We start from the raw sequence: 57,671 nt of genomic DNA, 5'->3' as shown, positions 1-57,671 counted from the left end.
CTCGAGACATCTGCCGACGACCTCCTCAGCGAGTTTGCCGGATTTGCCTCTGAACTCGGCGCCGAGATCATCGAAAAAACCAACCACGGCGTCCAGCCGTTCGTCCGCGTCACTGACCGCAACTTCCCCGAGGGAACTTACGTGCAGATCGACCTTAAGGCAGCGCCCTCATTTCCTGCAGATATGAAGGAAAAAGTCCGCCTGGATCGCCGCGTGAACCGAATCATCGTTCAATCGCTGTAAACGTTAGTTCACTCTTGCATTTCCCCATCGATTCTCAAAGAACCCGCTCATGGCTTCTTTCAATAAAGTAATTCTGCTCGGCAACCTGACTCGTGACCCAGAAGTGCGCGTCACCCCAGGCGGCCTCACCATCTGTAAGTTCGGCATGGCTCTCAACCGTCGCTTCCGCACCCAAGCGGGCGAAGACCGTGATGAAACCACATTCGTCGATCTTGATGCTTTTGGTAAACAAGCAGAAACACTGAGCAAGTACACGCGTCGGGGCTCCCTGCTCCACGTGGAAGGACGCCTAAAACTCGATCAATGGGAATCCAACGGAGAAAAACGCAGTAAACTTTCCGTCGTCTTAGAAAACTTCCAACTCATGCCCCGCGGAACCGAAAGCTCTGGTGGCGGCGGGGGCGGAAGCCGAAACTACGAAGACGTATCACCACCTAGCCGCAGTTCAGGGCCCTCCCAGAACACACGCACCTCACAGCCGGTCGAAGACATCGAAGATGATGTCCCTTTCTGATCGGTTCCACACACTGACAAACTTTTGGTATACCCATGCCCGCAAATAAAGTACTCCTCCTCCAGCCTATCGAAGGCCTCGGAGCCGAAGGCGAAGAAGTCGTCGTAAAACCCGGCTATGCTCGCAACTATCTCATTCCACGCAAGCTGGCGATCCCCATGACCCAGGCCAACCGCAAGCAAATGGACGCTCTCCGTGTCCGCCGTGCTGAACGCGAAGCCAAGGAACTCGAAGGAGCGCAAGCTTTGGCCAACAAGATCCAAGGCACCAGCATTGTCTTCGCAGTCAAAACAGGCGAAGGCGGTAAAATGTTTGGTGCCATCACAGCTGGCGACCTGCACGAAAAGCTCGCCGAAAGTGGCATCGAGATCGACAAGAAAAAGGTCTCCCTCGACGCCCCGGTTAAAACCCTCGGCCAGCACAGCACGACCATCAAAGTGCACGCTCAGGCCCAAGCTGAACTCACCTTCGAGATCGTTTCCGAAAACCCAATCGAGGAAGCGGCCGAAGAAGAGACAGTTGCTCAGGCTGAATAAGGCTAGGCTTCAAAAGGCTTAACAATTCTTTTCAAAAACCCCATGGCAGTCGCCGTGGGGTTTTTTTGTGTCGATGTTGAATGGCCCGAGACAGTGTTTTAGCCATTGTCTTGGCGCGGCACGCTTTGACGTGACCCATTGCCCAGACGAAACCAGACAAAACTCGCGCAAGGTGCTCTAGCACCAATCAGATATTCGGTTCTCTTCCTATCAATAGTGATATTTACACTGAAGGAAATCGACCGTCTGCCCATAGACCCTGTAAACCAGCCGATCTTCTTGGGTGATCCGACGTGACCAAACATTGCCGGGTAAATACTTTAGGGGCTCAGGTTTTCCTCTACCAGAAAACGGATCTCTCAATACCTCCTCCACAATGGAAAGCACCTTGAGTGCAGTTTTCCGGTCGAGCTTCACCCATGCTTCTAGATCTTCACGAAATTGCTTTTGAACGACACAAGTGTAGCTGCTATCGCTCATCGATACATTGGGCTTTTAATGCATCGAGAGTGATGTCTTCCCCTTCTTGAGACATCGAAGCTGACAAAGCCGCCAGTAAACGCTGGGCGTTCTTGGGCGATCTCAACAAATGCGCTGTTTCCTGCAAGCTCGATAATTCCGCTGCGGGCAGCATTGCGATATCCTCGGCCCCGCGGCGATGAACAATCAATGGTTCTCGATGATCAATCACCTTATCCCACATATCGGCAAAATTACTTCTTGTCTCTGTATATGTAGATTCCATAGTACAGAAAACCTGTACAACTTAAGGCCACTGTCAAGATCACTCAACCTAACAGCAAAATCCCCGTCCTGGGGTGTCTGTGAGAGCGGTTCTCCGATTTTTAGGAAGGCGTCTAAACTCCAAGCACACGCACCCAATCCTTACATCGAGCATCCCGTAACTTGCCGGGCTTTCGCTCGATAGTTTCCTGACGCATTTCCGGGTATTCAATAAACACGGCCGCGAGGAGTTTCTCAGTTTTCGAGATGCCGAATTGTTCAAAGCACCGCGCCGAACCCAGCTGTCCTCCGCCCGACCAATAAGTCCCCATATTTTTAGCGGTCAGGAGCAGAAGGAGGTTCTGCACCATGGCCGACGCAGCAGCGAGGTGCTCGTCATCCATCGCCACCTGCGCTGCGGTAAGCACCTCGCGATCACGAAACTGTGGCAACCAGGTAATGAGAACAAGCGCCCCGCAACCTACCAACATACTCGGCAGCTTATTGGTCACACCTGCATCTGGGAACCAATCATGAAAGACTTCAGCGAGCTCCCGACACTGCGGATGCCACATGGGGTAGGCCCGCCAAAGCTCGGCGATTCCATCGGCACCCCGGTCGTAGTGAAAGGGAGCCTGCCCCGCCAAATATAAGGCCTCCAACACCGACGACTGATGCTCTGCCGCCAACTTAGGATCGATATGCCTCGGGGCTTCGAAATCACCCAAGACTTTCAAGGTGCGACGCCGCTTAACGACATCTGCGACATGTTCAAAAACCGATGCATCAAACTCGGGAGGCTTATTCATCTTTACGAAGCGGATCGTAGCGGGTATCGAAGTCAACATGGATCACCAATCAGTCGGCCATTACCTCTATCAAAGAAAACGTAGATCCCCTAGATCCAAGTGCACGGCTGGACCTGCGTGCTTAGCCTTATTCTCCCACAATCTGCATCAAGTGGTTATAGCGGGGAGCAACTTGATCGGCCGGATAATAACGACCCCACATAGCGCCTGACTGGGGGTCGTCACCTCTATAAACATAGGTCTCAATCTTATTTATTCCATCACCGAGCTTGAAAGTGAGTTGCCGGTTTCGACTCCCAAAATATCCGGTAAACCGATTCAGTTCATTTTGGCCATGACGGAGAAAGAATTCGGCGCGCGGCTCTCCTAAAACGGCTATCAACTCAGATTGTAATGACTCCTGAAGTTCTATCTGTGTCGCTTCCTCCAGAGCTGGGATAAAGAAGGTAATACTGCCCGATGCTTCATCAAAATCTCCGGACTCGGTGATCTCGAGCTCCATATTTTTCATACGGTCGAAAAACCCATCTATGACGTCCTGCACGCGGCGTGAATCATTTTGATTAAGGTCTAAGAGCGCCTCCATCGAAGGACTCAACTGCAAACCTTCGTCCACGAGTTGGATCTTCATACCGTCGACCACCTCTCGCGGAATAGACAGGTTAGCGCGCTCTTCCCAAAGCGTTGTTGTTGAGCTTGAAGCCTTTGAAGCGCTGGCTTCCCACATAACCGCTTCAGTTGAGCTCTCTGATGCGTCAGCAGGAGGATCTCCTGCGTTTATGGGATCCAGTTCAGTGGTCTCCAGTGATGGCACGCTGCCCTTGTCGTGCTCTAGCCCATCAAAACCCTCAGAAACACTAGGGCCGTTATTTGAGAGAATAAAACCGAGGGCTAAACCCAGAAAAAATACCGGTATAAATCTGAGTAACGAGCGCGCGACTGTGTATTTGAAGATATCTGTTCTCATAGTTTTAAAATGCTTCAACTGGTTTTTCTGAGAAAGGGACAATACGGCGCGGGAATGCAGGTGCGCTATCCATCGAAATCGAGTGAGCCCGACGCTCGCCGGCGGTCACAGGACTAGCCCAGCAGTCATTTGCCGCTGGCCGCAATACATTAGAATTCGCGTTCATTACCGTCCATTCGCGGATAAATTTCTATTGTCTTCGTTAAGGACGCCCTAAAGTTCCTCTAACAACGGGACTAAACCAGTCCGTGGATCCTAGCAAACGGATCTACATCGCGATCTTCGTGCCAGGTGTATTCGGCAGCTTTCGCCACCTCTAGGCTGGTCTCTCTTCCGTGAATGCGCTCAATCAATCCTAAGGCCATATCCATTCCCGCGGATACACCTGAAGACGTGAAATAATTACCGTCCTCGACCCACCGGGCTTCGGGAAGCCAGTTTACCTTTTCCCCTTGAGACGTAGGCCAAGTCCAAGCCGCTTTATTCGTGGTCGCGTTCTTGCCGTCCAGAATACCTGCTTTGGCCAATACACCAGCACCGGTGCACACGCTGCAGACATATTCGGCCGTCGCTGCCAAACGCTTCAAATCTTTTAGGAATGCCTCATCTTCAACGAGCGCTCGTGTTCCAAACCCTCCGGGGTATGAGTAATATATCCACACGGTCGACATCTTGCATACTCTGCTCAGCGACACCTCTCGGACCTTGGCTGCTTTTGACTTCCCCGGTCGATTTCCCTAGGACAACCGATTCAAAAAGATCTGGAATGATGAGGAAGAGTTCCAGCGGACCATAAGTATCCAAAAGCTCGAATCCTTCGAAGATGATAGTTCCGATGAGCGGCTTCATCCTTTTAGCAAGAAGGTGGAAATGGCGTTTCTGACAATAGAATAAATACGAAGGTGCGCGTGAGCAGCTATCCAGCAATTGCTCTCGCCATCGCCCTACAACTGTCTGGTATATATCCTCAATCCTGCGGGACTGCCAATAGGGACTGAAAATCAGGCAAGATATCTTGGAAATAGCTGCTGTGTTCATGCGGCCACTGAGCGTCGACTGCTAGGGACCAGTCGGGATGTTTTTCCACTTTCTCTTCCGTCCATGCAAAATAATCCGTTTGGTCGGTTCTAAAGTAAAAGCGGCCACTGGGCTTCATCACCTGGCGCAACTGACTCAGAAAGGCATCCTGAACCATGCGTTTCTTATGGTGGCGCTTTTTGGGCCAAGGATCAGGAAAAAGCATGAAACAATCGTCGAGCTGCCATTGTGGAGCCAGGGCCCCAATGAATTCTGTGCATTCCGCTTTGAGGAATAACACGTTGCTGAGGGCACGCTTTGATTGCTTATCCTCACCAAAACGAATCCGGCGAGAGATGAGATCGATCCCCACGCACCGTCGCTCCGGATGCACTTCGGCGAAACTCGCTAGCCAACGCCCATGGCCACAGCCTATCTCCAGAGTGATCCCATCCTGCCCTGGAAATGCCTCCGCCAGGCGATCACGCATGACCTGTTGGCGCTGGGCTTTTTCTTCTGCGAGTCGCTGGCGGGTAGCTTCGTCCATCATCCGGACAATTCAGCGCACATAGACATACGGCTCAATGATGAACGAGCTGCTGTTCTAAAGGTAGAGTGAAGGTGAAGGTCGAGCCCTTACCGAGTTCGCTATCCAAGGAAACCTGTCCCCCATGGAGTTGAACAATATGCTTCACGATGCTCAGCCCCAGTCCGGTGCCCCCGCGATCACGGCTACGGCCTTTGTCGACCCTATAAAAGCGCTCGAATAGATGGGATTGGTCCTGCTCGGGAATCCCCACGCCATCGTCTGCGACAGAACATACGATCAAGCTGCGCTCTCGATCGAGACTCACGGAGAGCACGATGCGCTTAAATTCCCCGGCGTAACGGAAAGCATTTTCCACCAAGTTTTCGAAAACCTGTGAGACCTTAACCGCATCGATCATCACATCTGGCACATCGGAGCCGACATCCACTTCAATGCTCTGGTTTTCGTTTTCGAGACGGCGTTGGAAGGTATCCTGAATCTCACGCGCAATATCAGCCGGGTTAGCCAAACTCCGGCGCACATGCTCAGGATTACTCTCTAGGCGAGATATCGTGAGCAGATCCTCTATCAAGAGATGGAGACGCTCCACATTCTTCTGGATTTTTTCGAGGAAACGACCACGGGCCTCCGCATCGAGACTATCATGATCTTCAACCAGGGTATCACTATAACCCTTGATGACCGTAAGGGGTGTGCGCAGCTCGTGAGAGACATTTGCCACGAATTCTTTGCGCATTTTCTCCAACTGGCGCAAACGCGTGATATCATGAAGGACGAATAAAGTAATGCGCTCGTCGTCCACAGCATTGGTCACGACGGTTCCAGAGACCTCAAACCAGAACTGACGCTTGTCTTGGCTGACTTCAACTTCCTGACGGGGAAGTTTTTGGCCGGCTTTAACACGGTTCACGTAGTCCAAAAAGCTGGCACTGCGTAGAACACGTTCGAGCCGGCGCCCATTCACCGAGCGGCCAGCTGCCAAAAGATCGCGCGCCGACTGGTTGGCCAAAACAATGTAGTTGGAAGCGTTAAGGATGAGCACCGCTTCCTGGATATTACCAAAGGTCGTCTCGATCTGGGTCAGGTGATCGGACTTAGCCTGGTTAGACTGTGTATGGTCTTCGACAAGCTGGACAGCTATGGAAAACAGGCGCTGAATCGAAGGATGGGCACGCCGGGACAGTAATGAATTACGACGTGAGTCGATAGCGGAGCACAATTGATCTACCTGGCGCAAGAGTGAGCGGCGCTGCCACCAAAACCAGAAAACGCCCGTTGCCAGTATGCCACTGATGAGGACCCAAATCGCCTGTCCGCCCATGATATTGCTAATTGCTATCGGTCAATAACCCGATAACCCACCCCACGCACCGTCTCGATAATGTTGACTTCTTCTCCGAGTTTTTCTCGCAGACGGCGGACATGCGTATCGACCGTGCGGGTCTCAATGTCGGAATCATAATTCCACACATTGATGAGGAGATTTTCCCGAGTCTGGACCCGGCCTTTGCGCTCCATAAGAAGCTTGAGCAACCGAAATTCTGTCGCCGTAAGCTCAATTTGCCTTCCATCAACCGTCACGCGGTGGAGCTCATCGTCGACGACGACCAAGCCAACTTCAATACGTGAAGACGCACGCGGCTCGTTACTTCCCATACGTTTAAAGATAGACTGGATACGAAGGATAAGCTCTTTCGCATTGAAAGGCTTAGAAATGTAATCGTCAGCGCCCGTTTCTAGCCCAGTAATGCGGTCTTCGGTATCGCCTCGCGCAGTGAGGAAAATGATCGGCACGTTCTTCAGTGTCGAATCCGCCCGAATCATCCGGCAAATCTGAAGGCCGTTCAGCTCGGGCATCATAATATCCAAAATAAATAAATCCGGACGAAAATCCCGAGCACGACCCATGATCAAAAGCGGGTCCTGCATCACATCCACGGTATAGCCCTCCTGCTCAAGCTTATAGCCTATGAGTTCAGTGACATCGGGTTCATCATCGATGACCAAGATCCGCTTTCCTGAGTTGGGATTGTTTGTCATAACGAGTATCACAGGAAAACAGACCCAAATCAGCACGCAACCGGAAACAAAGGCCTGGCCTCACGCGCGCAGTACACACCTATCACTCCTGATTATCAAATTGTTACAGAACTGATGGAGTGGCTGACATGTTTCCGTAACGGAACAATGATCCAGCTGTAACATATCAATGCATCACTTGGGATCACAGATTGCATGCACAAATTCTCTGGCAGGCTTTGGAACAGCCGTCTACGGTCTAAGCATGCACATGGATAAATCTGCTTTCTCGATAAACACTTTTAAGAGTGCCGCAGATCATCAGGCCCACTATCGAAAGCTAAGCCCAAAAGAGCATGGTGAGGTGTTTCTTATGCTTATGCGATCCGCATACGGCCTGGGCAATTCTACCCCGAAAATGGAGAAGGTATTTTCGGGTTTAAGGAGGCGTGACCATGCCAGAGACTGAAGGCGTATTCTGGCCAGATTTTGTAGACTTTCTCGAAGCGCTGAACCAATCACGAGTCGATTACATTTTAGTAGGTGGATACGCAGTTGTTTTGCATGGTTACTCCAGGACGACTGGAGACTTAGATATCTGGGTTCGGCAAACAGAGGCCAATTATCAAAGGCTTAACGAAGCTTTTAAGCATTTTGGTCTACCGACTACTGCGATTTCACTCAGAAATTTCCTATGCACTGACACGACAGACGTATTCACTTTCGGGAAACCACCCCTGGCAATCGACATTTTGACTCAGGTAAAAGGAATCGATTTCCAAACAAGTTTCGAAACCGCTGAGACCACATCCATCGGCAGTATCGAAATACGGTTCCTTGGACTGAGTATGCTTCGCGAGGCCAAACGAGCAGCAGGCCGATACAAGGACAAAGACGATCTGGAAAACCTCCCAGAAACGAACATTTAACGCCGTTTTCGGGCGTCGAGCATGACCATCAGAATGCTGATGTCTGCTGGATTGATGCCGCTGATTCGGTTGGCTTGCCCCAGTGTTTTGGGCTCGATCTGCCTGAGCTTCTGAACGCTCTCTGCGCGCATTCCCTTGATGGTGCCGTAATCAAAATCATCAGGTATCTTGACGTGCTCGATCTGTTTGAGCTTCTCTATTGTACGCAGTTCGCGATCGAGATAGCCCTGATACTTGACGCGATAGAGGACTTCATCGCGAACTCCCTGCGGCAGGCTTCTAAATGCCTCAGGTAGAGTTTCCTGAGATTCACCACGGCGCATTGCGTCCCCCCAGGTTCCACCCTTAGCTTTATCGCTATTGAGTCTATTTACCCAGTTTTCAACATCATTGATCTTAGCCTTCATGCGCTCCAGTCGTGCATTATCGACTAAGCCGCAATGACGTGCGTGATGATAAAGGCGCAACTCAGCGCTGTGGTGATTCAGCAGCAGCCGATATTCAGCACGAGAAGTGAACATGCGGTAGGGCTCTTGTGTGCCCTTGGTCACCAGATCGTCGATCAAGACTCCTATGTAACCTTCATGGCGACCCAAAACAACAGGATCCTGATCACGTGTTTTGAGAACGGCGTTCATGCCCGCAATGAGCCCTTGTCCCCCGGCTTCCTCATAGCCGGACGTCCCATTGATCTGCCCCGCGAAAAAGAGGTTCTCCACTTTTTTTGACTCCAAGCTAGGGAACAACTGCGTCGGTGGTGCAAAATCGTATTCGACAGCATAAGCGGCACGCATCAGGACCACATCTTCCAGCCCTTCTACAGACTGAAGCATCGATACCTGGACATCGAATGGCAAACTCGTGGAGATGCCGTTGATATACCATTCGTCGGTGTGACGCCCTTCAGGCTCCAGGAAGAGCTGATGGCGGTCTTTGTGAGCAAAGCGCACCACTTTATCTTCAATGCTCGGACAATAACGGGGGCCCACGCCTTCAATCTCTCCACCATACATGGCCGACTGGTGAAGGTTGCTATGGATGATCTCGGCAGTGCGATCGTTAGTGTAGGTGATCCAACACGACACCTGATCTGTGCCCGGCATCCAGCCCACCCCACTTTGTCCAGGGCGCTCGACATACAATGGGTCGCCATCATCACGTGTATCGTGGAAAGCAAATACCGTCGGTTCCTTGTCCCCGAACTGCTCTTCTAGTTTATCAAAGTTGATCGAGCTGCCTAAAATCCGTGGGGGTGTGCCTGTCTTGAGACGCTGTAATTCGATCCCGGCATCGGTGAAACTGGTAGAAAGGGTCTTGGCAGTAAAATCCCCCATACGCCCACCCTCATTTTTATTCTTACCCACGTGCATGAGACCGCGGAGAAATGTCCCTGTAGTGACAACGACGGTTTTCCCAAAAAAATCGACTTCTAGGTTCGTCCGCACCCCTACCACTCGATCTTGCTCAAAAATCAAGCCAGTCACCATAGCTTGGAAGAGAAACAGATTCTGCTGTAGCTCGATACGGTGCTTCATACGAAACTGGTAAGCTTTTTTGTCACACTGAGCGCGCGGGGCCTGTACGGCCGGTCCTTTGGAGGCGTTGAGCAGTCGAAACTGGATCCCAGTCAGGTCGGTATTCATCGCCATCTCACCGCCCAAAGCGTCGATTTCTCGTACCATATGGCCTTTAGCCTGGCCGCCAATCGCCGGATTACAGCTCATCTGAGCGATGGTATCGATATTTCCGCTCAGTAGGAGCACATGAGCTCCCATCCGCGCCGCAGCTAATGCCGCTTCGCACCCCGCATGCCCACCGCCACAGACGATCACATCGTAAGGTTCGTGCTTTTTACCAAAATGAAAGCCTCGCTTCATTTCCCAATACAGAAGGTTTTGAACAATTGGTCGAGCATACGCTCATTATCCACCTCTCCAATGATACGACCGAACGCTTCTAGAGCCTCTCTCAAATCGCTTACAGCCAACTCTGTCGGCTCCTGGTTCAGCAATTTTGCGTGTGCTGCTGTCAATGAAACCGAGGCGGTATCCAGAGCCTCTGAATGCCGTGCGCTCACAATAACAGACTGTGACGATAGGTCGGGCAAACTCGACTCGAGGTCATTCAGCCAAGCAGCCTGAAAAGTATCCAAGCCCGCACCACTTACCGCGGAAACAGAGAATAGCTTAAAACTCTGTTGTATGCCTTCTGGCACCACAGGCGTCTCCAGGTCTGCTTTATTAATCAACGCATAACAAAACTGTGAGGAAAAAATATCTGGGTGTTGGTCGGGCAAACTCCAATCGGGCCGATCCCCATCAATCACCCAAAGGATACAGTCAGCGCGGCTAGCTTGCTCGATCGTGCGACGCATACCCATCTCCTCGATCGTATCATTCGATTGATCTCTCAAACCCGCAGTATCGAGAATCTGAATGTTGAACGGCCCAAGATTGAACTGCTCACGGATATAATCCCGTGTCGTTCCTGCAATGTCGCTCACCAAGGCACGCTCTTCTCCCAGAAACGCGTTCAAGAGACTGCTTTTACCCGCATTGGGTGAGCCGACAAAAGCGGTTTGGATTCCCTCGGTAAACAGGGAACGGTAGCGACTCGTCTTGGAAAGAGTCCCGACCTTCTCTCTGAGCGAGACAATCCGCGCAGGGGGTGCGGCAGTATCCTCAGTAGGGAGGTCTTCTTCAGGAAAATCGATGTAGGCTTCAAGGTGGGCTAGGATGCCCAGTAACTCTTCGGTTAATTCACTCACAAGTCGGGTCACTCCCCCACCCACTTGTCTCAGGGCTACTTTACGTGCCGCTTCGCTGCGTGCATGAATCAGCTCGATGACTGCCTCGGCCTGGCTCAGATCCATTTTTCCAAAATGGAAAGCCCGCTGTGTAAATTCACCTGGCTCCGCCAACCGACAACCCCGTGCGACGCAATCATCCAAAATCTTACGCGCAATGAACGGGCTTCCATGGCAACTGATCTCCAGCATATCCTGGCCTGTGTAAGAGGCGGGGCCGCCATAGGCAGAGTAAACAACATCATCCAAGACTTCATTCTCAACATCTTGGTAAGACGCATACACATTCTTACGCACACCGCGCCGCTCAGTCCAACCCAAGCTACCCGAAGCGATTTCAAAAACAGATGGCCCTGTGAGCCGCACCATAGCGATCGCAGACTCCCCCTGCGGAGTCGCCAAAGCCACGATGCTATCTTCAAAATCCATCCGCTGACCCTACGCATGCAGATCGCAGATGAAAGCCAGAAGGAGAGAAAGGTCTTTGGCCGCAGGTCAATTCAGTGGATGGGGAGTATTACGATTTGTTATTCAGAGAGAGTCGTCGACGAGTTACCTGGCGGAAAAGAGCGACTACTCGCTATCGCTTATCGGTATTAGCAGTTGTCGATGAGGCGCTCTGTCGGCTCGCCACTATGGTCTGAACAGAACAACGGTCTGCGCCCCGACAGAGCGGGGCGACTACACGAGAGGCATTTGGGGAGATGTCCTCGTTGTTTCAATTGCACCTAAATTCAGTTCGTTACACTCTCCAGGGTCTAGAAGACCCTGTCGCTTAAAAACACACGAATACAGGGACCCTATTATTCTGCAATGTCTTCTTCGCCTTTGGCTAAGACCTTCCCCACGCTCACGTTGACCTTTTCGAGGATTTTCTCGCGAAGTTCCGCCATGAGTTCGGGTGTCTCGTATAAATGGTTTTTCGCCTGTTCGCGGCCTTGGCCGATTAAGTTACCCTTATAGGAAATCCAGGCCCCTTTCTTTTCCAAGATCTTGTGCTCGAGACCGAGATCGAGAATGGAGCCTGTCTGAGAGATACCCTCATTATACATGATATCGAATTCACACTCTGTGAAAGGCGGAGCGATCTTGTTTTTGACCACCTTGAGGCGGGTCCGGTTACCTGTTACTTTACCAGATGGCTCTTTAATTTGCCCAATTCGGCGGATGTCCATGCGCACTGATGCGAAAAACTTCAGAGCGCGGCCTCCCGGCTGAGTCTCGGGATTACCGAACATCACACCGATTTTCTCGCGGATCTGATTGGTAAAGACGCAGACACAGCTGGTCTTACTGATCGCACCAGTGAGACGGCGCATCGCCTGGCTCATCATGCGCGCCTGAAGACCCACGGTGGTGTCACCCATCTGACCATCGAGCTCAGTCTTAGATACGAGGGCAGCCACCGAGTCGACGACTACGACATCGACGGCGCCTGAGCGGATCAACTGCTCGGCAATATTGAGTGCATCTTCGCCACTCTCTGGCTGTGCCACCATCAGGTTGTCCACGTCCACGCCAACGACTTTGGCGTAGCGGGGATCTAGGGCATGTTCGACGTCGATAAAGACTGCGGTTCCGCCGTTTTTTTGCGCCTCTGCAATCAAGCTGAGACAAAAAGTCGTTTTACCGGAACTCTCTGGGCCATAGATCTCGCATATTCTCCCTCGCGGCAAACCAGCGCCTCCTAAGGCCAAATCCAAAGCAATCGATCCCGTAGAAATACATTCTACCTGTAGCTTTGATGCATCGCCCAAGCGCATCAAGGCGCCCTCGCCGAATTGTTTGTTGATTGCTGAGAAGGCCAGATCTAGGGCTTTCTGAGGGTTTTCGTTCTTGGAAATTGATTTAGCTGACATACTGCGTGGTGTTCTTGATGCCACACGGTGCGTTGCCTCAATGGGATATCAAGTCAAAAATAGTGAAAACTTGTTCACATTACCTGGGCTTGATTCATCTGCGATATCAGTCAGGTTTCAAGCGTGAGCGACGCAATCCACCATCCTACTGTCAATCCCGGTGTTATTTGGGCCCGCCGAGCCGGTTTTTTACTCGGACTTTTTTACGCATTGTGGGGTCCATGGACATCATTAGCCGTAGGCAGTGCCGCGGGTTGGCCCCACTGGTTACGTTCTGGCTTCATTGTCATCTTGGGAATCATGCTGATGTTACCTTTTGCTCAATTTAAGAAGAGTAAGATGTGGAAATCCGCGTTTGGGACCTTGTGTGTGTGCTGTATCGCTTTCGTCTTCGTAATGGTGATTTCCGTGATGTTCGATTACATGGCGGCTGCTGAACGAGACGAGCGCTTGGGCGTACCCGGGTTTGAGGGCACTTTGATTTTCCTCACTCTAATGCAGCCACCGGCAGTATTGTTTCAAAGACGCCCTGATTTTTTGGATTAGGCGAACGCTGTGTAATGATAGAATTTGCCCCTGCTCTGTCAGAATTCGCAGAGAAAATCATTCATTCTAACCAGCTCAATTCTTCAGATGCTTTTGAATACTTCTAATAAGCTCGGGCAGATCATTCTCGATGATTCCCCACACAATGCTTTCTTCAATATGGTCATAGCCATGGGCCAAAATATTCCTAAATGATATAGCCCCACGCCAACCCACTATTGAAGTCTCTAAAAACGCTTCGTCCTTGTCTCGGATTCTCTTTAGGGACTCGCCTAAAATTTCAAACTGTCTTTCAACTGCAGAGCGCAGCAGTAAATTAGAAGTGTAGTCTGTAAATTCCTTACCCTTCAAGAACTCGCAAATAGCTTGAGAAGCATCATGGGCATCAAATAGCCACTTCTGAATCTCAATCACCATAGATTCTAATTCTGTCTTGATCTATTTTTTCTTTGAGAAATGGATTTCTGATCGAGTTTTCTGTAAGCAGATCAACCCTGCTATCAAACTGATCTTCGACATCGTGCAGGAAACCAAAAAAGCGCCTTGAAATTCTATCTTTCCGAGGCTCTGAAAACTCGATGATTAAGTCGATGTCGCTTTGTTGGGTCTGTTCCGATCGCGCAATAGAACCGAAAGCATCCACATACGCTATTTCGTATTTTTCGCACAAAGGTGAAATAACCCTTTTTAGCTGCTCGATTGTAACCACTAGAAAAGCATGTATCGATTACTGAGATGCTTCAATTTATTTTTGGCGAGTATGCTCGGATGTGATTTCGACTGATGTCAAAAACAGTCTCTCTTTGGGAAAGACATGACGACAGTGATCTTCGCTATGGATTGATCTTGCGTCTGGAATTCGGCACTCTCGGGAAAGCGGCCTTATCCGATGCCGTTTCAGATAGGAGGTTCTCACTAACACGGACTGCTGACATCGATCGAAATCAGACCCGGTAGGATTAGCCTAAATTCCCAATTTGAAAGGTTGCTTCCAATCTTTGTGGAGTCTCCCATGCGTTCCTTATTATCTACATTGAAGCCGCACCCGTGGCCATAGAGCCCGGTAACCACAGTAGCACTGGAATGCCCTCAGGAGTAGGGATCTAAAGAAGAATACACCACTTCCCCAAAACAAATACGGGAAATTACGCACACGTTTACGCGGAACGCTGGATAACAAAAGGCGGTGAGGTGAGGTATTCTTTCACCATCATCAATACCTAACCTGCTAACCCATTCACTGCCATGAATACCTGCCATACCGCATCACATAGAAACACATCTTCTATTGCTCAATCTGAGTCACCGATCTCTGGTCACCCATTGTTGGATCGTGAACGATTCCAAAAAACCTTCCTCAATCAAAAGCTTAATGAGATCTATGCTCGCAAATCTATCAGACGCGGTGTCGCAGCCCTCCTCGCTGTCACACTGACAACAGCAGCATTTGCTTTCGGGTCTAATTCCACGGACGAGCAATATGGGTTCGACGGTTCAATCGCTCCAGCCGCGCCGAGCTCTAGCACGTCCATCAGTTCCGTAGACTTGACCCTGGATGATCCACGCGACTTACCCCTTCCCCCAGCGATGGAATACGGTCTATAGAATTTTAGGGAGACAACAAGCAACAGGGTACTAAAGCCTCCGGTGCGTTCGATCGCACCGGGGGCTTGCTTATGTTCCATGTAGAACACATTTTCGGAGTTTCATGCTCTGTCCCAAAATAGCTGTCACTCAAAGACGGCAGGTGTCAGAACCCAATCGCAGACACGGGAATTAAAACTGTCTTAGGCACTTTGGAATGTCCTCGGTCATCCAATAGCAGGCTCTGGTGCAACAAACGTAGCCCTTCAGATATTCTTGTTCCCAGGTTCAGATCACATCCAGGAATGCCCAGAATGGCCGCCTCTTGTGACAAGGGAAATGCATACAGCTTCGTCTGATTTCGAATTTCGGATCCCATGTTTTCTAACCAATAATGTGGCTCCAAATTATTACACAGGCACACGTCTATGTTATGCTGTTCCTTCCACGATCGGAAGCGTTGTTCCACACCAGACTCTTCCGTATCAAATCGAAATAAAGGCGCATCACCATATCCCGCGGCAGAAAATTCTTCTCGATGCAGGAGCGCCTCTGACAAGACTAAACGGTTCAATTCTGTTCCAATAACCCCCTGCTCCACACCGTAGCGGACAATACAAAAGCCCACAGAACAGCCGACGCGGCGCATCTCAGCTGTCACCAAGTCGAAGCCCTGGCGCCAGTTGGTTCCCACGCGGTGAAAGGGCAAATCCGGGTGCTCTTCGCCTACCATCACGACACAGAACTCGTTCCAAGCGAGGTCGGGTAAGACATCAGTTCTATGGACGTTCACCAAGATGCCTCTGATTCCTCTAGAAACGAGCTCTCGTGTTATTCGCGCGCCTTGCCCGATCACCTTTTCAGCGACGAGGTATTCAAGCTCATACCCATAGCCAGTGGCAGCTTCATTCAAGACGGCGAATTTTGGAGCATTCTTTTCAGAAAAGGTAAAGCTATCGACCAAGACCAATATCTTAACCGTGCCCGAAGATCGCCCAGACTGCCAACGTCTTTGGCTAAGAGCGGCCATGCGAGGATCCGTTTGGTAGCCAAGTGCGCGCGCTGCTCTCTGCACAGCCTGCTTCGTCGACTCACGCACCCCCGGATGCCCAGCCAGTGCTCGACTGACCGTCGCAGTGGAAAAACCGCAGGCTGCTGCAATCTCGCGATGTCCGGGCAAGCGCTTTTCGCTCATAATGTATCAGGATACATTTAGTGCCGCTTTTCAATCAAGGTGGAAATGATAGTTTCAAATAAGATGGCAAAAATTCCTGTTATTTCTACACACAATCTTCCCGCTCACTTCGACTCGGTAGATGCCTTAGAGGATTTACTCTCGATGCCTACACAAGGCCTAGTGGACGACTTCGCCAAACTCGAGGGCGATATTTTAGTTCTTGGTGTTGGAGGTAAGGTAGGTCCGACATTGGCTATGATGGCGAAACGAGCAGCACCGTCGAAAAGAGTCATTGGTGTGGCCCGCTTTAGCGACATTGAGGTCAAACGACGTTTAGAAGCCGCTGGCGTAGAGACCATCACCTGCGACCTACTCGACCGCGAGGCCGTAGCCGCCCTACCTAAAGTATCTAATGTGGTATACATGGCGGGCAAAAAATTTGGGACGGCCGGTTTGGAGCCCTTTACGTGGGCCATGAACGCGGTGGTCCCCACCTACATTGGCGAACAGTTTGCCGGTACTCGCTTTGTGGCTTTCTCAACGCTCTGTGTCTACCCTTTCGCCTCAATAGATGGCCCCGGGGCGAGCCCGGAAAATACCCTACCCACTCCCGTTGGCGAGTATCCAAATTCCTGCGTAGCGCGAGAACGTGTATTCCAGTATTTTTCGGAAAAAACCAACAGCCCTGGCCGCCTCGCACGACTCAACTACGCCATAGACTGCCGCTATGGAGTACTCATGGATGTTGCCCTTAAAGTCCGCGCTAAAGAGCCCATAGATATCCGGACCGGTGTGGCCAACGTGATCTGGCAAGGAGATTCTACGTCTCACATCCTCCGTTGCCTTTGCCATGGAACCACTCCAGCCACGGCGATTAATATCGGAGCCCCCCACACCTCTCATATACGCGAAGTGGATCATAAGTTTGGTGAAATTTTTGGCTGCGACCCTGTTTTTCAGCGAGAGGAACAGTCGGATGCCTGGCATAATGACAACAGCGAAGTCCATCATCTCTTCGGCGACCCCGTGGTAGACCTGGATACGATGATCCGTTGGAACGCCGATTGGCTCCAACGCGACATGCCTCTCCACCACAAGCCGACTCACTACGACGAACGCGACGGCTCATTCTAGAATCGGAGATAGCCCGATTCGTCTCAGTTACAAGGCAACGCATCAAATCTAATAAACACCACCCGCTTTCCTGAACCCATTAGTTCTCAATAAAAAGGACATGACAATCACTCCTTCCTACATCAACGGCGAGTGGATAACCTCCAACGCCACCCAACACACACCGGTCTACAATCCTTCGACGGGTGAAATCCTCAGCCAAACTCCGCATTCGAGCCGCCAAGAGATCGACCAAGCGGTTCAGTCAGCGAAAAACGCATTTATCGGATGGAGCACCACGCCTGTGCTCAAGCGCGCGACCGTTCTTTTCCGCTACAAGGCGCTTTTAGAAGAGCATTTTTCTAAACTCGTAGGCCTGGTTGTGAAGGAAAACGGTAAAACCCTTCCAGAAGCCAAAGGAGATGTGCGTCGGGGCATCGAAGTCGTAGATTTCGCCTGCGGTATCCCGCATTTAATCAAGGGCGAAACCTTACCTCAAATTGCGAGCACCATGGACGGGGCATCGACCTATGAACCGCTTGGAGTCTGCGCGGGAATCACCCCATTCAATTTTCCCGCAATGGTACCTATGTGGATGTTTCCCCTAGCCATTGCGTGCGGTAACACCTTCGTCCTGAAGCCTAGTGAAAAGACGCCCTTAACTGCGAATCGCTTGGCAGAGCTAGCCAAAGAAGCAGGCCTGCCGGATAGGGTACTCAACGTCGTTCAGGGTGCCCGCGAAGCGGTAGATGCTCTGTGCGAACACCCTGACATTTCAGCAATCAGTTTCGTCGGCTCGACACGCGTTGCCAAACATGTCTACACCACGGGGACCTCCCATGGTAAGCGCGTACAGTCTGCTGGCGGCGCAAAAAACGTGATGATTGTTATGCCCGACGCGGATCCCGAATCCACAGTGCGTGCTATTGCAGGTGCGGCGTTTGGTTGTGCTGGCCAACGCTGCATGGCGGGCTCCGTGGTTCTCGGCCTCGAACAGGCAGGGCAAGGCATTGTAGATCGCCTTTCTGATATGGCTGACAAGTTTAAGATTTTGCCCACGGATTCTAATCCTGACAGTGACATGGGCCCCGTTATCGATGGAGCCGCTCGAGAACGTCTGCTCAACACCATCGAAAACCTTGCCGGACAGGGAGCTCAGCTCGCTTCTGACGGTCGCCGAGGGCTGCCCAATTCAGGATTCTTCGTCGGCCCGACCATCGTCGATCACGTGACACCCGATATGAACTTGGCACGCGACGAAGTCTTTGGTCCGATTCTCTCCGTAGGGCGGCCAGAATCTCTGGACGAGGCAATCGAATGGATGAGCTTGAGTGGCTATGGCAATGGCGCGGTCATCTTTACAAGCAACGGAGGTGCCGCTCGTGAAATCGCTAGGAAAGCTCCCTGCGGTATGATCGGAGTCAATGTGGGGGTTCCAGCAGCGATCAGCCAGTTTGCTTTCTCTGGCTGGAACCAGTCATTCTTCGGCGATCTGCACGTTCAAGGTATGGAAGGTGTTCGTTTTTACACCCGCCAGAAGGTAGTATTTTCGCGCTGGGATAGTAATTATGTCCGCAAATTGGGGTGGTAATGGATAATGAATGAGGATGCCGAGCAGCTCTAGGCCAACGTCAAAGCTCCTTACAATGATGCGAACCATTCAGATCTAGTAATATGTCCTACCGTTTAGATCTTCCTGCCACCATAATTTATGGAGGCGACAGCCGCGAGCAACTACCCGCCTTGGCAAAACAGCTCGGCGGCAGCCGCGTATTGCTCGTCACGGACCCCGGAGTGGTAGCATTGGGCTTCGCAGATGACCTGGTTCGTCTCATGACCGCAGCCGGGTTGTCAGTCGCTATCTTCGATGAGATTCAGCCCGACCCTACCGATCTCAATGTCGCTGCTGGGGTTGAAGCCCTCAAAAAGCACCATGCCGACTTAGTCGTCGCCTTGGGCGGTGGCTCGCCTATCGACGCCGCCAAAGTTATCGCTATCAGCCAAGCCAACGCGGGACCCCTATCAAAATACATGGGGTTACATAAAATAGTGAACCCCGGCATTCCTTTGATCGCGATGCCCACCACCGCAGGAACTGGAAGTGAGGCGACAAAAGTAGCAGTCATCACCGACACGGAATCCAACGTCAAAATGATGATGCTCAGCGCGCCGCTATTACCCAGCGCTGCAATCGTCGATTACACGTATTCTATGGGCATGCCCAAGCCGCTGACAGCTGCAGTAGGCGTAGACACACTCACGCACGGCATCGAGGCGTATGTCTCGCGTAAGGCAAACGCGATGACTGACCCTCTGGCCTTATCCTGTATCCGGCTGGTCGGCCAACATCTGGAAACAGCTTGGAACGACCCGGACAACAGGCTGGCTCGGGAGGGTATGATGCTCGCAGCAACTCAGGGCGGTATGGCATTCGCGAACAGTAGCGTCTGCCTAGTCCACGGAATGAGCCGACCCATCGGAGCTGTTTTCCACCTGCCTCACGGCCTTTCCAACGCTATTCTTCTTCCCACGGTTACCGATTACTCTACAAGCGCGAGCCCGGATCGTTATGCAGCCATCGCACGCGCGCTGAATGCAGCATCTGATGAAGACTCTGATGAAACGGCGTGCACAAAACTAGTCGCTTGGCTCGAGCGCCTCAACAGGAGTCTGGACCTGCCAAAGCTCTCTGGCTGCAAAGGTGTCACATCACAAGTCTTTGAAGCTCAGATTGGCAAGATGGCCATCGACGCTCTCGCTTCCGGCAGCCCGGACAACAACCCACGCGTTCCAGAAGCAGACGAAATCATCGAATTATATCGGAAATCATGGTAGACGAAACCAACCCGCAAAATTGGTCCGTCGTAACCGGTGCTAACCGAGGAATCGGCCTCGAGTTTACACGACAGCTCTTGGAAGCAGGACACTTGACTGTTGCATGTTGCCGCAATCCAGACGAAGCCGGAGAACTCAAAAAACTTCAAGATACGCACGGGCATGCTCTAAAGACAGTCCAGCTGGATGTCAGCGATCCAGAGAGCCTAACGGCCAGCGCAGAAACGCTCAATGAACTCTCGGGCGGTGTCGGTTTACTCATCCATAACGCGGGCATCGTGGGGAATGGGAAGGAAGGACTGAGCAATTTTCAGAGTATTGAGATGCTCAAAGTGTTTCAAGTGAACCTCTTTGGTCCCCTCGAGCTCACACGGGCGCTCTTGCCTAAGCTCGAAGAGACCTCAGGCAAAGTATTCATCCTCACATCCCGCACCGGGGCATTGCGCCATCCAGACCCTAAAGACAAACCGGGGAGCCAATTTTCGTATCCATGCTCAAAGGCCGCCGTACATCGCTTGGTTTCATTACTGGGCACCGACTTGGTTCCACACGGTATCACCGTAGGAGGTATCGACCCTAGCTGGGTGCGGACTGCGATGACCTCTGGAGGAACGCCACCCAAAGACCGCTTCATGCTCGAACCTTCCGAGTCCGTCAAAGGCATGCTGGAGGTGATGAATCAGGTGTCGCTCGAAAAAACCGGATATCTGTGGCGATGGAGTGGAAACCTCTCGAATTGGTATGCGCCCGAAGAAACCGCTGAAGAACGCCAAACACTGCCTGAAAATGACTGAAGAAGGAAAGCTTCCCGGCAACATCCGCTGGTGTGTGTCTACACTAGGTTGCTCTGAGATGAACCTGGCCCAGGCCATCGAACTGGCCCAGGCGTTTGGTGTGCGAGAAATCGAGCTCCGCGCGCTTGAGGACCAACTCGACCTGCCAACTTATTTGGAAGCCACTTTTGAGACGCCGGAAAACCTCAAATCTATTCTGAAGCAAAAAGAGATTGAGATCACCGCCTTCGATACCTCCCTCAAGCTCATCGGGAATACCGAAGAAACCCGCGAGGCATTTTTGAGATTTATTCCTTGGTCCGAAGCGCTCCAGGTCCCCTGGCTCAGGGTATTCGACGGCGGAAAGCTCAGTACGCGACCTAGCGAAAAGGACTTGGAGGCTGCTGCTCAAACGACCCGATGGTGGCAAGCACTACGCCGCGAGAATGGTTGGACCACGAACATCGTAATGGAAACCCATGATGCCTTTTGTAACGCGGAATCGTGCTTGGCATTTCAATCACAACTGGAGACGCCTTGCCCGATACTTTGGGATGCCCACCACACTTTCCACAAAGGTGGCGAGCCAATCAACCAAACTTGGCAAGCCCTCAAACCCTATATTGCTCACATCCATTTCAAAGACAGTGTTCGTGAAGCAAATAAAGTGAACGACTATACTCTTTGTCTACCGGGGACCGGCAGATTCCCGGTGTCAGAGTTGATCGAAACAGTTGCGAGCAGCGACTATACAGGGGCCATCTGTTTGGAATGGGAGCGCAAATGGCAGCCATGGGTACCGTCCCTTTCGGAAGCGCTGGGCAGCCTCATCACAGCCTTATCTCCAACTGTCGATTAAGGAGTCACCCAGCAAAACCTACGCGGAAGCATGCACAAAAACCTTATCATGACAGAAACGGAATGGGCCGGGCTTAATCATAAGTTGCAGGACCCCTTCTTCAAAAAAATCCACGCAAATAACGAGCGTGCATGCGACATTATGATCGCTCAAAGTCGAGATGATTTCTGGAATCTCAGCGGCGATCTAAACAACGCTGATGAGGAGAGAGATAATCCCTATTTTTGGCGCATACCCAAACAACGCCTCATCCGCTTTGCGGTATCATGGCGTCTAACGGGACGCGAAGACTGCCTTGCCGAAGCGCTGCGAACGGTGGACGTCATCATCGATCCGAAATATTGGATTACTGAGCCACTCTGGAGTGGGCTGAAACATGCTGATCTACGTACCGCCGATTGGTGGACCAGCGCCACTTTCGCCCTCGAGTCACTCGCCCCAGTCCTATCTAAAAAACAAGAATCTGAGCTCGTTCGCTGTCTCGTTGACTGGGGGCTTCCCGCCTATCTCAAAGGCATTGAAGAAGGCGATTGGTGGCGGTATAGCGAATTTAACTGGGGACCGGCACTACACGGTTCGGCGGGGGTCGCTGCTTTAGCAATGCAAGACATTGCGCCCGACCTTGCCAGTGAGGTGCTGAGCGCTGCCAAAAAAGGGCTGCAAAACACCATAAATTACTTTCCTGCCGGTGGCGGGTCGACAGAGGGGCTCATGTATCAGTGCACTACGCTAACACACCTCACTGAATTTGTGTCAGCTCTATACAGGCTTGAGGGTGACGACCTGGGGCTTAAGACACAGCCTCGCTTCCGCGATGGTCTCGACTCTCGTCTTTGGATGCTCGGAGGTGATCAGAAGCCAATCAACTTTTCCAACTGCTACGAATATGGTGGAGAATGGCGCTTTCCTGGCGCTTACTGGTGGGCGCAGCAGTGCGGCCGGCCAGATTGGGCAGGCTTTGAAGATGCATTCCCTCGGCCCTGGGAAGACACAAACGGTATCGCATTTGAGGTGGAGGCTTTTTGGCACCGCGCAGTCGATCAACCGGCCACCCCATGGCAACAACCTGTGGGACTTTGGCATGGCCGTGAACTCGATTGGCTGTCCTGGAAGCGTGACAAAACATGGCTATCATTTCGCTCAGGGTTCAACGGTGGAAATCACAACAACCTGGACCTCGGTCAAATCATCTATGGTGTCGGAACAAGCCGCATCCTCGGCGACCCAGGATACATGGCCAGTGCGACGGCACAGCACAATTGCATCACGTTCAAGCGCAGAGATCAGACCGTCGACGCCACTGCGGAAATACTGAAGGCTGAAGAGATCCCATTCGGAACGCACTGGCTTTTGCACGTTTGGTGTGACCTCAAGTCAGCATATCCACACACACTTGAACGGCACCATCGCCACGTTATCGCCATTTCCGATAGCACGCTCATTATCCTGGACCATGCTATGGGCAAAGGTGGACAACGCATCAATGCGCATGGCTACCTGCAGTGCATGAGCGCCCCGAAACTTGAGGAATCCAAGCTGAGCCTGGAGACGGAACAGGGTGATTTAGCCGTCCGCTCTCACAATTCAGCAGAAATCACGATCGCCGAACCTTATGATCACGACGATCGGACTATCTACCCACTCAGTTACAATGCACCCATAGATAGTCCAGAGGCACGCTTTATTATCTCTGTCAGCAGTCTTGATAGCCTCGCGATCATAGATACGGGCCATGCCATAGAGATCAGCGCGCCGACAGGTACCATAACCCTAGATTTACCCAGCGGCATAATCAACACACACACGTAATCGACAACTCATTTTACCCATTGTGAAACAAGAAATCCTAAAACTGATACGCACGGGCGTTGCTCTGCCCGCTGCCCCACTCGCCCTGACAGCTGAACGTAAGTTTGACGCTGAACGCCAGAAAGTGCTGATGCGCTACTATGTGGACGCCGGAGTCGGTGGCGTAGGCATGCACTTCACTCAATTTGAAATACGCAATCCCGGTATCGCCCTGTTCGAGCCTGTCTTAAAGACATGCGCAGAAGAAATCGATCGCCTCACTGCCAGCCGAGGTCGCCCGCTGGCAAAAATTGCGGGTATCAACGGCCTCACTGCGGGTGCCATTGAACAAGCAGAACTGGCCAAGGATCTTGGCTACGATTTCGCTATTATCTCCATGGCTGCATTTGGCGAAAATGCCATGGAGCAGGACCTCATTCACCACGTGCGCCAAATAGCTAAGGTAATACCTGTATTTGGTTTCTACCTACTCACAGGCGTCGGAGGTATCGTCTTGCCCTATAGCTTCTGGCGTGAACTGGTCGAAATCCCCAATGTCTACGGCATCAAGATAGCGCCTTTCGACAGATACGGCACCGTGGATGTAGTACGCGCCATCGCAGATGCTCAACGCCAAGATGACATTACCCTCTATACCGGTAACGACGACAGCATCCTTTACGATCTGGTTACCCCGTTTAACTTCGGCACCGGCGACGTCCGGATACGTGGCGGACTTTTGGGACAGTGGGCCTGCTGGACTAAGACTGCCTGTGATTTCCTAAATAAGATTCACGCCTGGTGGGATTCAGGCGAGCCCCTTCCTCGCGAGCTGCTCACACTATCCGCTCAAATGACCGACGCCTAGGCCGCCATTTTTGACGCTCGTCATAACTACGCCGGCAGCATTCCGGGAGTAAACGAGATTTTGCGCCGTCAAGGCCTGCTAGAACGTATCGATACGCTAAAGTTCGATGAAGTTCTAGCTCCAGGGCAAGCCGATGAAATCACACGCGTAAGCGAAGCGTATCCACATTTAAATGACAACCAATTCGTCGCTGAGAATCTCCAACACTGGTTTAACGAGTGATCCTACCACTGACTGCGCATTAGAGGATTATTCATAAATTCAGTCGCTTGCATTGTCTGATTCTGTTCGGGCCATGGGTCACGTCAAAGCGTCCCCCTCCAATTATTGAAAGCGCTTGAGCGCGGTGCTTCGTCGCCGCCGGAAAAGTGGTTTAACCCGGATTGTGTCCTAGTCTATATCTATCAGTTCACCCATCCGTGTACTATAGAGGCTCAAGCGAACCTCAACATCGAGTGATTGAAGCAGCGCAGAACGATAAATCTTGAGCTGATCAGCATATTTATCGATCAAGCTGCACAATCCCTCGTCAACGATGTCGGTCTTCCAGTCAATAATCCAGCAAGTGCCCTCCCCCACTCGCATCCAATCCACGACTCCATTGTATAGTGTGTCGTCGTCGGGGGCGCGCCAAAGAAATGGCACTTCGCATAAAACTCGACCATCCTGGGCATCCAATCCCGAAGACAAGCCATCGACCTGCTTTAAAAGCTGCCATTCTTTATCCAAGCGTTTGCGCATCCCGCTTTGGCTCAGCAAATGAGCAAAGGGTCCAGAATACATGTCCACCTCTCTCTTACCATCGAGCCAAACGGCCTCCATCCAATCGTGCCACAGTAAGCCGTATTCACGCCCCCCCACTTCGTCCGATTGAACTTTAGAAATGATAGGTTCACCATCGTCTTCAGTCTTCTTACTACTCGGTGATGAAAAGGAAGGGCCACGCATCCGGGCTGTGTTCTGGAATGATGACAATTGTATCTTCTGATTCTTATCTAAGATCCCATCAGCAGCCACTGAATCGCTATTAGCCGTCAGATCACCTGCTTCAGTAGCCTTAAAGTCGGGTATCTCCCCCCACTCTTCCGGCATATAGCTCAAAAACGGAGGGATTCCACGGCTCCGTTTTCCCAATACATTCGTATTATCCACCAACACCAAACGCTGCTTAGCGCGTGTTGCTGCCACATAAAACAACCTGCGCGCTTCCTCGGAAGCCCTGAGTTTCTCAATTTCTAACAACGATTTCGACGGATCCGCTTTGTTCAGAATTATTTGATTCATACGCGCACCCTCACCGCGCACGAATAGCGGAAACTGTGGCGTCGGTTCTCCCAGAGGAGATCCCAGCCCAGTTAAAATAACCACATTCCACTGGAGGCCTTTTGCCTTGTGACAAGTCAGTAGTTGAATGTGTCCGGGTTTTACCGCGGCCGCATCCATGCGCCGAGTCAGAAATTGATAGCGCAGACGCTTCACAGATTGAGCCAAGCTCATCCCCTTCTCTTCCAACCGGCAAAGTTCAGCCTGCAACCGAGTCCGCGCTCGTTTTATACCGACGGCATCAGCTCCAGGCAATAGTTCCAGTCTAGCAGCGAGATCCAACTCGGAATCAATTACGTCGATCGATTCTAAAAGTGTCAGCGCCAGCACATGCTTTCTAAGATCGAAGAGAACATTAAGGATGTCGCAGATGGCTCCTCCCCATACTGCTGGTGCCGCAATGCTGATCGCCCGCTCTTCCCCAGCCTCGCGAGATTTATGAACAAACTGATGGATAACGTCGTCGGGCACGCCAAATACCTCTCGCAATACACCAACGATCTCAAAGCTATCATCAGGTTCGACCAATATCCATAAGACGGCCACCCACCAGGCATACTCGGGAAGTGCAGCATAAGCGCGATTTTCTGACAGGACCTGCACCTTCAATCCGTGCCCTTCTAAGGCTTCACTAAAAGGCTGTATTCTACGTTTTCTCGTGAACAACAACGCACAATCACTCCAATCCGCGACCCCCAGACCCTGTGTGCCCAGCCGAGCAAGCCGTTCAGCGAGCTGAGCCGCTTCTGGATCCCCGTCATGCTCACCCTCACTACCCTTAACCACCAGCTTTTGCACCGCGCCCTCTTTTACATCAGGCCTGGATTCCAGCGGGACAAATTCCACCTCATCAATTGCCGACCGATCATGGAAGACAGTAGGCATGACCTGATTGACCCAATCGATTACTTTTTGATCACAGCGGAAAGTCACCGAAAATACAGCTTCTTTGAGGATACTATTGTCCAGTAAAGCTTTATGAAGATTGCGATAGAATCCGATATCTGCGCGCGCTCGATAGATGGATTGTTGGAAGTCTCCCACCATACAAAAGCGGCCTTTTGCCACCCGTTCCCTCCAGTAAGGGTCCACCGATTCTATACCACCGGATGAATTGACATCTAGGCCGACCAAACTCAGCAAAAACGCAAACTGCTTAGGGTCTGTATCTTGAGCTTCATCAAGTAAAATATGGGGGTCTTCCACCTTGAGTTGCTCCTTAACGGGTGCCTTTTTGACCAATTCAGCCGCAGTGCGGATCAAATCACTGAAAGTGAGATGTCCTGATTCAATACGGTAGCGGTAGAAAGACTCCGCCATTTCTATAACAAATTGTTGAGTAACATCTCGAACCCAATCGAACAGCGGAGCCAATGATTCCGCAAACGCCTCACCTGGAGCCTCATGGGCTTTATAGCTCGTCTCCGGCAATCCAACAAAATCATCGGTGTGGAGAAAACGACTCATCCAAGCTCTCAACGCGCTCTTTTCACCATCAAGCTTTTTGGAGCTTCGCTTCAGGCTACAGTTCAGAAAGGCATCAATTCGTAGATCGGGAAAGGCAGATATAGTCGGCGCGCATAAATCCAGAGCGGCGTCATCGGTCGCCAATCCAAGAATGGAATGAATATCTACCAATCGGGTAAAGGTGGAACGTATTTCCTGAGCCAAACAATCGAGCAAATTTGTCTGTGTTCCAATAAACGCGCGGAACACAGCATCGATGTCATCATCTTGAATGATTTCGAATTCACCTGAGATACCAAACAGCGGGCCCCAGCGCTGGATCAGTGTAGACGCAAAACCGTGGATTGTAGCGAAAGTTGATTGCTCAAATTGCCTTAAGATATCGGGCCTCGCTCGGTTAGTCCGCAAACGGGCATTGGCCCGCTCCCGCATCTCCTGAGCCGCCGCCTCGGTGTAGGTCACCACGATCAGCTTATCTAAGGAAAACTCTGGCAAAACTGCTGCCACCGCAGCCTGCTGTTCTATTCGGCGAATAATCGACTCCGTTTTACCCACGCCAGCCGGAGCAATCACTGAGTAACTCCCTCGGACATCTTGGATGAATGCGTCGCGCTGTGACTGGTCTCTTAGAGTCGCCATTTATTTGACCAGGGAGGTAAGTAGGGGGTGGGTGAGATTCCAACGCTCAGTCAGTATTTTATCATCGATTTCGACATGAGCGATCGGGTAGGGACGCGAAAAGCTAAATTCGCGATTAATGCATGGTTTGGGTCCCAGCAGTCCTCGCTTAATCAACGTTCGAACCCCGGCGAGAAACATCTCCAGATTCTCATCTGTGCCCGTCTCAATCGAATACGTTTTTCCATCTCCAAGCCGGTCTACGACAAGAATACCAACATCCTCAGCCTTAAGCGCACTCAGTGCTGCTGCATACACGACGAGCTGTAAGTGCTCACCGCGCAGCAAAGATTTCTCAGTAATGGCATTCCGAGTCCCTGACTTGAAGTCGATCACCAGGTAACGACCCGATGGGTTCGGATTCTGCGGACTAGGCAGAGCCTCAGAGTCGGCTAATACCAAATCTATACGCCCCGATATCGAAAGGACCTCGGGAGTTCCGAGTCCAATGCGCACACCTGTGGGCAGAGACACCTCAAATCCCGCAAAGGACCAGACGCCTTCGGACGTTAATCCCGCTACACGGTCGATATAGCGCCGCACCGCAGCTTTTTGGCTCCACCACAAGTGATGCCACCAATCTGGCAAGGCTCCTCCGCCCGAATCGTAGATCTGTCGGGCATAATCATATTCTTTTTCCGCATTTGTATAAGCATGTGCCAGCCAATCGGCCTGAGCGGGTAGGGGGATGAGTATAGGATCACTTCCTCTTGAGTAATCTAGCCAGCGGTGAAGGCGCATTCCATCTACCAATCGCCGCTGATCTACAAATTGAAAACGCTCATGCGCCGTGTAGCCGAGAACATCATGGTACCAGCCTGCCACAGGATCTTTAATGATAAATTCGATGCTCTTTGCAGGGATAGCTCCATTGAATAATGGGGTCGAGACTGCGCCATAATCGTATATCCCGAACGGCTTTTCTGACGTGTTCCGCTCGTTGACAGCTGTTTGGAGGTATTCCAGGGCACACACGACGGGTAGTTTCGTATCGGTTTGCTGCTCAGGCAAAACCACCAGAGACGCAGGACTGGAACGTCCGGTAAACCATGCTTCTAGCCAATCCAATGGCTCACGATCTACAGCAGGAGAATCGGGGAGACGGCGCTGGTGCAGAAACAACACACGCTCCAATGGCTGCATAAGCACTTCGAAGAATAAACGGCTAATTGCTTCATTGCGTAGCTTTGCATCCTGAACGGGGATCCTTCCGGGTGCCAGAATATGAGTATCAGACGAAGCTGCGGCGCCTTCACTTAATCGCCGGCGCTGTGCTTCGCTTAGCAAGCCTTGTGTTGTTTCAGTTTGGTGCCAAGAAGCGCCTGCGCAATCGAATACGATCACATGGGTCCACGGTTCAGTCATGACCTCACGTTGATCACAGAGCTGCACGACTGCTCCGGGTGTATCTGAAGCAAAACTAGTCCTACTATATAGTTGCTCTAAACGTGCGTGCAACCAATCAAAGAAAACCTGCCGGGTCACTTCAATTTCGCAGTTTCGCCACTGTTCGAGAAGCTCAGTAATACCCTCCAGATCAAAATCATCGATCGTGATGTCAACTCTGAGCAGGAGGTCTTCTATAGTCTGAGTAAACACGCCGATTGTGGCCTGTTCATTAAGCAATGACCACCGATCAATGAAACCTAACAGTTGACTACTAGAGGCTCCCGTCCGATAGCCAAGCGCTTGATGCACATGTTTCTCGACCACTATCCAGTCAGTCGTTTGAAGTATTTGAAACCCCTCTCGTATCAAGCTTTCGAGCAGTTTTAGAGCTTCATGCGAGATCCCTGACACCTCGAAGCTCGATTGGGCAAAGGATAGATAGCTGTCTACAGTAGGCGATATTTGGAATTGTAACCAGTAACGCCACCATTCAGGCACGCCGGTCCAACGATTTACAACGCCATGGCTTCGGTCAAAGTAGGGGATATTGAGTCGCTCCAATGCCGTTTTGAGTTCTTGCTTCCCTTCTCCTCGAATAGATGGAAACAACACCATAATGCGTGGTGTTTTAGCATTTTGGATAATCCCACAGATTTCCAAGACACACGTTTGAATCAACGGCTCCTGTTCCACTTGATCCACGTAAGAGACAAGTCCGTCCAAGCTTGGATCAGCGTTGAAAACTGGGCTACCTTCACGGATCGACTCTCCCAGCAGTTGGTGAGGATGGGACTGTTCCACGTGGAACATATCAATAGGGCCGAAATATTTCTCCCAGGTGTTAAACCAGGGCTCCTCACCTGAATAGAGTGCTGGGGGTCCATGAACTATCGATGTCGCTCTAGATAACAAGCCACAGGCGAGGAGAAAATTTATTCCACTAAGATCGCGGGGTCCGAATCCATAGATCAACAAATTATCGAAGAAAGACTCTGTACCATCTGTGCTACCCAACGCATAATCCAATAGACTCCGGTCAAAACGTGATTCACTCACTAGATCCAATTCTAGAAAATGACCCTGAAGTTCTGACATCAAAACAAGCATTTCTTTTGGCAGCCAATCAGGGATGTAACCCACACGGTCCAAATCTTGGTAAAGACGCGTCCAGCCTTTGGCATTATCGAAACTTAGATACTCTGAACGCGCACCCAGAATACTCCTCACAAGAAGCCGAACATCTTCTGGCTGCTGCCATTGCATATTCTGGAACCCGAGTCTCTTTATCCCAGATTTTAAACGGTTCCGCAAAAGGGTAGGGGTCAAGATCTCGAGATCAAAAACAGCTCCATACTTATCACTCAATTGTTCCCTCAACCAAAGCGATACGCCCTTAGTTGGCACAACAACGGTCGCGCGCCCACACACGCTTCCCTTCCATGCCGCGTTGTGGCGCTCAACCCATGGGAAAATCACCTCTACCAACGCCTGCTGTGGGTGCAAACACTGATATTGTTGGCGATCCATCAAGTTATAATAAACCTATGAGTAACAATCAATTTGCCCAACTCCAGTCGATATCCACTTTGATATCTGGATGAATGCTATGATGCACGGGGCAACTCTTCGCGGCGCGCTCCATCATCTTAGCCACCTTTTCATCAAATGGGATCGACATTGAAATCTTCACCGGCAGCGCGACGATTCTTCTAGGCCGCTCTGTAGACATGACCTTCTCCACATGGAGCTCTGTCCCAGAGATATCGACCTCCAACGTGTCCGCCTGCTGTCCCATGATAGTGGCCATGCACGTTGCGAGCGCAGTAGCCACGAGATCTGTCGGAGAAAAAGTCTCTCCGCGACCCTTGTTATCCACCGGAGCATCAGTCCCCTGTGTATTCCCAGAAGGTCCATGGATAGCTTCACAATGGAGCCCTCCTTGATATGTCACCGCGATCTTAACCATGATAGCCCCGAGCTAAGGCAATAGGCTAGAGGCGGGCGAGTTATTTTTCAGCCTCTGGAATTCTTCAATCCGGACTATGCGATAGGAGCGGGAGGGGATTGCTGCCAAACTTTTTACTGTACGAGAGACTTTCTGCGAAGGGATGACGCGAGCAGACGCTAGGTAAAAATTTTTTGGCCGCAGAAAACGCTGATGAGACGCGGAATCGCCATTGCCAGTGTTCTTTTCTTGTCGGACGAGTTCCTGTGAAACCATCTACGACGGGCGATCCTCTGATTAGTCGGCAACGGGTGATTTTCTTATCCCACTGTAGACGTGAGACACGTCAGAGCGCGGAACGTTCATGGCGTTGTTTTTAACGGACTTGTTTGGCATAATCTTATTAGTCGATCCATTGCCAGTCCCATGGGTCATCTGGACTGAAGCGAGCCTCGCTCCTCGTTCGACCGGCGATCAACGTCAGCGGATCTTCTGGGTTTCCATCTCCTCCCATAAATATGCATATTATTGAATCAGTGCCCTTGATCATCCAATCTGCATACAAACCCATTGGTGCCCAGTCCGGTGAACGCTTTGAATATTCTCGTTCAATATATGAAGGGGTTCCAATATTGGACTCAACCATCCTGACACAGTCATCGAAAGTCTTTCGGAACTTTGAGAGAATTTCATCATATTGCTCGGGTTCCTCACGCCAGTCTCCAGGGTCTTCGTCGAACAAAAGCATGAACGCTTTATGATCATCTTCAGTGACAACTTTTCTAACGCGGTTTTCAATAGTCATAATATATGGCTGAACAGTTAAAACTATCTCAACGAATCGCCCTGATAAGATAACTGCAGGGATTTCTGTGGATTGAAGTGATGAAATGGAAGTAGCTGAACACCATGTGTTTGGTTTTTCGCTCCGCAAGAATTACATTAACTCAAAACACTTTAGTAGATCAGGGCGAGGAGAAAAAGGAAGGATGCTGTGTCGTTTATTGGAAGTGCGATGAAGGCTTTTCATCAGTTTGACCTATCCGCGAATGAACGCGAATTCACGCTAATTTCCCTCCACACGCGCTTGTATCATGGCCCTAACACGAGCCTCGCTTTTTGCTAAAGCTTTCATGGTTACAGAATCTAAGTGGGTCTTTGCGATTTCTAGCTCACCCATCTCTGCTGCGACACGCGCTTGGTGCAGATGGACGGTCTGTTTGTGGACGTGCGATTCGGCAAGGCTGGCGCAGTGCTCTAGCTGAAGCGCTGCTTTTGCCCAATCGGGGGATTCAAGGTCGTAGAAGCTCTCGGCATAACGCATCTGTAAACCTAAATCCTCTGGAGCAAGCTGGGCGGCTTGTCCGAAGGCGCGGCTCATTTGCTCATCGAGTGTTGCACGTGTGTAAATGTCATCTTCGATGATTTGCCACCGATAGCGGTATAAGACTTCACCCAGTTGGTAGTGGTAAATACTCTCTTCTGGAGCGAGTTCGACCGCTTGTATGAAGGCTTTAAGCGCCTCTTCGTACAACCCGTGCTCGGCGTAGTAATTGCCGATCTGTTGTTTTATTACCGGTAACTCTGGCTCAAGGGCATCAGCCGCAAGAAACTCTAAAATTGCGCTTTCTGATTCGCCAAAAGTTCTCAAAAACTTCCCGTAAAGTAAGCGTGCTTCTACGTCCTTTGGATGGTCGTTAATGTAACGCGACCAACGCGCAGCCAGTTGCCGAATCTGTGGTTCACTTGAAGTGTTTACATAATCATCTGCATCCTTTCCAGTCTCGGCCTGCGCCATCAAGCGTTGCTGATCATGGACGATTTTCATCAAGCGTTTGTCGGCAAGTGACTCTCCCTGTTGAGCGGAGACGAACAGCGATATAACAAAATAAATGAGTAAGAATCTTTTCATGATAATTGACGGCAGAATTTTTTGTAGACATCCGAACCAAAGAGCTGTTGCGCTACTTCGCCAAAATCCTCGGACGGCTCAGCAAATATTCGAGTCTTAGAACCGGTCCTCGGGTGTGTAAAATCCAGAGATACAGCAGCGAGTAACAATCGGTAGCATTTGAAACGCTCGCGATACATGAGGTTGTGCGGGCCATCGCCATACCGTGTGTCTCCTATTATCGGATGACGCAGTCTCGCGAGGTGTCGACGGATTTGGTGCGTCCGGCCTGTTTTGGGAGATGCTTTTACCAGACTGTAACGCGCTGTATCATAAGGTCTCACAGGGATATTCAGTTCACAGGTTAAACCGGGCCTAAATTGGGTAATCGCTTCCTGCAGCTTGGGTTCTAGGTGGTTTTTGTTGGAGGGAGGGTAGACCTGATTCTTGTCCAAAGCACTATCGAGATCGACGGCATCGTGAATCCAACCTCGGGCGATGGCCCAATACTCTTTTTCTACTGTTTTGTGGGTGAGGCCATCGACAAAAGCTTGGGCTGCTTCTTTAGAGAGAGCAAAAATCAGAACCCCAGAAGTTGGGCGGTCTAGACGGTGTACGGGAAATAAATGCATCCCGATTTGATCACGCACAATCTGCAGTGCTGCTGTGTCTGCCTCGCGCGCTAATTCACTGCGATGAACGAGTAAACCTGGGGGTTTATGAACGGCCACATAGTCATCATCCTGAAATAGGATCGGTAAGGTCTCTGGCTTTGGCGCGGGCGGGGGAGGGAGGTCGTAAGGATCAAGGGCACCCAATTGTTCAGTCATAAGTTTTTCCAATAAGGATCAGACTTTTACCACTCCGGCAAGTATGTGGTCGAGAGCGAGTATCTAGGCACGATGGGAGCTGAACAAACTTTGCTTTCCTTTACGTCATAAGTCATCCATACAGCACTTTACAATGTATCAGGTAACATTCAGCGATCAGAGCCTAGCCGAGTTGGAGAAACTGGACACACTCAAACAACTCGAGTTGGCAGACATGATCAGCGGGCTTAGCCCCGAAGCTTTGAAAAACCCGCAAGGTAAAGTAGGTGTGTTCCAACGTGGGACTAAAAAGCTCTACCGTCTACGCGCTGGGGATTTCCGCATTTATTTTACCGTGCGCGCTGCCGATCAAATAACCTGCGAAGTGATTCTTCCCCAACACACCCTGACAGATTTTGTATACCGCACGAAGCTTCCTCTAGCAGAAGACCAGATTGTGGAACAACACTCGACGTTTTGGGAATACATCGACGGTCTCATCAACCGGAATAAAAAGCCTTAACCCTTCTGCTCAGTCCATGGCCTCCGAACCGAAGACGCCGGAAAAACCAGACGATACACTGATTCCTTTCAGTTCGAACGAAGAAGCCAGTCGGATCTACCTGCTACCAAATACGATGACGGCGGGAAATTTATTTTGCGGATTCATCGCTGTCATTTTTTGTATCAAAGCAAATTTTGCGGGCGATCCAGAGATCACGAAGCAATTCTATCTTCAGGCAGTGTGGTGTATCCTGGGTGCCGTAGTTTTTGATTCGCTTGATGGACGGTTAGCACGCCTTGGAGGCAAAGAGTCTCTCTTTGGAGCGGAATTCGATTCGATAGCCGACATTGTTTCTTTTGGAATGGCGCCGGCGCTGCTCGTTTATTTCCTCATTTTGTCACCCGAGAGCGGTTACCCATTCTTTGAAAAAATTGGCTGGATCATCGGCTTTATCTATTTGCTCTGCGCCGCGGTCAGGCTGGCGCGTTTCAATGTAATCACTAGTCCATTGCTACCTAAGCATGAAAAACTTGCGGGACATAAAGACTTTCTCGGGCTTCCAGTACCTGCCGCCGCGGGTCTGATTGCTTCTCTTGTCTTTTTGATTACGAACTACGAGCTCAAAACCTGGTCGATTATTCTCCCGTTCCTGATGCTGTTGATTGCCTTCCTTATGGTCAGCAGCGTGCGTTATCCCAGCTTTAAAAAGGTCGGATGGCAAACGACGATGAAACCACGCGTCTTCATAGGTGCTATCGCCCTGATCGCCGCCATCATTAATTACCATGAGGTCGCTCTAGCACTGCTGTTTGTCGCATATATCATCGGTGGGTTGGTGCTCCATTTTACTCAGCACAAACGGCCTGGGAACTCTGTATAAATGCTCCCTCCTCTTAAAGGCTCATCGACACCTCGACGAGATACCGGAATAACTTACCAATATTTTCTGAGTAATCCGTTAACAAACTATAAGTTGTTCACAGCGGTGAAAAACCAAGGACTTACCAGAATTTTTCCACCGGGTTGCTAGTTACGTAAATCCCTGATAAATAATGAATTTAGTCGCTTATTGGTGTTGTTCGCAACCTATAAGAATATTACTAATTTAATACTTTAAATTATAGGAGTATATTCTGATTGCCAGTAAGTTTCAGGGCTCGCAACATTCTGTCGTCATATGAAGTTCAAGATCAACCGCGATCATTTCGTCAATGGCCTCCAGCAGGTCCTGAACGTAGTCAGCTCTCGAGCTACGATGCCTATTTTGGGTAATGTGCTTATTGAGGCAGAAGACGGCGGTATCCGCCTGACTACGACGAATCTTGATATAGGAATCCGGACTTCGCTCGTTGCTTCAGTAGAAGCCACAGGAGCCATTACCCTCCCAGTCCGAAAGTTGGCTACGATCGTCAAGGAGTTGCCACATTTGGATGTTTTTGTTGAGATGGGTGATAAGAACGCGGTCCAGATTACCTCAGGTGGATCTCGATTTAAGATTGTCGGTATCAGTCACGACGAGTTTCCTAAATTGCCTTCCTTCGAGGATGAACGTTCTTTCGACATGAATCAGGATGATCTGTCGAAGATGATAAAATCAGTGTCTTACGCGCAGTCTAACGACGAAAATCGCTTTATCCTCAATGGGGTATTTTTCAATTTCGCAGACGACAAGGTTACCTTAGTTGCCACAGATGGTCGCCGCTTGGCGCTTGTGGGTTCAGAGATGGAAATCGGCGAGTCTGGGGGCGGGAGCCTTATTTTACCCGCAAAAACTGTGGCTGAGCTTGGACGTTTGCTCGGTAAGGGCGAGAGTGTGAGGATGTCTTTTAATGATCGTCAGGTAGCCTTCACAGTTACTGTGGGCAGCGACTCTGCTGATAGTGGATTTGCCGGTGATCTTTACCTTGTTTCTAAAACGGTCGAAGGGAATTATCCGAACTATCGTCAGGTCATACCTAAGGAGACTGAGCACCGTATCAAAGTGGAGCGTGAGCTTCTCTTGGAATGCGTGCACCGTGCAGCGCTGGTAACCAGTGAGAAAAACAACTCAGTCGCGATCCGGGTGACTGAAAATCTTTTGGAAGTTTCCGCGTCGAGCGCTGAGTTTGGTGATTCACACGAATCGATGGCTATCGCTTACGATGGCCCTGAAGTGAAGGTGGCTTTCAATCCATATTATGTCATGGAGCCATTGCGTGCCTTGACCAAGGACGAGGTATTTTTCGAGTTCAAGGACGAACTCAGTCCCGGAGTGTTTAAGACACTCGAGAGTTTTCTCTGTGTTATCATGCCTCTGCGCCTCAACTAACTCGTTGGGTCGCGATTACAGAACGAGTTTTCGGGCCGGCATGAGTAGTACCGCCCTGATTGACCCATTTTTTAATGTGACAACTTTTGTAGAATGTCCTCTGATCAAGCTATAGCCGAATTTGTATCTTATGCTCTGCTCGCTGTTTTCTTGACGATTACCCTAGCGAATCGATCCATGGTGCACCCGTTACTGAATCTCGTTAATCGCTGGGTGCGCTGGGTATTGTTTGCGAATACAATTGCTTTCCTAGTCACTTCCCAGAGTTGGACAGATCGGCCCTTTTGGGCCGTCTTCATCATCGCTTTTCTTATCTGGTTCCTCTTAGAGACCATTTATAACTGGATCTATATCCGAGCTTTGAGTTTTTCAGAGGTTCCGCTGTTTCCCCGCTATCGAACGTCTCAAAAAGAGGAATGGCCGATCGACGCTCGCTGGATCGACGTGAAGCGCTGGATGCGTGAATCCAGTTATCAGACAGAGGGATCTTATGAGGCTCTGTTAATTCAGGATTTGATGATTAGAAATGTCGTTTTTGATCGTGCCGACAAAATGTTGAGGATTCAGGTGGTTTTCCTGCCCCAGACTTCATCGCGTGTCCCGCCATATTTTATTCTGACCTCAATTGACCAAGATGGTCAGCGTGTAGTAACTAATAACTTACCTTTACCTTTTGGAGGGATATATCCCAAGAGCTGGAATGTGGCTCGAAGACCCCTTACGCGCAAAATCGACCGGCTTGTAGAAATCCATGAGCAGCGCGTGTTGAAGAAGTCTTTTAAGCCGGTTGCTTTTGATGATAACGCCCTGGAGGAACTCAATCGTCAGCAACAGGCATTGGAGCAGGCAAACGTCCAAGGGGGGTTCCTGCACGCACACGAGTATCGCGAAGACTATGGCGTCCTGTCTTCAAATGGGCGTTACCGTCTCTGGAAAGAAATCTGGTCTCTCAATTATTTGGGTAAAGCAATTGGTTAATGAGCCCGTGTTTTGTCCTACTGTTTGATAGGTAAAGTAAGTTCGAAGGAGGTGCCTGAGGTATCACTCTCGAAAGCGATCGTTCCTTTGTGAGCTTCGACGCAACGTTTGACTATAGCCATCCCTAGGCCAGTACCATAGCTTTTTCCATGGGTAACAAAGGGTTCAAACAAGGTGTCCTTAATCTGCATGGGGATACCGGGACCATTATCAGTTACGGTGATTACTACCTGATCTTCTTCATTCCTGGCTGAGATCTTGACGAACGATTCGGGTTGGTTCGCCAAAGCATCAAGCGCGTTGGAAATTAAATTTTGAAAGATCCGGATGATCCGATCGAAGTCTCCCGCGAGGACGAAAGGCTGATCGCGTTTAAAACAGATTTCGGTTTCTAAGGATTCGAAGAAACTGGGAAATAACTCTCGAAACTCATCAAAAAACTTCGGGAAGTGTATCGGTCGAATCTCAAGGTGATGTTCGCCACGTACGTAATCGAGAATATCGACTGTCATTCGATTGATGCGATTAACCTGTGACTCAATCGTAGTGCAGGTCTTAACTGCTTTCTCATCTTCCTTGAAGCGAGATTGTAAAAACTGAGCACCCAGACTGATGGTCCCCAACGGACTGCGAAAATCGTGTATTAGCGAACTGACCATTTGTCCTACGACGGCCAATTGCTGCTGTTGAACTACCGACTCTACATACTGTTCTGTTGTCTCATTTAGGTGGTGTACGAGTCCTTGGATGCAGTTCACCAATGGAAATTGGTTCTTTTCAATCAATTCTATGACAGTCGCCTCTTCAATATGAATGAGGTGTGTAACGGATACGGTGACAGCACGTAAAGACCGCGGCTTATCCGTAAAAATCCCTAATTCTCCAAAATGTGAACCAGGTCCAGAATAGCTGACGAACTGAAGTTTTCCATTCGGGAGTGATTTATGGAAATTTACCTTTTCATCGATCACCAGATACATGCCGTCGAACTCATCTCCTTCATCAAAAATGACCGAATTTGGACCTAGTTCGAAGGGCGGTTTTTCAGTAATGATTTTCTCTTTCGCCTCATCGGTGAAATAGTTGAAAAACGGGTGCTGGATTGCGGCGCGCATACCGAATAATTCGGCTTTGTATCCGGTTTTCTGTGAGGATATTTTATTGGTAGGATTTGAACTTGGTTTTAGGGCCTAGAATGAAAACAGTCATCAATGGATTTAAGCCTGGTAGAAAAGTATTTTCCGGAGATTGAACCACCACGGATCAGGAAGTTGGCCGCTTATGCCGAGGAACTGTTGCGTTGGAACGAAGACGTAAATCTGATCTCGCGGAAAGACACAGAGCATTTCGTCGAACATCATTTACTCCACGCACTCGCGATATCTCGTTTCATTCACGTTCCTGCCGGAAGTCGTATCCTCGATGTGGGAACTGGCGGTGGTCTGCCCGGTATCCCATTGGCAATATTATTTCCTAATGCCCAGTTTACTCTCGTCGATTCTGTCGAAAAGAAGATCAACGTGCTCAAGTCGATCACGCTGAAGCTTAAATTGAAGAATGTCCTCTTGCGACGGGCGCGGGTTGAGGAAATGAAGAAAGACTATGACTGGGTACTCGGTCGTGCGGTGGCGGGACTGCCCACTTTTATTGACTGGATCCGTGACCGCGTGAGACCCGATTTTGAAGACGACATTCAGCATGGACTCATCTATCTCAAGGGCAGTCTATACAAGGAAGAGTGCGATCAGCTCGAGATAAATCCTGACGCGATCCATGAGATTTATGATTGGATTCCTTTGGACTATTACCGTGAAAAGTACGTCCTATTTTTTAAACGCGAGACAGTCCGGAAAGCTAAGCGGCCACCAGCTAAGAAGAAGACAAAACCAAAAAAACAAAAGCGGTAACGCGACTCATACCCATCCTCTTGAATGCATCCTGCAAAAATTACTTACGTCCCCAGTTGATTGATTCGTAGTTACTGCGGAAGGAGTCGCTTAGATTATTACGTGGTGCATCGCCCTTTCCGTTTTGATTGCTGCCATTGGCTGGAGCGCTGTCGGCCTTGGCGCATGAAGACGATGAGCATGTGGAAGTCGAAGAAGTTTTGTTTTCTGTGGACATGGCAAAAAATACTGAGGGGATTGTGTAAACAAATGACCCAAAGCGCTTTGTCAATATCCCGTAGATGTGCGCTCTGAGTCTTTGAGTATCTTTTCCAGCTGATCTCGTGTGTTCAGCAAGCTAGTGCTTAGCGTATCCCAGCGTATTTCTGCGGATTGTTGGGTCAGGCATAGAAACAGTGCCCCAGGCTTGCCATCAATCTTTATGGGCGCGCCCAGACGACAAACGCCTTCGCGCGCGCTTGATCGGTCCAGGACGAGCCCTTCCGGCCGATGCAATGCCCGTTGAATTGCCTGAAAGCTATGTTCATCCTTTATCCTGCTTGAAGGGCTTTGGAACAGAGCGTCTCGCTCATTCATCGGGATCTGATTGAGGATGCACACGCTCGCTGCGTGATCGGCCTCAAAATGAACCCTACCCCCTGGTGCCACGACAGAGATACCTTCAGGATAGCTTATACTATGAGGTATGTGGATGCGGGTTTCTTCGAGAATCGCTACTGCGGCCGATTCAAGTGTCTGTTCTGAGAGGGTTTCTACAGCTTGTTGCAGGATCTCGGATAGGGATTGGTTACGTCTAAACGAGTCTTGCCAATGAGCCAATTCCGGTCCGGCGCAATAGCCGATGTCGGATACTTTTCTAAGGTATTTTAATCGCTCTAGATCATGGAGCAATCGAGAGACCGTGGAGTCATTGGCACCCGTGGCCAGAGCTTTGAGCTCGGTGTAGCGACAGGGCATGTGGCTTTGGGAGACACGCCGGACTATCTTAAGCCCTCGCTCTAGCGTCGTGTTTGGCGGGCGTTCTGACTTCACGACTAGGCATGCGTAATTCGTGGCATAGGGCGGACTTCCTTGAGCATCTCAGCTTGTAGAAATTCCTGAAGAAGTCGTGCTTTGAGCTCGGCATGATTGGGATCATACCAGAGGTTTTTAAATTCACCCGGATCCTTTTCTAAGTCGAAAAGATCTCCATGATCAAAACCAACGTATAGGGTTATTTTATAGCGTCGGTTGATATAGGTTTTCATTTCTGCGATGCCGGGCTCATGGTTGTTTTCGACCAAAGTGTGGTGGCGTACGTGCGTGTCTGGCTCAGCCCATGAAGGAAGCTGGTTCAGCCCGGTCATGTGATGGGGAATGTCAGCGCCCGTGGCGGTGATAAAGGTAGTGGGTAAGTCAACGAGACTCTGAATAGCGTCGGAGCGTGTTCCGGCAGGTACATTTCCGGGCCAACTCACGATCAGAGGGACCTTGACGCCATCTTCGAAATGGAAAGGGCCTTTGGCGACGAGGCCGTGGTGTCCGTAAAAATGACCATGGTCGGATGTGAAGGCGATGAGGGTGTTTTCCGTGAGACCCAGCGTGTCGAGGTGATCGAGTATCTTGCCTATGTATTTGTCCATGCAGGAAATCATGCCGTAGTAGATGGCCATATTCTTGGACAGTTTGACCGGATATGGATTATGATTCATCAAGCCGTGAATGGTCTTCTGTGGCTTTGAGATGCCGAAGTCATCACGCTTAGATCCGGCCGTGCGTGCGAGTTTGAAAAACGGAGATCCGGTTTCCTCTTCACCATGCTGGCCTTGTGGAAGTGTCAGGTCTGCTGGATCATACATTTTGTCCCAGGGTTCGGGTACTAGGTAAGATGGATGTGGGTCAAAGAAGCTAGCCCAGAGGAAGAAGGGTTGGTCTTTGGCTTTATATTCGGAGAGGTAGTGGTTGGTTTTCTCAGCGATCCAGGTGTTGTAGTGATACTCTTCTGGGATAGACCAGGTATGTAATTGGGGATCACGGGTGCCGGTTGGTTTTCTGAAGTGCTCACGCCATTCGGTGAACCCTTTTTCTTCCATCCAGATCGCATAGTGTTGGCCAACATGGGCCTCGTCTGTGTGGTTGCGACAGATTTCCAGATCGTCGAATCCGTAGAAAGATCCGTCGAAGTCTCGCCAAAAATCCAGATCCTGAAGGAGGGGATAGGCCTCCAGTGAGGTAAACTCGTCCGTGCTCTCCAGGGGTTGAAAGTGTGCTTTGCCCACCAATCCAGTACGATACCCGAGATTGTGCCAGGTATCATTCACAGTGGGGTGGTCCTCCATGAGTTTCGTCCCCAGTGTATAGGCTCCGTGCTGACTCGGCCATTGTCCGGTGATTAAACTAGCGCGTGTGGGCGTACAGGTAGGGTTTGGGCAGTAAGCTCGGTCAAATACCATTCCAGACTTTGCGAGCCGATCCAGGTTCGGAGTATGGATCTCTGGATTGTCGATGCCTAGAGTAAACCAGTGCTGTTGGTCACTGGTGATGAGCAGTATGTTGGGTTGGGTCATGCTATATCATAATAAATATATAATATTAATTATGAAAGTAAATACTTCGAGATATCTCGATACTGTGTGTTTTGGTACCAATAAGGGGAGCGAGGAACGCGAATTCGATAGGTGGGATATCAGAATGCTCCGGTTCTACGATTCCGTTGAATGAGCGGATTGGTTCGCATCCCAGTCTTTGATGTCTCCCTGTTTCTGACGATAGGCTTCGAGGATATCGTCATACTTATGGATATCGATGGGTCCGACACGTTCATCGCGGTACGGGTGAGCCGTGATCTTCCATGGGTCTCCATAGTTTTCGAGACAATCCCTCGTTTGGCCCCACACTGCATGGGGAACCGTTAGGACTTCCTCAAATGTTTCTAGTTTATCAACCGCATCGTCTATGACTTGAGGACTGCACGTGGGGTAGTTGATGTTGAAGTTTACATGTTTCGTGCAGTCAGTGGATTCCGCGATATGACGGAATACAGGAACCGAGGGGGTATCGTCGGCAGAAAGTTCGACCGGCCTTTGGATGACGCGTGCGCCAAAATCATGGGCAACACGCGCGATCAATTCATCCTCGGTAGATACCACGATCACATCGAGGCGTTTACAGCGCTCTAATAGCCTGATGCCATACCCAACTAAGGGCATTCCGTGAAATGGCATGAGGTTCTTATGTGCGAGACGCTTACTGCCTAAACGGGCGATGATGGATCCGACAACTTTCATTTGATGGACTATTATTGATTACAAATAGCTATCGCTAGACAGGATTGGCCTTCAACAGCTCCTGAGCGTAGTCACAAAAATATGGAGTCCCGGCAAAAAACGGAGTTGCCGGCATCCGGACATGGAAGGAGGTGAGCGGAAATATAGCACTATCGAAAAATTGGAAACGAGCCCCTGCCCCCATTATGATGGCATAGGCAGCAGCGATGTCCCAAATTTTTACGCGATAATCGATCACACCATCGAGCAATCCGTTAGCGATATACGAAGTGCTCAAAGCCGAACTACCTAAGCAACGAACACGATGAGTTTTCAGAAGAGGCTGTAGGTAACCCAGCTGAGCTGCGGTTAAAGGGAAATGTAGCCCGATCGTAGTCTTATGGTCGAGGGTTTTGGAACAAAGATCGATGCGCACTTTTCGCTTCTTTTCTAGGTATCCGAACTCTGGGCCTCCTTCCATAATCAAGTCGCGTGACATGTCATAGATGATTCCGTAAACCGGGGTTCCTTCGAAGAGGAGCGCTAGGGCGATGCAGCACACTGGATAGCCCATCGCGAAGTTGTTGGTGCCGTCGATGGGATCAAGAATCCACGCAAAAGGTTGGTCTAAAGCGACTTCTTCATCCTCAGGATTTGCCTCTTCCGAACAGAAGACATCTTTAGGAAAATCAGCGCGCAGTGTCGCGATCACTTTTTCAGAGATAGCAAAATCAGCGAAAGTGACCCGAGAATTATCCTCTTTCCATTCACTCGCGACCCGGCCCAATTGATCCTTAAAAAAACTTACCTGAGCTTCGACGGCCACGCGCCCCGCATTGATACGGTGCCGCAATTCCTTTTCATGATTCTTTCGCATTTTAGAATGCTCCTAAGTATCGATCTGCGAAATCAAAACTCAAATAAAAGAATCTCCGTTTTATACGTGGAGCGAGGCAGTATCGAAATAGAAGATAATTACCCGCGGTGTTCTTTTACCAAAGAATAGAAGTCTCTAAACAGTGCGTCCGCATCGCTCGGTCCGGGTGCCGCTTCAGGATGGTATTGTACCGAAAACACGGGGAGGTCCTTATGGCGAATGCCTTCAACGGTTTCGTCGTTCAGATTGATCTCAGTGACGATTGCCCCGACGCGCTCGAGTTCTTCTTTTGAAGAAGCAAAACCATGATTTTGAGAAGTGATCGAAACACGGCCTGTTTCGACATTCTTGACCGGCTGGTTGCCGCCACGATGCCCGAACTTGAGTTTGAAAGTCTTTGCTCCCATCGCATGGGTCAGGATTTGATGGCCCATGCAGATTCCAAAAGTGGGGTAGTGCTCAATCAAACTTTTCACCGTTTGATGTGCATAAGAAACCACTGATGGATCTCCGGGTCCGTTGCTGAGAAAGAGACAGTCGGGCTTTACCTCCTTTACGGCGTCTGCGCTTGCATTTGCCGGAAAGACGTGGACGTCGAAGCCGTGCAGTTTCAATCGCTTAAAGATAGACTTTTTGGCACCCAAATCGAAGGCAGCGACCTTGAATCGTTGGGTGATGGGCTCCATAGCGTTCAGAGATGTGCCCGGCACGGAAAATACCGTACTTTCTTCACCCTCTGGATCAAATTCGTAGGGCGCATCACAAGTCACTTTTGATACATAGTCCGAGCCTACTAACCCCTCCCAGCTGCGTGCGCGCTCCACCGCCTCCTCGACTGAAATTTCCGCTGTTGATAGGCAGCATTTGAGCGCTCCGGCCATGCGCAATTTTTTCGTTATGGCGCGCGTGTCCAAACCTTCAATCCCTGGAATGCCATGCTCAGCTAAATAAGAGTCTAAGTCCTGCTGGCTACGCCAATTACTGATGCAGGGTGACAATTCTCGGATGACAAAGCCTTTCACCTGAGGATGAGAAGACTCTGGGTCCTCAAGATTGATACCATAGTTTCCGATCTGCGAAGCGGTCATGGTCACGATCTGACCGTGGTATGAAGGGTCAGTAAGGACTTCTTGATAACCCGTCATGCTGGTATTAAAGCAGGCTTCCCCTACAGTAGTCGTTTCGGCGCCAAAGCCGCGGCCACGGAAAACCGTGCCATCTTCAAAAGCGAGGATGCTAGATTCGTACATTAACTCTTTGCTACCGGCTCGCTTTTTTCCCGCAAATCAAAACTGATGGAATCGCCCATGCCATCGATCAGGCGATGGAGCGCATCTGGGTTGCGCCAATAAAAAACATCGCGGCACATTTTGCGAAAATCGACAAGACCCGCCATCCGTAGCACTTTCAAGTGATGCGAAATACTGGGTTGTGGGGCTCCTAGTGTATCGGCCAGCTGAGAAACATTATTACCCCGTGTGCAATTTGCTTCATCTGGAAGCTGCGCAAGAATCCGTCGCCGCATCGGATCTGATAGCGCTTTTAGGCCTTCACTAATTTTTTCGCATTGCACTCCTTCGTTCTGGCGAATCCATTGACAAATGTAAATACATCAATACTCGCTAAAAGCTTTATTGGTTTATTCCAACGATTGACGCATATGTATCCTCAAGACGCTCACGAATCATGGTTTAGCGGGCAAGGCCATTGGTCTCACGTGCCGGAGAAAGATTGGAAGCGCTGGAGGTGGCAGCTTCAGAACCGGATCACCTCAGTCGACCAATTGGAGAATTATCTCGAGCTGACTCCTGAAGAACGCGCTGGATGTTATTTTTCAAACAGCAAGCTGGCTCTCGCGATCACCCCTTATTTCTTCAACCTCATCGACGTCAACGACCCCGACTGTCCCATCCGCCGCCAAGTCATTCCTCGCGATGGCGAGATGAAGACATCACCCGAAGAGCTGCTTGATCCGGTGGGTGAAGATAATACGAAGCCAGTCGAAGGTATTATTCACAGATATCCTGATCGCGTGCTCTTTCTCGTTACTGATCGCTGCGCTTCATATTGCCGTTATTGCACGCGCAGCCGCCTCGTTTCGAATGCTCAAGACTATAATTTCCATCCTGAGTTTGAAGAGGGATTGCGCTACATAGAGACCCATCCGCAGATCCGTGATGTGCTGTTATCCGGCGGAGATCCTTTGCTGCTCAATGAGAAGAAACTCGATTACCTCCTGGGTTGTTTACGTGCGATAAAGCACATCGAGTTTATTCGTATCGGTTCACGTATTCCGGTTTTCATGCCCCAGCGCATTACTCCAGAGCTGTGTGAGGTCTTTCGCAAACACGGCCCGATTTGGATGAGTATTCATGTCAATCATCCCCGTGAGTGTACTGAGGAGCTTCGTTCAGCCTGCGAACGTCTTACTTGTGAAGGAGGCGTCCCGTTGGGCAATCAGTCTGTTTTGTTGCGCGGAGTCAACGATGACGGCGATACGATGCGCTCGCTAGTCCATCGTTTGCTCATGATGCGAGTTCGGCCTTACTATCTTTACCAGTGTGATCTGATCACAGGTTCCCGCCATTTGCGCGCGGATGTGCGCAAGGGTATCGAAATCATCAAACATCTTCGTGGTCACACATCTGGCTATGGTATCCCTCAATTTGTTATCGATGCTCCAGGTGGCGGTGGGAAAATTCCGATTAACCCTGAGTATGTCCAGGAAGTCCGAGAAGATCGGATTATAATGCGTAATTTTCAAGGTGAGCGTTACGAGTATCCGATCATCAACGATACGATCGCCCAAGTTACCGATCCTGAAGCGGCTTTGGCATTTGTGGACTAGAGCAATCGGTCAGCGGCGAACTGCGGAACTAGACAAATTACATCAACCCACTGGGAGATAAAATGCGAAGGTGGCGCCTTGACCCACTTCACTGTGCACAGAGATTTCACCCCCCATCAACTTCACATACTCTCGGCATATAGCCAGGCCCAAGCCAGTTCCTTTTGCAGCTTGGGAAAGATCACAGTCATGGCCTTGGTTGTAGGGTTGAAAAATGGTCTTTTGGTCATCTTCAGAAATGCCGCAACCTGAATCGCTGACAGAGAAGTGAAGGGTGTTGGCGATGTCATCGTGGTAGCAGGAGAGTCGAATTTCGCCGATCCTAGTAAACTTTACTGCATTACCGACAAGGTTTGATATAACTTGGTGGAGACGCACCCGATCGACATTTACGGTTTCCGGCATGGGATCTTTTATATCCCATTCTAACCGAATACCTTTTACTTCACAGGCCATGGTGAAAGTTCCCATTACTGGGTCTGTAATATCGAAAATGCTCACGGGCTCGCGTCGTAGCTCAAGTTGCCCTGCTTCGGCCTTACCATGTTCTAGAAGGTTATCGATCAGGCTCATCAAATTACCAATAGCGACGTCGATTAAATCCAGGCTATCGAGTTGTTCCTGACCCATACAGTCTTCGCGCAGCAGTTGCACGCCTCCACGGATACCGTTCATTGGTGTCTTAATCTCGTGAGTGAGGGTGTTGAGAAACTGATGTTTTTGCCAAAAGGCCTGTTCAAGCGCCTGAGTTTTCCCCTTTAGGTCTCGGGTCAGATTGAAGCGATCCATGGCGGCCCAGATGCTACGATGCAGGGCCGCAGCTGTATCTTCACCCTTGATCATGTAGTCTTGTGCTCCACGACGGATGGCATCGCGGGCGAGGCGCTCATGTGCCATATCAGTGAGTATGATCAACGGCAGTTTAGCAGAAATTTCCTCGATCTCTTTCAGGACCGGTTCGGTGTGCTCTTCAGCGGCCATGTTGAGATCGAAAAAAACGAGATCCCAGGGTCGTTGTTCGATCATCCGGCGTGCTTTGTCGAGGCTCTGAGTCCAGTGGAACTCAAAATCGCAACTGTGCGTGGGAGGTAACAGGTGACGCAGGTGTTGAAAATTAGACTCGTTACTTTCGATCACGAGGACCTCGGTAATCGCTTCCACAGTTCCTGGAGGAAACTCAGCTTCGGGTGCATATTGAATCGCCCAAGCTGGTGAACTGCCTCTGAATGCGGGCATTTCACGCGTATCTGCCTCTACGGCCGGTTGAGTTTTTCCTGTGCTATTCAAGAAACGAGTGGTTGATCGGATCGATTCTGGACCTTTGTAGGGTCGACGAGCGCAACTCAATCTTAAGGAAACTAAAGAATTATAGCCACTTTGCTCAGGACTTGTGCTGGAGGCATCAATGGTTCAGGGTTTCTACATGAGTATGTCGCATGTAGAAGTCGATTTGAAGGATCAGATGACTGAGCTGGCTAAACAAGCCCGCTCGGCTGCCTTGAAGCTGGCTGTGCTCCCGACCGAGACAAAAAACGCGATCTTAAGGACTCTGGCTGACCTCATTGAACAGCATGCGGACGGCCTCAAAATAGCCAACAACCAAGATATCGACTATGCCAAGGGCGCCAATCTGTCTGCATCTTTGATTGATCGGCTCGAGCTAAACGACAAACGCATTGCGACCATGGTAGATGGTGTCCGGCAGGTCGTTAGTTTGGAAGATCCCGTTGGCGAAGTCATCGAAAGTGTCAATCACCCCAACGGCATGAAGATAGACAAAGTGCGCGTGCCCATAGGCGTCATTGGAATCATCTACGAGTCGCGTCCTAACGTTACGGTCGATTGTGCCATTCTTTGTCTGAAATCAGGTAATGCTGCCATCTTACGTGGTGGAAAAGAGGCATTCCACTCGAACGCGTTTCTCAACGAGCTTATTAACCGAGCGCTCAAAGCACACGGTCAGGATACCGCTATGGTTCAGCTGGTCCCGACTACCGACCGCCAGGCTATGCAACACCTGCTCAAGCTCGATGAATATATCCACTGCATCATTCCTCGTGGTGGTGACGGGCTTATCCGCTATGTGGCCGAAAACTCGACCATCCCGGTCATAAAACATTTCCAAGGTATCTGTAATCTTTTCATTGACCAGGCAGCTGATCCAGAGATGGCAATCAAGATTGCCATCAATGCCAAGGTTCAGAAGCCCAGTGCGTGCAACGCGATCGAGAATATTTTTATTCATGCCGAGATCGCGAAAACCCTGCTGCCTCAGCTCTGTAAGGCTCTCCAAGATGAAGATGTTGAACTCCGGGTCGATGGCGCTGCGGTGGCTATTCTTCTACGTGCCTCGGGCATCAAATTTTCACCTGCTGAAGAGCAGGATCTTTACACGGAATATCTCGACAAGATCGTTACGATAAAAGTCGTGAATTCAATCAAGGAGGCGGTATCTCACGTCAACCGCTACGGCTCAGCTCATTCTGATGCTATCGTGACCGAAGATGCTGCTGCTGCCGAGCTTTTCCTCAATGGAGTCGATTCGGCTACAGTCTATTGGAACGTATCGACACGATTTACGGACGGTTATGCCTTCGGTCTGGGTGCAGAAATCGGGATCTCCACGGATCGTTTACATGCTCGTGGTCCCATGGGCCTAAAAGAGCTATGCACTTATAAATACCAGATTATCGGCCAAGGGCAGATTACCGACTAGGGCAACGTGTCGGGTTAGTTGCCGGAGACTCAAAGTTGAGGCGTAGCTGCCTCTATAGATACAGCTGTATCTTTTTTAACCAGCATCTTTTCTGGTGTATTTACGACCTCAGCTAAAGAGCCACTCTCAAGCGCAACCCAGTCGCGGGTGATGCGCAGTGCTTCTCGAAGGTAGATATCAAAGTCGGGAAGATCCTCGACCTCCTCTTCTTCCTCGATTTGGGCGACTTCTTCTGACTCAGACTTTTCTTCGTTATCAGCTTGTTCATCCTCGGCGCGAATTTCGGCGATATCCTTTTCAAACTGCTCGGCAAGGGCATCTTGTTCCTCCTGGATTTTGAGCAGAATTTCGCTTTTTGAGAAATTGTATTCTGCCAGTCTCCGTAGCTCTTCATCCATCTCATCGCGCAGTTCGCTGTTTTGTTTGCGCTCTGAAATGCGCTGCTCGAGATTCAGTGACACGAGTTCTTTCTTTCGTTCGCGTTTGAACCATTCGATGTATCCACGGATATAATCGAACTCCGGCAAGAGCTCCTGGCGCTCAGTACTGCGCTCAAGGAGCATGGAGCGGATATCGGTATTGAGCCAAGAAATGTCAGGAAACTCGTCTGTGCGCATACCCCATCGAACTGGTTCGATCGTGTCCCAAGGTAGGGCATTGTCATGGTCGGACTCGCCGATGGGAAGGAGCGTATTTATCGTAGGCATATCGATATCAGACGATACACCGAGGTGCTGGGTAGAGGATCCGTTAGGAAGATAGAATTTTTGGATAGTGATTTTGGCTGCGCCTGTGTTTTCAGCTGTGAGTTGGGAAAGTAAAGAACGGTTAGGCATTTCAAAAATTGCCTGCACGGTGCCCTTCCCATGCGTGTTTTCATCGCCTACGATAATCGCTCGGTCATGAGCCTGAAGTGCCCCTGCGACGATTTCGGACGCTGAAGCGCTGTAACGCGAAACAAGGACCGATAATGGACCCCTCCAAACATAAGATGAGTCTTCATCGAAGCGGTCGCGCGTATTTTCCAGTGTATCGCGCACGCGCACGACGGGTCCTTCTGGGATGAATAGGCCGGTCAGGCTGATCGCTTCAGAGAGTAGGCCTCCACCATTACGCCTCAAATCGAGGACCAGCCCTTGGACTGACATGGTAGTGGAAAGTTTTCCGATGAGCTCCTCGACGTCGGCAGTCGTGCTGTTCACTTCTGCGCCCTCTCCGCCGTAAAATGAGGGAAGATCTACCACACCCACCGCAACGGTCTGTTCGCCCATAGGAACTTCATGGATCTCTGCACTGGCGAGGTTTGCAGTGAGTTTAATCTCGTCGCGGACGAGGGAGATAATCCTCTCTTCTGCGCTTTCTGGATTCGGTCGTATCTTTAGGCGTACCAGTGTTCTGCGCTCACCTTTAATGAGTTTTACGATCTTCTTGAGATTCATGTCGATGACATCGACGAAATTGCCCTCGCGTCCTTGCCCCACACCGACAATGACGTCTCCAGAGGCTAATTCACGACTGCGTTCAGCGGGACCTCCGGGGAGGAGTTCTCGGATGGTGCAGTATCCATCCTCATCAAATAGCAGGGCACCGATGCCGACGAATGAGTTGCGCATCGACATCGCGAAGTCCTCCATCGTGTCTGCTGACATAAAGGTGGAGTGCGGGTCGTAGAGATGAGTCAACGCGGTGATGTAGGTTTCTTGGACGGAGTGACTGTCGATTTCGAGAAGACTTTCACGCCAACGCTGATAGCGGCGTTTCAGTTTATCCACAGCTTCTGGAAGAGCTTTATCCAGGGCTGTTACACCGGCCTGGATAAGAGCCTCCTCGCTGGCTTCGTCATCGAGCTCATCTTTGGCTTCCATGACATCGGGAAGCACTTCATTAAGTAGTTCGTAGGTGAGGCGACGTTCCCAGATCGTGTTGGCATCCTCATTCGAGAGAGGCCAGCCTTCTTCCTCACGATCGGGGCGATACGACTCAGCTGAGGTGAAATTAAAAGGAGAATCGAGACGTGTTTCGATCCAACGAATGCGTTCTAGAGCGTTCTCGCGGAAGCGATTGAAGATTTCAAAAGCTGGATAGAGGTCACCTCGACGCAACCAACCGCGCATGCTATTAGCAAAGCGGATCGAAAATTCATCCACATCCTCCTGTAGAAAGTAGAGGTGGTTGGTGTCGAGATCCGCCATGTAGCTGGTGATAAAAGTCTCATAGTCCAGCTCTGAAATGGCTCGTTGAGTGTAATGGGCGCGTTCGACCATGCCCACGACCCACTGCGTTTCCCGCCGCATCATGGTGGTTGCTTTGAGCGGCTCTGCCGGCTTGAGTTCTTCTTGCTCCGTGTCCGCGTTTTGCCCAAACGCGCCGGAATAAACACCGATAAAGAGAACGGTGAGTATCCAGCTACAGCGAGTGATTCGATGGATATATGCGGTCATGATAAAAAGTTGATTGGGTGTATTTCGGGAATGGCTGGTCAACGGCGTTGCATGGTGCTCGCCTTTTTTTCCAAAACGGCCCGTTCGTCCGCAGTGAGGGCTCCCATGCCATCCTTTGAGATTTTCTCTAGGATGCGATCTACCTCCTTTTCGAAGTCGCCTTTGTTTTCCACATTCACGACTTGTTTACTGGGGCGGTAAGAAAATTTTGATTTGGGTGGAGCAGACTCTGCAGCATCACGGAAGCCTTTGGGACGCCATGTTTCGCTAGTAGACTTCTTCCCGAAACTGGGCAGCCCGAATGCGAATTCGCCACCGAGGGCAAAGCGAAAGAAAAGAAAACCTGCAATCGCGCCGCCTAGGTGAGCTGAATGCGCTATGGAGCTACCGGCTGTTGCTCCAGGGAGTTCTCGGGTCAATAACAGGAAGCAATCGATTCCGACAGTGATCCACAGAATCCATTTGGCGCGGACTGTTACTGGGAGGACCAAAAACAGCATAAATGTAATAGGGCGCTCGTAGTGGAGCAAACAGTAGGTGACCAAAATTCCAACAGCTGCGGCTGAAGCCCCCAGGACGATCGAGTCCTCCCGTTGAAAGTTGACCAATAAAAATCCCACAGCTCCGGCCACGATCGATTGAATCGTCAGCATCGTCACTGCCTTTTCTCCAATGTCCCGTTGGAGAGCAGTGCCAATCATGACTATGATTAGCAAATTAAACAGGATATGCAGCAAGCCGCCATGCAGTAGGGAATAACTGAATAAAGTCCAAATTTTGAAATTGAGAATATTTTCTATTCCGAGTGCCAACCAATCATAGACGAATCGCCTTACTGCTGACCCAGAAAACATCACTTCTGCCAGGCTCTGCACAACAAATACCGCTACACAGAGGATCGCAAAGACCACTAAAAAACCCAGCTTTTGCGGGCGGTAGGGAGATTGCATATAAGGACGGTCGTGAATCATTGAGCGCGTGTGTAATCGATACCCTACTCGATAAAGCAAAAATATCTAGCTGTTAATCATCGGGTTGATTGCAGCGATATTGAGCATCTACAAAAGGGAAGCTGAAAAGACACCATGTATTCGGATTTGAGCCGCTATTTTTCAAAAAGCTCAACGACTTCGTCTTCAGGCAGTTCAAACACCGTATTGCCTGCTCGGCCGGTCATCGTTTCGGCTGCAAACAAGGCATTGATGATTGCTTCTTCCGTAGCCTGGATTGTTGCGTCGAATACGGGATCGATTGAGCCATTATTGATAGCCGATAAGGTATGATAGCTAGACCCTGGATCACTCCATGCACCTTGGTTGGCAGTAGAAAATGCGATAAATATGTCGCCGGATGAGTTTTTACCTGTTCCGCCGGTCTGACCCACGCCCAGGCTGACGCGCTGAGCCACCCGCTCGAGTTGGTGGGGTAGCAGGGGGACATCCGTCGCCACTATGGCGATAATGGAGTTGCCCTCGGGCTCGGTCTGAGCTGGTGCGCCACGCTTTGGAAGCGGCGCACGTCCTTCTGGCAGTAATTTGCCTACTGGAATGCCACGTAGCGTAAAATCTCGGCGACGGCCGAAGTTCGCCTGGACCAAAACACCGAGTGTGTACTCGGTGCCCTCTATCTCAAAAACGCGCGAGCTGCTTCCGATGCCGCCCTTAAATCGAAAGCATACCATACCCGTTCCACCACCGACGTTACCTTGAGAAACGGGTCCCGAGCTGGCTGTGTCGAGTGCTTCAATTGCGTGCTGAGGACGTACGTGCAGGCCATTGATATCGTTGAGAAAACCGTCCCAGGTCTCCGCGATAGCTGGGAGGGCGGCGAGGCCCCCGTCATGGTAAGCGCGTTCACGCATCCACAGAATGGTGCCCTCATGCACCGCACCAATGCTGTGTGTATTGGTAATCATGATCGGGCCTTCCAGAAATCCGCTTTCTTTAATCCAGTGCGCTCCTGTCATTTCGCCATTGCCGTTGAGCGCATGGATACCCGCGAAAACCGGGTCGTGTGTTGTGCCTCTTGGTAGTAGTGCCGTAACTCCGGAGCGCGCTAGAGGGGTGCCGTTGTCCTGATCTTTGATCACCTGAGTATGGCCGACTGTGACCCCGTTCACGTCGGTGATGGCGTTGTGTGGACCGGGATTTCCAGGAAAATCAATGCCGCTCTCCCGGGGAGTCTCAGCGAAAATGACGGAAGAAACAAAAATCAGTAGGGCAGGGCGCAAAGGAGTCATACCCTATGAGGAAGGCAGGATGCGCTGTGCGTCAATCACTGGGGTAGCTCCAGCATGAGACACCACGCTATCCGTTAGGCGCATTCCGAGGTCGAGAGATGCAGGAGGTGTATAACCGTGTAGCACGTCAAAAAGATATCCTGCAATTAGGGCGTCGCCCGCACCGATGGTATCGAAATTCCTAGCTTCGAGATTCTTAAGCGCGCGCGATCCGCGTAGGTCTGAGCCGACCGCTGAGTAAATGCTGACGTCATTCAGTCCGAGTTGAACCAGATGAACACACACGTTGAGCGGTGCAACGCCCAAGTATTCTCTACCCTCAATGACGTCCCAGAGTATTTCGCCAAACGCTACACAGGCCATTCAACTAATCTTCACTCATGGGTGTCGGTCGCTTCAATAGTTTCTTCTGATGCCAGCTCACTTGTTCCCAGCGTCGGCTTGAACGAGCCCATGTAGGCAGCGATTAAACCCAGGGCAAGGGTCATGAAAAACCATGCCTTATTGAGCGCAGGCTTCCGGTTGATGAGGGCGATGCTGCCTCCCAGGACGAGGAAGATGGCCATCTTTGCGAGAAACCAGAAATCACCGTGCGAATAACCGAGGCGTGCGTGCATGCCAAAGCCGCCCAGCAAAATTAAAAACAGCCCGATCCCGCTCATCATTCCGCCAAACTTGCGTAGCGCTTTGTCTTCACTGCCTAGAGCAGCTCGAAAGATCAGGCCTCCATAACCTAAATACACCAGAAAAATCCCGGCGAAGTGAAGGAGGTTGTAGACTTTGATCATGATGTAGTCTGGCATGGTATGCTTGTGTAATAGTCTTTTAGGGTTTCTCGAGCAAAAGGACATTCGATGTTTCTGCAGAGGGACGTTATGGAGATGTTTAGGTTCTTGTGACTTTGACTAATCCTTCCCGTTCTAAATTCTCGATAAGGCTGAAATAGTGCGTGGGGAGTGTAGCTATTATTAAGCCGTAATGAAGAGCGATTGACGTGATATTAGGAGACTGAAGCTCGGCTCAATTTCTATCGGTTTGGGAGCTCGAAGCGTGATGGGAATGAATGCCTCATCCCTTGACTGTATCGGCCCTCAAGTCTCTAAAGTCTCTTCCAGCATCCTGAGGACGTCTCAGACAAGTATCATTCAACCACTATACGCTATGAACGACCCTATCGATCTCACGAACCTCCATGTTATCTCCTTTTTTGCCACGATTCTTCTCGGGCTCTTTAAGGGCGAAGTCACACATATTCTTGCGAGCATTGCCCTTTTCTTCTCAAGACATACCAGAGTTGGCGACAAGATCCAAATCCAGGGCTCCAACGGCATCTGGAATGATGTAGAGATTGTCGGTATCAGCGTTTACATTCCGATTATCAAAACCAATGGCGGTGTCCACATCCGTCAGTCTAGCGGTGCCAGCATCTATACCGAAACCCTCAGCCTAGATGCTTGGAAGGAGATCCGGAAACGCAGGCTGTCAGCTTGATGTAGCCACGCGGTCCAGCTGGCGCTCAATACACGTCGCGCTGGTAGCGTTTTTCTTTCTGTAGGGCTTTGACGTAGGCCTCGGCGTCTTCGCGTGATTTTCCGCTTTCTTGAGCTACGACGTCGATGAGGGTGTTGTGGACGTCTTTAGCCATGCGGCTCGCATCGCCGCAGACGTAAAAGTACGCGCCTTCTTCAAGCCAGGCGTAGAGGTCTTTCGCCCGTTCCTGCATCCTGTGCTGGACATAGACTTTTTGGGCGGTGTCCCGAGAGAAAGCCAAGTCAATCTTGGTGAGATCTCCGGATTTGAAATAATCTTGCCATTCTAGCTGGTAGAGGAAGTCGGTGGCGAAATGTTGATCGCCGAAGAACAGCCAGCTCTTGCCTTGAGCTCCGATGGCGGCCCGTTCTTCGATAAATGCGCGGAAGGGAGCAATCCCAGTGCCGGGCCCGACCATAATGATGGGGGTATCGGTGTCTTCGGGGAGGAAGAAATTCTTATTTGTATGGATGTAGGTGGGGACGTTGATCGCGTCGCCACAGCGGTCGGCTAAATAGGTAGAACAAATTCCCCCACGGAGGCGTTCTCCCGTCTGGTAGCGCACCACGCCAACGGTCAGATGCACCTCATCTGGATGTGCTTTCAGGCTGGATGCGATCGAATAAAGACGTGGAGTGAGGCCGCGAAGAAGCTCCATCATTTGAGGGAGTTCTAGCGTTGATTTAGCAGGATAATCCTGGATGAGGTCAGGAATTTCTCGTCCCCACATATAGTTATCCAGCTTTTCGGCATCGTTGAGCAAAGCGTCGAGATCGCTGTTGCCCGCCGCTTTGGCATATTTTTTCGCGAACGTCTTGCTGAGCGTGCGGATGTCGAAATCGGTTACGAGCTGATCGCCTAAGGGTGATCCGTTCCACGAGTCTTCTGCCTTCAAGCCAGTCGCTTTCAAGAAATCTTCGATGAGCTCGGGAGCATTTGTAGGCACTACTCCCAAGGCATCGCCTGGTTTGTAGGTTAAGCCCGAACCTTCCAGCCCGAGTTCGACATGGATTGTTTCTTTAGCACTGCCGGCCCCATTGAGATTCACCCGTTCGAGGACGGGTGATGGGAAGGGGTTCTTTTTGGTATATTCAACGGCTGGTGACGCAACTGTGGTGGTAGTCGCAACTGCTGTCACAGGTGCGGCACCGGCCCCCAGTGCTTTCTCGATGGCCCCCAGCCAGTCTTCAAAGGGTTTATCAAATTCGACGTCACTATCGACGCGATCGCTGAGGCGTTGTGCGCCTAGGGCAACGAAGCGGGAATCGAGATCTTTGCCGCACTGGCAAAATTTCTCATAAGAGGTGTCGCCCAGGCCGAGGACTGAAAAGCGTGTATGCTCCATTTTGGCTACGTCTTCGGCCATGAGTGCATCAAAAAAAGGTTCGGCATCTGCGGGTGGATCACCATCGCCCCAGGTTGAACAGATAGTCAGCAACACTTCTTCTTTAGGCAGCAGGGCTACATCGTAGTCGGCCATGTTGACTACCTTGGGTTTGTAGCCAGCTCCTTTAAGTCGCTTGCTTGTTTGGTCTGCCAAGCTCTCTGAGTTACCAGATTCGGTGCCGTAGAGAACGGTGACCTTGGGCTTGGTCGCGGGTGCGGTAGCAACAGGTGCCACTGAGGTAGACAAGCCCGCGAGGTATGCGCTGAGCCAGGATTGCTGCTCGGGAGAGAGGGTGGCAATCAAGCCTTCGACGGATTGTTTTTGCTGAGGGCTGAACGGTGCGTGATCAGGAAGCATGATAAGAAAATAGCCGAAAACCCTGATTTTGTAGACCCTTGATGGCAAGGATTTTGTGGTGCTGATGAGGCTGTGAAGGAGAATTTATAGGTTCAATCGATGGATGCTCTAAGACTTGTCCTTTTTGGCTCGTTTTATGTCTCGACAAAAATACCCAGTCGAAAGACATGAATTACCCAAAGAAATTTCACAGCCATCCCATAAGACCTGATGGCGGAGATCAAACCTGAGTATTGATGGGCTGTAGCGGTTGATCGTGTCTATTGGTCAAAATTGAAAAATAGCGGTTTTGACCATGATAAGCCCTATGCTGTCT

General features: G+C 50.5%; 53 protein-coding genes and 2 pseudogenes (1 of these 55 running past the window's edge). 21 read left to right on the top strand and 34 right to left on the bottom strand.

Features of this window, described 5'->3' with window-relative positions; translation table 11 throughout:
• The 3 genes in view from HRU10_04615 to HRU10_04605 are tightly spaced (at most 49 nt apart) and all read left to right on the top strand, a layout consistent with a single transcriptional unit that may run on beyond the window.
• Positions 1-243, top strand: partial view of a 30S ribosomal protein S6 gene (locus HRU10_04615; GenBank protein NRA26514.1) — the 3' portion only. It extends 57 nt beyond the left edge of the window; 243 of the gene's 300 nt are visible here — the last part of the coding sequence; the start codon falls outside the window, past its left edge; its stop codon occupies positions 241-243.
• 49 nt (positions 244-292) lie between these two features.
• Positions 293-757 carry a single-stranded DNA-binding protein gene (gene ssb / locus HRU10_04610; protein NRA26513.1) on the top strand — a complete coding sequence of 155 codons (465 nt, stop codon included), beginning with the start codon at positions 293-295 and terminating at the stop codon, positions 755-757.
• Between the two features lie 35 nt (positions 758-792).
• A complete protein-coding gene (locus HRU10_04605; protein ID NRA26512.1) occupies positions 793-1,293 on the top strand; it encodes a 50S ribosomal protein L9 in 501 nt (166 codons plus the stop codon).
• A gap of 210 nt (positions 1,294-1,503) precedes the next feature.
• Here HRU10_04605 and HRU10_04600 read toward each other — a convergent pair whose 3' ends face one another.
• The 8 genes and pseudogenes from HRU10_04600 to HRU10_04565 form a co-directional block, all read right to left on the bottom strand.
• Positions 1,504-1,773: a Txe/YoeB family addiction module toxin gene (locus tag HRU10_04600; protein NRA26511.1), complete on the bottom strand. Its 270-nt coding sequence runs from the start codon at positions 1,771-1,773 to the stop codon at positions 1,504-1,506.
• Complete coding sequence (locus tag HRU10_04595; GenBank protein NRA26510.1) at positions 1,763-2,038, bottom strand: type II toxin-antitoxin system prevent-host-death family antitoxin; 276 nt, start codon at positions 2,036-2,038, stop codon at positions 1,763-1,765. The genes HRU10_04600 and HRU10_04595 overlap by 11 nt, the downstream gene beginning before the upstream one ends.
• 112 nt (positions 2,039-2,150) lie before the next feature.
• Complete coding sequence (locus HRU10_04590; protein NRA26509.1) at positions 2,151-2,825, bottom strand: nitroreductase; 675 nt, start codon at positions 2,823-2,825, stop codon at positions 2,151-2,153.
• A 127-nt stretch (positions 2,826-2,952) separates the two neighbouring features.
• Entirely contained in the window at positions 2,953-3,792 is an 840-nt protein-coding gene (locus HRU10_04585; protein ID NRA26508.1) for a hypothetical protein, read from the bottom strand.
• A 236-nt stretch (positions 3,793-4,028) separates the two neighbouring features.
• Positions 4,029-4,641, bottom strand: a pseudogene (locus HRU10_04580) (DJ-1/PfpI family protein).
• Positions 4,642-4,759: 118 nt separating this feature from the next.
• Positions 4,760-5,359 carry a tRNA (guanosine(46)-N7)-methyltransferase TrmB gene (gene trmB, locus HRU10_04575; GenBank protein NRA26507.1) on the bottom strand — a complete coding sequence of 200 codons (600 nt, stop codon included), beginning with the start codon at positions 5,357-5,359 and terminating at the stop codon, positions 4,760-4,762.
• A 31-nt stretch (positions 5,360-5,390) separates the two neighbouring features.
• A complete protein-coding gene (locus HRU10_04570; protein ID NRA26506.1) occupies positions 5,391-6,680 on the bottom strand; it encodes a PAS domain-containing protein in 1,290 nt (429 codons plus the stop codon).
• A 14-nt stretch (positions 6,681-6,694) separates the two neighbouring features.
• Positions 6,695-7,399 carry a response regulator transcription factor gene (locus HRU10_04565; GenBank protein NRA26505.1) on the bottom strand — a complete coding sequence of 235 codons (705 nt, stop codon included), beginning with the start codon at positions 7,397-7,399 and terminating at the stop codon, positions 6,695-6,697.
• Between the two features lie 434 nt (positions 7,400-7,833).
• On the opposite strand from HRU10_04565, the gene HRU10_04560 reads away from it, so the two are divergent.
• Positions 7,834-8,307 carry a hypothetical protein gene (locus HRU10_04560; protein NRA26504.1) on the top strand — a complete coding sequence of 158 codons (474 nt, stop codon included), beginning with the start codon at positions 7,834-7,836 and terminating at the stop codon, positions 8,305-8,307.
• Here HRU10_04560 and mnmG read toward each other — a convergent pair.
• From mnmG to recA, 3 genes are all read right to left on the bottom strand, one after another.
• Positions 8,304-10,184 carry a tRNA uridine-5-carboxymethylaminomethyl(34) synthesis enzyme MnmG gene (gene mnmG, locus HRU10_04555; protein ID NRA26503.1) on the bottom strand — a complete coding sequence of 627 codons (1,881 nt, stop codon included), beginning with the start codon at positions 10,182-10,184 and terminating at the stop codon, positions 8,304-8,306. The genes HRU10_04560 and mnmG overlap by 4 nt on opposite strands.
• Positions 10,181-11,542: a tRNA uridine-5-carboxymethylaminomethyl(34) synthesis GTPase MnmE gene (gene mnmE, locus HRU10_04550; GenBank protein NRA26502.1), complete on the bottom strand. Its 1,362-nt coding sequence runs from the start codon at positions 11,540-11,542 to the stop codon at positions 10,181-10,183. The genes mnmG and mnmE overlap by 4 nt, the downstream gene beginning before the upstream one ends.
• A 374-nt stretch (positions 11,543-11,916) precedes the next feature.
• The gene (gene recA / locus HRU10_04545) at positions 11,917-12,972 is read right to left on the bottom strand and encodes a recombinase RecA (protein NRA26501.1); all 1,056 of its coding nucleotides are present in this window, start codon (positions 12,970-12,972) and stop codon (positions 11,917-11,919) included.
• Between the two features lie 123 nt (positions 12,973-13,095).
• Between recA and HRU10_04540 the strand changes: the two genes are divergently transcribed.
• Positions 13,096-13,518, top strand: a complete 423-nt coding sequence (locus HRU10_04540; protein ID NRA26500.1) for a hypothetical protein — start codon at positions 13,096-13,098, stop codon at positions 13,516-13,518.
• A gap of 75 nt (positions 13,519-13,593) precedes the next feature.
• Here HRU10_04540 and HRU10_04535 read toward each other — a convergent pair whose 3' ends face one another.
• A complete protein-coding gene (locus HRU10_04535) occupies positions 13,594-13,923 on the bottom strand; it encodes a DUF86 domain-containing protein (GenBank protein ID NRA26499.1) in 330 nt (109 codons plus the stop codon).
• Between the two features lies 1 nt (position 13,924).
• Positions 13,925-14,227: a nucleotidyltransferase domain-containing protein gene (locus HRU10_04530; protein ID NRA26498.1), complete on the bottom strand. Its 303-nt coding sequence runs from the start codon at positions 14,225-14,227 to the stop codon at positions 13,925-13,927.
• 536 nt (positions 14,228-14,763) lie between these two features.
• On the opposite strand from HRU10_04530, the gene HRU10_04525 reads away from it, so the two are divergent.
• Entirely contained in the window at positions 14,764-15,123 is a 360-nt protein-coding gene (locus HRU10_04525; protein NRA26497.1) for a hypothetical protein, read from the top strand.
• A 145-nt stretch (positions 15,124-15,268) separates the two neighbouring features.
• Here HRU10_04525 and HRU10_04520 read toward each other — a convergent pair whose 3' ends face one another.
• Positions 15,269-16,297 (bottom strand): LacI family DNA-binding transcriptional regulator, encoded by a 1,029-nt coding sequence (locus HRU10_04520; protein NRA26496.1) that lies wholly within the window; start codon positions 16,295-16,297, stop codon positions 15,269-15,271.
• 63 nt (positions 16,298-16,360) lie between these two features.
• On the opposite strand from HRU10_04520, the gene HRU10_04515 reads away from it, so the two are divergent.
• The 7 genes and pseudogenes from HRU10_04515 to HRU10_04485 all read left to right on the top strand — a co-directional run bounded on the left by HRU10_04515 (position 16,361) and on the right by HRU10_04485 (position 24,737).
• Positions 16,361-17,413 carry an NAD(P)-dependent oxidoreductase gene (locus HRU10_04515; protein ID NRA26495.1) on the top strand — a complete coding sequence of 351 codons (1,053 nt, stop codon included), beginning with the start codon at positions 16,361-16,363 and terminating at the stop codon, positions 17,411-17,413.
• Between the two features lie 100 nt (positions 17,414-17,513).
• Positions 17,514-18,983, top strand: coding sequence for a CoA-acylating methylmalonate-semialdehyde dehydrogenase (locus tag HRU10_04510; GenBank protein ID NRA26494.1), 1,470 nt, complete (start codon positions 17,514-17,516; stop codon positions 18,981-18,983).
• A gap of 83 nt (positions 18,984-19,066) precedes the next feature.
• On the top strand, positions 19,067-20,227 hold the full coding sequence (locus HRU10_04505) for an iron-containing alcohol dehydrogenase (GenBank protein ID NRA26493.1): 1,161 nt from the start codon (positions 19,067-19,069) through the stop codon (positions 20,225-20,227).
• Positions 20,221-21,021 carry an SDR family oxidoreductase gene (locus tag HRU10_04500; protein ID NRA26492.1) on the top strand — a complete coding sequence of 267 codons (801 nt, stop codon included), beginning with the start codon at positions 20,221-20,223 and terminating at the stop codon, positions 21,019-21,021. Before HRU10_04505 ends, HRU10_04500 begins: the two co-directional genes overlap by 7 nt.
• Entirely contained in the window at positions 20,969-21,859 is an 891-nt protein-coding gene (locus tag HRU10_04495) for a sugar phosphate isomerase/epimerase (protein NRA26491.1), read from the top strand. The genes HRU10_04500 and HRU10_04495 overlap by 53 nt, the downstream gene beginning before the upstream one ends.
• A gap of 30 nt (positions 21,860-21,889) precedes the next feature.
• Positions 21,890-23,668, top strand: coding sequence for a hypothetical protein (locus tag HRU10_04490; protein NRA26490.1), 1,779 nt, complete (start codon positions 21,890-21,892; stop codon positions 23,666-23,668).
• Between the two features lie 10 nt (positions 23,669-23,678).
• Positions 23,679-24,737, top strand: a pseudogene (locus HRU10_04485) (dihydrodipicolinate synthase family protein).
• Between the two features lie 168 nt (positions 24,738-24,905).
• Here the strand turns inward: HRU10_04485 and HRU10_04480 are convergent.
• The 6 genes from HRU10_04480 to HRU10_04455 all read right to left on the bottom strand — a co-directional run bounded on the left by HRU10_04480 (position 24,906) and on the right by HRU10_04455 (position 34,038).
• The gene (locus HRU10_04480) at positions 24,906-27,944 is read right to left on the bottom strand and encodes a UvrD-helicase domain-containing protein (GenBank protein NRA26489.1); all 3,039 of its coding nucleotides are present in this window, start codon (positions 27,942-27,944) and stop codon (positions 24,906-24,908) included.
• Positions 27,945-30,899, bottom strand: a complete 2,955-nt coding sequence (locus HRU10_04475) for a PD-(D/E)XK nuclease family protein (protein ID NRA26488.1) — start codon at positions 30,897-30,899, stop codon at positions 27,945-27,947.
• A gap of 28 nt (positions 30,900-30,927) precedes the next feature.
• Positions 30,928-31,338, bottom strand: a complete 411-nt coding sequence (locus tag HRU10_04470) for an OsmC family protein (protein ID NRA26487.1) — start codon at positions 31,336-31,338, stop codon at positions 30,928-30,930.
• Between the two features lie 382 nt (positions 31,339-31,720).
• Positions 31,721-32,122, bottom strand: a complete 402-nt coding sequence (locus HRU10_04465; GenBank protein ID NRA26486.1) for a hypothetical protein — start codon at positions 32,120-32,122, stop codon at positions 31,721-31,723.
• Between the two features lie 261 nt (positions 32,123-32,383).
• On the bottom strand, positions 32,384-33,229 hold the full coding sequence (locus HRU10_04460) for a hypothetical protein (protein NRA26485.1): 846 nt from the start codon (positions 33,227-33,229) through the stop codon (positions 32,384-32,386).
• Positions 33,226-34,038 (bottom strand): hypothetical protein, encoded by an 813-nt coding sequence (locus HRU10_04455; protein ID NRA26484.1) that lies wholly within the window; start codon positions 34,036-34,038, stop codon positions 33,226-33,228. The genes HRU10_04460 and HRU10_04455 overlap by 4 nt, the downstream gene beginning before the upstream one ends.
• 133 nt (positions 34,039-34,171) lie before the next feature.
• Between HRU10_04455 and HRU10_04450 the strand changes: the two genes are divergently transcribed.
• The 4 genes from HRU10_04450 to HRU10_04435 all read left to right on the top strand — a co-directional run bounded on the left by HRU10_04450 (position 34,172) and on the right by HRU10_04435 (position 37,808).
• Positions 34,172-34,540, top strand: a complete 369-nt coding sequence (locus HRU10_04450) for a cytotoxic translational repressor of toxin-antitoxin stability system (GenBank protein NRA26483.1) — start codon at positions 34,172-34,174, stop codon at positions 34,538-34,540.
• A 16-nt stretch (positions 34,541-34,556) separates the two neighbouring features.
• Positions 34,557-35,402 carry a CDP-diacylglycerol--serine O-phosphatidyltransferase gene (pssA, locus tag HRU10_04445; GenBank protein ID NRA26482.1) on the top strand — a complete coding sequence of 282 codons (846 nt, stop codon included), beginning with the start codon at positions 34,557-34,559 and terminating at the stop codon, positions 35,400-35,402.
• Between the two features lie 297 nt (positions 35,403-35,699).
• Positions 35,700-36,830 carry a DNA polymerase III subunit beta gene (locus tag HRU10_04440; GenBank protein ID NRA26481.1) on the top strand — a complete coding sequence of 377 codons (1,131 nt, stop codon included), beginning with the start codon at positions 35,700-35,702 and terminating at the stop codon, positions 36,828-36,830.
• Between the two features lie 93 nt (positions 36,831-36,923).
• The gene (locus tag HRU10_04435) at positions 36,924-37,808 is read left to right on the top strand and encodes a hypothetical protein (GenBank protein ID NRA26480.1); all 885 of its coding nucleotides are present in this window, start codon (positions 36,924-36,926) and stop codon (positions 37,806-37,808) included.
• 17 nt (positions 37,809-37,825) lie between these two features.
• Here the strand turns inward: HRU10_04435 and HRU10_04430 are convergent, their stop codons facing one another.
• On the bottom strand, positions 37,826-38,923 hold the full coding sequence (locus tag HRU10_04430) for a cyclic nucleotide-binding domain-containing protein (protein NRA26479.1): 1,098 nt from the start codon (positions 38,921-38,923) through the stop codon (positions 37,826-37,828).
• 96 nt (positions 38,924-39,019) lie between these two features.
• Between HRU10_04430 and rsmG the strand changes: the two genes are divergently transcribed.
• Positions 39,020-39,715, top strand: coding sequence for a 16S rRNA (guanine(527)-N(7))-methyltransferase RsmG (gene rsmG, locus HRU10_04425; GenBank protein ID NRA26478.1), 696 nt, complete (start codon positions 39,020-39,022; stop codon positions 39,713-39,715).
• 267 nt (positions 39,716-39,982) lie between these two features.
• Here the strand turns inward: rsmG and HRU10_04420 are convergent, their stop codons facing one another.
• From HRU10_04420 to HRU10_04395, 6 genes are all read right to left on the bottom strand, one after another.
• A complete protein-coding gene (locus HRU10_04420; GenBank protein NRA26477.1) occupies positions 39,983-40,747 on the bottom strand; it encodes a helix-turn-helix domain-containing protein in 765 nt (254 codons plus the stop codon).
• Positions 40,748-40,749: 2 nt separating this feature from the next.
• Entirely contained in the window at positions 40,750-42,261 is a 1,512-nt protein-coding gene (locus HRU10_04415; protein ID NRA26476.1) for a sulfatase-like hydrolase/transferase, read from the bottom strand.
• Between the two features lie 135 nt (positions 42,262-42,396).
• Positions 42,397-42,981: a hypothetical protein gene (locus HRU10_04410; GenBank protein ID NRA26475.1), complete on the bottom strand. Its 585-nt coding sequence runs from the start codon at positions 42,979-42,981 to the stop codon at positions 42,397-42,399.
• 34 nt (positions 42,982-43,015) lie between these two features.
• Positions 43,016-43,837 carry an inositol monophosphatase gene (locus HRU10_04405; GenBank protein NRA26474.1) on the bottom strand — a complete coding sequence of 274 codons (822 nt, stop codon included), beginning with the start codon at positions 43,835-43,837 and terminating at the stop codon, positions 43,016-43,018.
• A gap of 98 nt (positions 43,838-43,935) precedes the next feature.
• Entirely contained in the window at positions 43,936-45,087 is a 1,152-nt protein-coding gene (gene carA / locus HRU10_04400) for a glutamine-hydrolyzing carbamoyl-phosphate synthase small subunit (GenBank protein NRA26473.1), read from the bottom strand.
• Positions 45,087-45,362, bottom strand: a complete 276-nt coding sequence (locus tag HRU10_04395) for a helix-turn-helix transcriptional regulator (protein NRA26472.1) — start codon at positions 45,360-45,362, stop codon at positions 45,087-45,089. The genes carA and HRU10_04395 overlap by 1 nt, the downstream gene beginning before the upstream one ends.
• Before the next feature lie 135 nt (positions 45,363-45,497).
• On the opposite strand from HRU10_04395, the gene HRU10_04390 reads away from it, so the two are divergent.
• Positions 45,498-46,685: a KamA family radical SAM protein gene (locus HRU10_04390; protein ID NRA26471.1), complete on the top strand. Its 1,188-nt coding sequence runs from the start codon at positions 45,498-45,500 to the stop codon at positions 46,683-46,685.
• Positions 46,686-46,727: 42 nt separating this feature from the next.
• Here the strand turns inward: HRU10_04390 and HRU10_04385 are convergent, their stop codons facing one another.
• Entirely contained in the window at positions 46,728-47,921 is a 1,194-nt protein-coding gene (locus HRU10_04385) for a response regulator (GenBank protein NRA26470.1), read from the bottom strand.
• Between the two features lie 193 nt (positions 47,922-48,114).
• Between HRU10_04385 and HRU10_04380 the strand changes: the two genes are divergently transcribed.
• Positions 48,115-49,401 (top strand): glutamate-5-semialdehyde dehydrogenase, encoded by a 1,287-nt coding sequence (locus tag HRU10_04380; protein NRA26469.1) that lies wholly within the window; start codon positions 48,115-48,117, stop codon positions 49,399-49,401.
• 29 nt (positions 49,402-49,430) lie between these two features.
• On the opposite strand, the gene HRU10_04375 is transcribed toward HRU10_04380, so the two are convergent.
• The 5 genes from HRU10_04375 to HRU10_04355 all read right to left on the bottom strand — a co-directional run bounded on the left by HRU10_04375 (position 49,431) and on the right by HRU10_04355 (position 54,884).
• Positions 49,431-51,842: a carboxy terminal-processing peptidase gene (locus HRU10_04375; GenBank protein NRA26468.1), complete on the bottom strand. Its 2,412-nt coding sequence runs from the start codon at positions 51,840-51,842 to the stop codon at positions 49,431-49,433.
• A 38-nt stretch (positions 51,843-51,880) separates the two neighbouring features.
• Complete coding sequence (locus tag HRU10_04370; protein ID NRA26467.1) at positions 51,881-52,792, bottom strand: rhomboid family intramembrane serine protease; 912 nt, start codon at positions 52,790-52,792, stop codon at positions 51,881-51,883.
• 155 nt (positions 52,793-52,947) lie between these two features.
• Positions 52,948-54,081, bottom strand: a complete 1,134-nt coding sequence (locus HRU10_04365) for a P1 family peptidase (GenBank protein ID NRA26466.1) — start codon at positions 54,079-54,081, stop codon at positions 52,948-52,950.
• Between the two features lie 3 nt (positions 54,082-54,084).
• Entirely contained in the window at positions 54,085-54,444 is a 360-nt protein-coding gene (locus HRU10_04360; protein ID NRA26465.1) for a hypothetical protein, read from the bottom strand.
• An 11-nt stretch (positions 54,445-54,455) separates the two neighbouring features.
• Positions 54,456-54,884 (bottom strand): hypothetical protein, encoded by a 429-nt coding sequence (locus HRU10_04355; protein NRA26464.1) that lies wholly within the window; start codon positions 54,882-54,884, stop codon positions 54,456-54,458.
• 358 nt (positions 54,885-55,242) lie between these two features.
• On the opposite strand from HRU10_04355, the gene HRU10_04350 reads away from it, so the two are divergent.
• Positions 55,243-55,572, top strand: coding sequence for a hypothetical protein (locus tag HRU10_04350; GenBank protein NRA26463.1), 330 nt, complete (start codon positions 55,243-55,245; stop codon positions 55,570-55,572).
• Positions 55,573-55,597: 25 nt separating this feature from the next.
• Here the strand turns inward: HRU10_04350 and HRU10_04345 are convergent, their stop codons facing one another.
• A complete protein-coding gene (locus tag HRU10_04345) occupies positions 55,598-57,355 on the bottom strand; it encodes an assimilatory sulfite reductase (NADPH) flavoprotein subunit (GenBank protein ID NRA26462.1) in 1,758 nt (585 codons plus the stop codon).
• Between the last annotated feature and the right edge of the window lie 316 nt (positions 57,356-57,671).

Source organism: Opitutales bacterium (assembly GCA_013215165.1).
GTDB lineage: Bacteria > Verrucomicrobiota > Verrucomicrobiia > Opitutales > JABSRG01 > JABSRG01.
This window is presented reverse-complemented; position numbering and strand designations above follow the sequence as displayed.

Excerpts from the sequence above, each read along its gene's own strand:
- HRU10_04590 (NRA26509.1), bottom strand. The coding sequence starts at position 2,825 with ATGAATAAGCCTCCCGAGTTTGATGCATCGGTTTTTGAACATGTCGCA.
- HRU10_04435 (NRA26480.1), top strand. The coding sequence starts at position 36,924 with ATGTCCTCTGATCAAGCTATAGCCGAATTTGTATCTTATGCTCTGCTC.
- HRU10_04450 (NRA26483.1), top strand. The coding sequence starts at position 34,172 with ATGTATCAGGTAACATTCAGCGATCAGAGCCTAGCCGAGTTGGAGAAA.
- HRU10_04360 (NRA26465.1), bottom strand. The coding sequence starts at position 54,444 with ATGGCCTGTGTAGCGTTTGGCGAAATACTCTGGGACGTCATTGAGGGT.
- HRU10_04490 (NRA26490.1), top strand. The coding sequence starts at position 21,890 with ATGCACAAAAACCTTATCATGACAGAAACGGAATGGGCCGGGCTTAAT.
- HRU10_04570 (NRA26506.1), bottom strand. The coding sequence starts at position 6,680 with ATGGGCGGACAGGCGATTTGGGTCCTCATCAGTGGCATACTGGCAACG.
- HRU10_04365 (NRA26466.1), bottom strand. The coding sequence starts at position 54,081 with ATGACTCCTTTGCGCCCTGCCCTACTGATTTTTGTTTCTTCCGTCATT.
- HRU10_04410 (NRA26475.1), bottom strand. The coding sequence starts at position 42,981 with ATGAAAGTTGTCGGATCCATCATCGCCCGTTTAGGCAGTAAGCGTCTC.
- HRU10_04560 (NRA26504.1), top strand. The coding sequence starts at position 7,834 with ATGCCAGAGACTGAAGGCGTATTCTGGCCAGATTTTGTAGACTTTCTC.
- HRU10_04460 (NRA26485.1), bottom strand. The coding sequence starts at position 33,229 with ATGAAAAGATTCTTACTCATTTATTTTGTTATATCGCTGTTCGTCTCC.
- HRU10_04585 (NRA26508.1), bottom strand. The coding sequence starts at position 3,792 with ATGAGAACAGATATCTTCAAATACACAGTCGCGCGCTCGTTACTCAGA.
- HRU10_04380 (NRA26469.1), top strand. The coding sequence starts at position 48,115 with ATGTCGCATGTAGAAGTCGATTTGAAGGATCAGATGACTGAGCTGGCT.
- HRU10_04415 (NRA26476.1), bottom strand. The coding sequence starts at position 42,261 with ATGACCCAACCCAACATACTGCTCATCACCAGTGACCAACAGCACTGG.
- ssb (NRA26513.1), top strand. The coding sequence starts at position 293 with ATGGCTTCTTTCAATAAAGTAATTCTGCTCGGCAACCTGACTCGTGAC.
- rsmG (NRA26478.1), top strand. The coding sequence starts at position 39,020 with ATGGATTTAAGCCTGGTAGAAAAGTATTTTCCGGAGATTGAACCACCA.
- HRU10_04475 (NRA26488.1), bottom strand. The coding sequence starts at position 30,899 with ATGGATCGCCAACAATATCAGTGTTTGCACCCACAGCAGGCGTTGGTA.
- HRU10_04440 (NRA26481.1), top strand. The coding sequence starts at position 35,700 with ATGAAGTTCAAGATCAACCGCGATCATTTCGTCAATGGCCTCCAGCAG.
- HRU10_04565 (NRA26505.1), bottom strand. The coding sequence starts at position 7,399 with ATGACAAACAATCCCAACTCAGGAAAGCGGATCTTGGTCATCGATGAT.
- HRU10_04595 (NRA26510.1), bottom strand. The coding sequence starts at position 2,038 with ATGGAATCTACATATACAGAGACAAGAAGTAATTTTGCCGATATGTGG.
- HRU10_04390 (NRA26471.1), top strand. The coding sequence starts at position 45,498 with ATGTATCCTCAAGACGCTCACGAATCATGGTTTAGCGGGCAAGGCCAT.
- HRU10_04355 (NRA26464.1), bottom strand. The coding sequence starts at position 54,884 with ATGCCAGACTACATCATGATCAAAGTCTACAACCTCCTTCACTTCGCC.
- HRU10_04455 (NRA26484.1), bottom strand. The coding sequence starts at position 34,038 with ATGACTGAACAATTGGGTGCCCTTGATCCTTACGACCTCCCTCCCCCG.
- HRU10_04500 (NRA26492.1), top strand. The coding sequence starts at position 20,221 with ATGGTAGACGAAACCAACCCGCAAAATTGGTCCGTCGTAACCGGTGCT.
- HRU10_04345 (NRA26462.1), bottom strand. The coding sequence starts at position 57,355 with ATGCTTCCTGATCACGCACCGTTCAGCCCTCAGCAAAAACAATCCGTC.
- HRU10_04520 (NRA26496.1), bottom strand. The coding sequence starts at position 16,297 with ATGAGCGAAAAGCGCTTGCCCGGACATCGCGAGATTGCAGCAGCCTGC.
- HRU10_04510 (NRA26494.1), top strand. The coding sequence starts at position 17,514 with ATGACAATCACTCCTTCCTACATCAACGGCGAGTGGATAACCTCCAAC.
- HRU10_04600 (NRA26511.1), bottom strand. The coding sequence starts at position 1,773 with ATGAGCGATAGCAGCTACACTTGTGTCGTTCAAAAGCAATTTCGTGAA.
- HRU10_04515 (NRA26495.1), top strand. The coding sequence starts at position 16,361 with ATGGCAAAAATTCCTGTTATTTCTACACACAATCTTCCCGCTCACTTC.
- HRU10_04395 (NRA26472.1), bottom strand. The coding sequence starts at position 45,362 with ATGCGGCGACGGATTCTTGCGCAGCTTCCAGATGAAGCAAATTGCACA.
- HRU10_04370 (NRA26467.1), bottom strand. The coding sequence starts at position 52,792 with ATGCAATCTCCCTACCGCCCGCAAAAGCTGGGTTTTTTAGTGGTCTTT.
- HRU10_04505 (NRA26493.1), top strand. The coding sequence starts at position 19,067 with ATGTCCTACCGTTTAGATCTTCCTGCCACCATAATTTATGGAGGCGAC.
- carA (NRA26473.1), bottom strand. The coding sequence starts at position 45,087 with ATGTACGAATCTAGCATCCTCGCTTTTGAAGATGGCACGGTTTTCCGT.
- HRU10_04605 (NRA26512.1), top strand. The coding sequence starts at position 793 with ATGCCCGCAAATAAAGTACTCCTCCTCCAGCCTATCGAAGGCCTCGGA.
- HRU10_04470 (NRA26487.1), bottom strand. The coding sequence starts at position 31,338 with ATGGTTAAGATCGCGGTGACATATCAAGGAGGGCTCCATTGTGAAGCT.
- HRU10_04375 (NRA26468.1), bottom strand. The coding sequence starts at position 51,842 with ATGACCGCATATATCCATCGAATCACTCGCTGTAGCTGGATACTCACC.
- recA (NRA26501.1), bottom strand. The coding sequence starts at position 12,972 with ATGTCAGCTAAATCAATTTCCAAGAACGAAAACCCTCAGAAAGCCCTA.
- HRU10_04465 (NRA26486.1), bottom strand. The coding sequence starts at position 32,122 with ATGACTATTGAAAACCGCGTTAGAAAAGTTGTCACTGAAGATGATCAT.
- HRU10_04385 (NRA26470.1), bottom strand. The coding sequence starts at position 47,921 with ATGCCCGCATTCAGAGGCAGTTCACCAGCTTGGGCGATTCAATATGCA.
- HRU10_04525 (NRA26497.1), top strand. The coding sequence starts at position 14,764 with ATGAATACCTGCCATACCGCATCACATAGAAACACATCTTCTATTGCT.
- HRU10_04350 (NRA26463.1), top strand. The coding sequence starts at position 55,243 with ATGAACGACCCTATCGATCTCACGAACCTCCATGTTATCTCCTTTTTT.
- HRU10_04430 (NRA26479.1), bottom strand. The coding sequence starts at position 38,923 with ATGCGCGCCGCAATCCAGCACCCGTTTTTCAACTATTTCACCGATGAG.
- pssA (NRA26482.1), top strand. The coding sequence starts at position 34,557 with ATGGCCTCCGAACCGAAGACGCCGGAAAAACCAGACGATACACTGATT.
- HRU10_04405 (NRA26474.1), bottom strand. The coding sequence starts at position 43,837 with ATGCGAAAGAATCATGAAAAGGAATTGCGGCACCGTATCAATGCGGGG.
- HRU10_04480 (NRA26489.1), bottom strand. The coding sequence starts at position 27,944 with ATGGCGACTCTAAGAGACCAGTCACAGCGCGACGCATTCATCCAAGAT.
- trmB (NRA26507.1), bottom strand. The coding sequence starts at position 5,359 with ATGATGGACGAAGCTACCCGCCAGCGACTCGCAGAAGAAAAAGCCCAG.
- HRU10_04495 (NRA26491.1), top strand. The coding sequence starts at position 20,969 with ATGCGCCCGAAGAAACCGCTGAAGAACGCCAAACACTGCCTGAAAATG.
- mnmE (NRA26502.1), bottom strand. The coding sequence starts at position 11,542 with ATGGATTTTGAAGATAGCATCGTGGCTTTGGCGACTCCGCAGGGGGAG.
- mnmG (NRA26503.1), bottom strand. The coding sequence starts at position 10,184 with ATGAAGCGAGGCTTTCATTTTGGTAAAAAGCACGAACCTTACGATGTG.